General features: G+C 49.7%; 56 protein-coding genes, 1 tRNA gene, 2 pseudogenes and 1 other annotated feature (2 of these 60 cut by a window edge). Of the genes and pseudogenes, 23 read left to right on the top strand and 36 right to left on the bottom strand.

All coding sequences use genetic code 11. From position 1 onward, the window contains the following. Positions 1-265, bottom strand: partial view of an L-threonylcarbamoyladenylate synthase gene (locus BUQ98_RS05805; RefSeq protein ID WP_074212915.1) — the beginning only. It extends 356 nt beyond the left edge of the window; 265 of the gene's 621 nt are visible here — the first part of the coding sequence; its start codon is at positions 263-265; the stop codon falls past the left edge of the window. Between the two features lie 106 nt (positions 266-371). After that, complete coding sequence (locus BUQ98_RS05810; protein ID WP_074212916.1) at positions 372-1,274, bottom strand: RNase RNM; 903 nt, start codon at positions 1,272-1,274, stop codon at positions 372-374. A 415-nt stretch (positions 1,275-1,689) separates the two neighbouring features. Next, positions 1,690-1,784, top strand: a sequence feature (Trp leader region). A gap of 83 nt (positions 1,785-1,867) precedes the next feature. On the opposite strand from BUQ98_RS05810, the gene aroF reads away from it, so the two are divergent. The 7 genes from aroF to trpA all read left to right on the top strand — a co-directional run bounded on the left by aroF (position 1,868) and on the right by trpA (position 9,696). Continuing rightward, positions 1,868-2,881: a 3-deoxy-7-phosphoheptulonate synthase gene (gene aroF, locus BUQ98_RS05815; protein WP_074213599.1), complete on the top strand. Its 1,014-nt coding sequence runs from the start codon at positions 1,868-1,870 to the stop codon at positions 2,879-2,881. Beyond that, the gene (locus BUQ98_RS05820) at positions 2,878-4,482 is read left to right on the top strand and encodes an anthranilate synthase component 1 (RefSeq protein WP_074212917.1); all 1,605 of its coding nucleotides are present in this window, start codon (positions 2,878-2,880) and stop codon (positions 4,480-4,482) included. Before aroF ends, BUQ98_RS05820 begins: the two co-directional genes overlap by 4 nt. Next, complete coding sequence (locus BUQ98_RS05825) at positions 4,479-5,093, top strand: aminodeoxychorismate/anthranilate synthase component II (RefSeq protein WP_074212918.1); 615 nt, start codon at positions 4,479-4,481, stop codon at positions 5,091-5,093. The genes BUQ98_RS05820 and BUQ98_RS05825 overlap by 4 nt, the downstream gene beginning before the upstream one ends. Before the next feature lie 80 nt (positions 5,094-5,173). Further along, positions 5,174-6,178, top strand: coding sequence for an anthranilate phosphoribosyltransferase (gene trpD / locus BUQ98_RS05830; protein ID WP_074212919.1), 1,005 nt, complete (start codon positions 5,174-5,176; stop codon positions 6,176-6,178). Further along, on the top strand, positions 6,175-7,563 hold the full coding sequence (trpCF, locus tag BUQ98_RS05835) for a bifunctional indole-3-glycerol-phosphate synthase TrpC/phosphoribosylanthranilate isomerase TrpF (protein WP_074212920.1): 1,389 nt from the start codon (positions 6,175-6,177) through the stop codon (positions 7,561-7,563). The genes trpD and trpCF overlap by 4 nt, the downstream gene beginning before the upstream one ends. Positions 7,564-7,684: 121 nt before the next feature. Beyond that, on the top strand, positions 7,685-8,878 hold the full coding sequence (trpB, locus tag BUQ98_RS05840) for a tryptophan synthase subunit beta (RefSeq protein ID WP_074212921.1): 1,194 nt from the start codon (positions 7,685-7,687) through the stop codon (positions 8,876-8,878). Beyond that, complete coding sequence (gene trpA / locus BUQ98_RS05845) at positions 8,875-9,696, top strand: tryptophan synthase subunit alpha (RefSeq protein ID WP_074212922.1); 822 nt, start codon at positions 8,875-8,877, stop codon at positions 9,694-9,696. The genes trpB and trpA overlap by 4 nt, the downstream gene beginning before the upstream one ends. Before the next feature lie 32 nt (positions 9,697-9,728). Here the strand turns inward: trpA and BUQ98_RS05850 are convergent, their stop codons facing one another. The 4 genes from BUQ98_RS05850 to cls all read right to left on the bottom strand — a co-directional run bounded on the left by BUQ98_RS05850 (position 9,729) and on the right by cls (position 13,778). Beyond that, a complete protein-coding gene (locus tag BUQ98_RS05850) occupies positions 9,729-10,946 on the bottom strand; it encodes a GGDEF domain-containing protein (protein WP_074212923.1) in 1,218 nt (405 codons plus the stop codon). A 10-nt stretch (positions 10,947-10,956) separates the two neighbouring features. Continuing rightward, positions 10,957-11,499, bottom strand: a complete 543-nt coding sequence (locus BUQ98_RS05855; RefSeq protein WP_139294648.1) for a putative pterin-binding protein — start codon at positions 11,497-11,499, stop codon at positions 10,957-10,959. Positions 11,500-11,785: 286 nt separating this feature from the next. Beyond that, positions 11,786-12,091, bottom strand: a complete 306-nt coding sequence (locus tag BUQ98_RS05860) for a hypothetical protein (RefSeq protein WP_074212925.1) — start codon at positions 12,089-12,091, stop codon at positions 11,786-11,788. A gap of 226 nt (positions 12,092-12,317) precedes the next feature. Then, positions 12,318-13,778 (bottom strand): cardiolipin synthase, encoded by a 1,461-nt coding sequence (gene cls, locus BUQ98_RS05865; protein WP_074212926.1) that lies wholly within the window; start codon positions 13,776-13,778, stop codon positions 12,318-12,320. 516 nt (positions 13,779-14,294) lie between these two features. Here cls and BUQ98_RS05870 point away from each other — a divergent pair. The 3 genes from BUQ98_RS05870 to yciA all read left to right on the top strand — a co-directional run bounded on the left by BUQ98_RS05870 (position 14,295) and on the right by yciA (position 16,819). Beyond that, positions 14,295-15,638: a sodium-dependent transporter gene (locus BUQ98_RS05870; RefSeq protein ID WP_074212927.1), complete on the top strand. Its 1,344-nt coding sequence runs from the start codon at positions 14,295-14,297 to the stop codon at positions 15,636-15,638. 142 nt (positions 15,639-15,780) lie between these two features. Continuing rightward, a complete protein-coding gene (locus BUQ98_RS05875; RefSeq protein ID WP_074212928.1) occupies positions 15,781-16,323 on the top strand; it encodes a septation protein A in 543 nt (180 codons plus the stop codon). A 97-nt stretch (positions 16,324-16,420) separates the two neighbouring features. Beyond that, positions 16,421-16,819 (top strand): acyl-CoA thioester hydrolase YciA, encoded by a 399-nt coding sequence (gene yciA, locus BUQ98_RS05880; RefSeq protein WP_025674456.1) that lies wholly within the window; start codon positions 16,421-16,423, stop codon positions 16,817-16,819. A gap of 52 nt (positions 16,820-16,871) precedes the next feature. On the opposite strand, the gene BUQ98_RS05885 is transcribed toward yciA, so the two are convergent. Continuing rightward, positions 16,872-17,159, bottom strand: a complete 288-nt coding sequence (locus BUQ98_RS05885) for a YkgJ family cysteine cluster protein (RefSeq protein WP_074212929.1) — start codon at positions 17,157-17,159, stop codon at positions 16,872-16,874. Between the two features lie 72 nt (positions 17,160-17,231). Next, on the bottom strand, positions 17,232-17,642 hold the full coding sequence (locus tag BUQ98_RS05890; RefSeq protein WP_083605214.1) for a hypothetical protein: 411 nt from the start codon (positions 17,640-17,642) through the stop codon (positions 17,232-17,234). Positions 17,643-17,858: 216 nt separating this feature from the next. Here BUQ98_RS05890 and BUQ98_RS05895 point away from each other — a divergent pair, with 216 nt between their 5' ends. Together BUQ98_RS05895 and BUQ98_RS05900 are read left to right on the top strand one after the other, a co-directional pair. Next, a complete protein-coding gene (locus BUQ98_RS05895) occupies positions 17,859-19,334 on the top strand; it encodes a sensor domain-containing diguanylate cyclase (protein WP_074212930.1) in 1,476 nt (491 codons plus the stop codon). 119 nt (positions 19,335-19,453) lie between these two features. Beyond that, positions 19,454-20,236 (top strand): phytanoyl-CoA dioxygenase family protein, encoded by a 783-nt coding sequence (locus BUQ98_RS05900; RefSeq protein ID WP_074212931.1) that lies wholly within the window; start codon positions 19,454-19,456, stop codon positions 20,234-20,236. A gap of 13 nt (positions 20,237-20,249) precedes the next feature. On the opposite strand, the gene BUQ98_RS05905 is transcribed toward BUQ98_RS05900, so the two are convergent. The 7 genes from BUQ98_RS05905 to BUQ98_RS05930 form a co-directional block, all read right to left on the bottom strand. Continuing rightward, positions 20,250-21,023: a class I SAM-dependent methyltransferase gene (locus BUQ98_RS05905; protein ID WP_074212932.1), complete on the bottom strand. Its 774-nt coding sequence runs from the start codon at positions 21,021-21,023 to the stop codon at positions 20,250-20,252. A gap of 76 nt (positions 21,024-21,099) precedes the next feature. Further along, positions 21,100-21,240, bottom strand: coding sequence for a hypothetical protein (locus tag BUQ98_RS17030; RefSeq protein WP_175566292.1), 141 nt, complete (start codon positions 21,238-21,240; stop codon positions 21,100-21,102). A gap of 31 nt (positions 21,241-21,271) precedes the next feature. Then, the gene (locus BUQ98_RS05910; protein ID WP_074212933.1) at positions 21,272-21,667 is read right to left on the bottom strand and encodes a GFA family protein; all 396 of its coding nucleotides are present in this window, start codon (positions 21,665-21,667) and stop codon (positions 21,272-21,274) included. Next, positions 21,664-22,161 carry an ASCH domain-containing protein gene (locus BUQ98_RS05915; protein ID WP_074212934.1) on the bottom strand — a complete coding sequence of 166 codons (498 nt, stop codon included), beginning with the start codon at positions 22,159-22,161 and terminating at the stop codon, positions 21,664-21,666. The genes BUQ98_RS05910 and BUQ98_RS05915 overlap by 4 nt, the downstream gene beginning before the upstream one ends. 12 nt (positions 22,162-22,173) lie before the next feature. Further along, entirely contained in the window at positions 22,174-22,512 is a 339-nt protein-coding gene (locus tag BUQ98_RS05920) for a hypothetical protein (protein WP_074212935.1), read from the bottom strand. A 444-nt stretch (positions 22,513-22,956) separates the two neighbouring features. Further along, positions 22,957-23,601, bottom strand: coding sequence for a Type 1 glutamine amidotransferase-like domain-containing protein (locus tag BUQ98_RS05925; RefSeq protein ID WP_074212936.1), 645 nt, complete (start codon positions 23,599-23,601; stop codon positions 22,957-22,959). Positions 23,602-23,701: 100 nt separating this feature from the next. Beyond that, a complete protein-coding gene (locus BUQ98_RS05930) occupies positions 23,702-24,043 on the bottom strand; it encodes a gamma-glutamylcyclotransferase family protein (protein WP_074212937.1) in 342 nt (113 codons plus the stop codon). Positions 24,044-24,151: 108 nt separating this feature from the next. Here BUQ98_RS05930 and BUQ98_RS17195 point away from each other — a divergent pair. Next, positions 24,152-24,259: pseudogene (locus tag BUQ98_RS17195) on the top strand (IS110 family transposase); the annotation flags it as partial. A gap of 183 nt (positions 24,260-24,442) precedes the next feature. Here the strand turns inward: BUQ98_RS17195 and BUQ98_RS05935 are convergent. The 4 genes from BUQ98_RS05935 to BUQ98_RS05950 all read right to left on the bottom strand — a co-directional run bounded on the left by BUQ98_RS05935 (position 24,443) and on the right by BUQ98_RS05950 (position 27,547). Then, positions 24,443-25,084: an HAD family hydrolase gene (locus tag BUQ98_RS05935; protein ID WP_254813882.1), complete on the bottom strand. Its 642-nt coding sequence runs from the start codon at positions 25,082-25,084 to the stop codon at positions 24,443-24,445. Positions 25,085-25,213: 129 nt separating this feature from the next. Then, positions 25,214-25,891: a hypothetical protein gene (locus BUQ98_RS05940; RefSeq protein WP_074212938.1), complete on the bottom strand. Its 678-nt coding sequence runs from the start codon at positions 25,889-25,891 to the stop codon at positions 25,214-25,216. Positions 25,892-26,056: 165 nt separating this feature from the next. Continuing rightward, positions 26,057-26,632 carry a hypothetical protein gene (locus BUQ98_RS05945; RefSeq protein ID WP_074212939.1) on the bottom strand — a complete coding sequence of 192 codons (576 nt, stop codon included), beginning with the start codon at positions 26,630-26,632 and terminating at the stop codon, positions 26,057-26,059. 114 nt (positions 26,633-26,746) lie between these two features. Then, positions 26,747-27,547, bottom strand: a complete 801-nt coding sequence (locus BUQ98_RS05950; protein ID WP_074212940.1) for a TIR domain-containing protein — start codon at positions 27,545-27,547, stop codon at positions 26,747-26,749. A gap of 338 nt (positions 27,548-27,885) precedes the next feature. Between BUQ98_RS05950 and BUQ98_RS17235 the strand changes: the two are divergent. After that, positions 27,886-28,384, top strand: a pseudogene (locus tag BUQ98_RS17235) (phage integrase N-terminal SAM-like domain-containing protein). A 195-nt stretch (positions 28,385-28,579) separates the two neighbouring features. Here the strand turns inward: BUQ98_RS17235 and BUQ98_RS05965 are convergent. The 4 genes from BUQ98_RS05965 to BUQ98_RS05980 all read right to left on the bottom strand — a co-directional run bounded on the left by BUQ98_RS05965 (position 28,580) and on the right by BUQ98_RS05980 (position 33,378). Beyond that, positions 28,580-28,670 (bottom strand) — tRNA-Ser (locus BUQ98_RS05965). Between the two features lie 139 nt (positions 28,671-28,809). Then, positions 28,810-30,012, bottom strand: coding sequence for an enoyl-ACP reductase FabV (gene fabV, locus BUQ98_RS05970; protein WP_074212942.1), 1,203 nt, complete (start codon positions 30,010-30,012; stop codon positions 28,810-28,812). A gap of 212 nt (positions 30,013-30,224) precedes the next feature. After that, the gene (locus BUQ98_RS05975; RefSeq protein ID WP_074212943.1) at positions 30,225-32,525 is read right to left on the bottom strand and encodes an acyl-CoA dehydrogenase; all 2,301 of its coding nucleotides are present in this window, start codon (positions 32,523-32,525) and stop codon (positions 30,225-30,227) included. 166 nt (positions 32,526-32,691) lie between these two features. Continuing rightward, entirely contained in the window at positions 32,692-33,378 is a 687-nt protein-coding gene (locus BUQ98_RS05980; protein WP_074212944.1) for a TetR family transcriptional repressor PsrA, read from the bottom strand. 494 nt (positions 33,379-33,872) lie between these two features. Here BUQ98_RS05980 and BUQ98_RS05985 point away from each other — a divergent pair, with 494 nt between their 5' ends. Further along, a complete protein-coding gene (locus BUQ98_RS05985) occupies positions 33,873-36,482 on the top strand; it encodes a DUF2339 domain-containing protein (RefSeq protein ID WP_074212945.1) in 2,610 nt (869 codons plus the stop codon). Between the two features lie 317 nt (positions 36,483-36,799). Here the strand turns inward: BUQ98_RS05985 and BUQ98_RS05990 are convergent, their stop codons facing one another. Continuing rightward, entirely contained in the window at positions 36,800-37,654 is an 855-nt protein-coding gene (locus BUQ98_RS05990; protein ID WP_083605216.1) for an NAD(P)H-binding protein, read from the bottom strand. 324 nt (positions 37,655-37,978) lie between these two features. Here BUQ98_RS05990 and BUQ98_RS05995 point away from each other — a divergent pair, with 324 nt between their 5' ends. Then, the gene (locus BUQ98_RS05995) at positions 37,979-38,833 is read left to right on the top strand and encodes a MurR/RpiR family transcriptional regulator (RefSeq protein ID WP_046073477.1); all 855 of its coding nucleotides are present in this window, start codon (positions 37,979-37,981) and stop codon (positions 38,831-38,833) included. Positions 38,834-38,991: 158 nt separating this feature from the next. Further along, a complete protein-coding gene (gene pyk, locus BUQ98_RS06000) occupies positions 38,992-40,437 on the top strand; it encodes a pyruvate kinase (protein ID WP_074212946.1) in 1,446 nt (481 codons plus the stop codon). 88 nt (positions 40,438-40,525) lie between these two features. Here the strand turns inward: pyk and BUQ98_RS06005 are convergent, their stop codons facing one another. The 7 genes from BUQ98_RS06005 to pspA all read right to left on the bottom strand — a co-directional run bounded on the left by BUQ98_RS06005 (position 40,526) and on the right by pspA (position 46,834). Further along, positions 40,526-41,131, bottom strand: coding sequence for a GNAT family N-acetyltransferase (locus BUQ98_RS06005; protein WP_074212947.1), 606 nt, complete (start codon positions 41,129-41,131; stop codon positions 40,526-40,528). 20 nt (positions 41,132-41,151) lie between these two features. Further along, positions 41,152-42,693, bottom strand: a complete 1,542-nt coding sequence (gene tyrR / locus BUQ98_RS06010; RefSeq protein ID WP_074212948.1) for a transcriptional regulator TyrR — start codon at positions 42,691-42,693, stop codon at positions 41,152-41,154. A gap of 342 nt (positions 42,694-43,035) precedes the next feature. Further along, entirely contained in the window at positions 43,036-44,049 is a 1,014-nt protein-coding gene (locus tag BUQ98_RS06015; RefSeq protein WP_074212949.1) for a YcjF family protein, read from the bottom strand. Between the two features lie 12 nt (positions 44,050-44,061). After that, positions 44,062-45,453 carry a YcjX family GTP-binding protein gene (locus tag BUQ98_RS06020; RefSeq protein WP_074212950.1) on the bottom strand — a complete coding sequence of 464 codons (1,392 nt, stop codon included), beginning with the start codon at positions 45,451-45,453 and terminating at the stop codon, positions 44,062-44,064. A gap of 74 nt (positions 45,454-45,527) precedes the next feature. Further along, complete coding sequence (pspC, locus tag BUQ98_RS06025; protein ID WP_074212951.1) at positions 45,528-45,917, bottom strand: envelope stress response membrane protein PspC; 390 nt, start codon at positions 45,915-45,917, stop codon at positions 45,528-45,530. Further along, positions 45,914-46,144 carry an envelope stress response membrane protein PspB gene (gene pspB / locus BUQ98_RS06030; RefSeq protein WP_021022379.1) on the bottom strand — a complete coding sequence of 77 codons (231 nt, stop codon included), beginning with the start codon at positions 46,142-46,144 and terminating at the stop codon, positions 45,914-45,916. Before pspB ends, pspC begins: the two co-directional genes overlap by 4 nt. A 21-nt stretch (positions 46,145-46,165) precedes the next feature. Beyond that, on the bottom strand, positions 46,166-46,834 hold the full coding sequence (gene pspA / locus BUQ98_RS06035) for a phage shock protein PspA (protein ID WP_074212952.1): 669 nt from the start codon (positions 46,832-46,834) through the stop codon (positions 46,166-46,168). A 213-nt stretch (positions 46,835-47,047) separates the two neighbouring features. Here pspA and pspF point away from each other — a divergent pair, with 213 nt between their 5' ends. The 6 genes from pspF to BUQ98_RS06065 all read left to right on the top strand — a co-directional run bounded on the left by pspF (position 47,048) and on the right by BUQ98_RS06065 (position 53,450). Beyond that, positions 47,048-48,043, top strand: a complete 996-nt coding sequence (pspF, locus tag BUQ98_RS06040; protein WP_074212953.1) for a phage shock protein operon transcriptional activator — start codon at positions 47,048-47,050, stop codon at positions 48,041-48,043. Positions 48,044-48,184: 141 nt separating this feature from the next. After that, positions 48,185-49,804, top strand: coding sequence for an ABC transporter substrate-binding protein SapA (gene sapA, locus BUQ98_RS06045; RefSeq protein ID WP_074212954.1), 1,620 nt, complete (start codon positions 48,185-48,187; stop codon positions 49,802-49,804). A 3-nt stretch (positions 49,805-49,807) separates the two neighbouring features. After that, positions 49,808-50,770, top strand: a complete 963-nt coding sequence (locus tag BUQ98_RS06050; protein ID WP_074212955.1) for an ABC transporter permease — start codon at positions 49,808-49,810, stop codon at positions 50,768-50,770. Next, positions 50,757-51,644 (top strand): putrescine export ABC transporter permease SapC, encoded by an 888-nt coding sequence (gene sapC / locus BUQ98_RS06055; protein WP_074212956.1) that lies wholly within the window; start codon positions 50,757-50,759, stop codon positions 51,642-51,644. Before BUQ98_RS06050 ends, sapC begins: the two co-directional genes overlap by 14 nt. Further along, positions 51,644-52,651, top strand: coding sequence for a peptide ABC transporter ATP-binding protein (locus tag BUQ98_RS06060; RefSeq protein WP_074212957.1), 1,008 nt, complete (start codon positions 51,644-51,646; stop codon positions 52,649-52,651). The genes sapC and BUQ98_RS06060 overlap by 1 nt, the downstream gene beginning before the upstream one ends. Next, positions 52,635-53,450, top strand: coding sequence for a peptide ABC transporter ATP-binding protein (locus BUQ98_RS06065; protein ID WP_074212958.1), 816 nt, complete (start codon positions 52,635-52,637; stop codon positions 53,448-53,450). The genes BUQ98_RS06060 and BUQ98_RS06065 overlap by 17 nt, the downstream gene beginning before the upstream one ends. Positions 53,451-53,505: 55 nt before the next feature. On the opposite strand, the gene pyrF is transcribed toward BUQ98_RS06065, so the two are convergent. The 5 genes from pyrF to rpsA all read right to left on the bottom strand — a co-directional run. Next, positions 53,506-54,204 (bottom strand): orotidine-5'-phosphate decarboxylase, encoded by a 699-nt coding sequence (gene pyrF / locus BUQ98_RS06070; RefSeq protein ID WP_074212959.1) that lies wholly within the window; start codon positions 54,202-54,204, stop codon positions 53,506-53,508. 88 nt (positions 54,205-54,292) lie between these two features. Continuing rightward, positions 54,293-55,462, bottom strand: a complete 1,170-nt coding sequence (lapB, locus tag BUQ98_RS06075; protein WP_074212960.1) for a lipopolysaccharide assembly protein LapB — start codon at positions 55,460-55,462, stop codon at positions 54,293-54,295. 3 nt (positions 55,463-55,465) lie between these two features. After that, the gene (locus tag BUQ98_RS06080) at positions 55,466-55,753 is read right to left on the bottom strand and encodes a LapA family protein (RefSeq protein WP_074212961.1); all 288 of its coding nucleotides are present in this window, start codon (positions 55,751-55,753) and stop codon (positions 55,466-55,468) included. Positions 55,754-56,047: 294 nt separating this feature from the next. Beyond that, complete coding sequence (gene ihfB, locus BUQ98_RS06085; RefSeq protein ID WP_074212962.1) at positions 56,048-56,332, bottom strand: integration host factor subunit beta; 285 nt, start codon at positions 56,330-56,332, stop codon at positions 56,048-56,050. Positions 56,333-56,404: 72 nt separating this feature from the next. After that, a protein-coding gene (gene rpsA / locus BUQ98_RS06090; protein WP_021022391.1) for a 30S ribosomal protein S1 crosses the window boundary here: on the bottom strand, positions 56,405-57,275 show its 3' portion. The gene runs 800 nt beyond the window's last position; the window shows 871 of its 1,671 coding nt (coding positions 801-1,671); its start codon lies off the right edge, out of view; the stop codon is at positions 56,405-56,407.

Genomic DNA, 57,275 nt, shown 5'->3' on the forward strand with positions numbered 1-57,275 from the left:
TAAGACGAAATGCGACGTTGTCGACCCGTGCGTACAGTGATAACTCAGACAGATCGCGACACAACAAGGTGAAGTTATGATCTTTATCGAGATCGCGAATACGGCAAATACGCTCTAGCGCTTGTTTGTTCTCAAGCTGACAGCCAAGCGCATAGCCCGAATCGGTGGGATAAATGATCACCCCACCGTTTCGCACAATTTCCACCGCTTGTTTGATCAGCCGCGCTTGCGGGTTCTCTGGGTGAACGTAAAAAAACTGACTCATGATTCCTCCTGCTTTAGCTCCGCCACACTAGGATGCTCAACCGCGATCCAGCGTTGGTGGCTAGCGCGCCGGATAGTCCTTATCGCTATTAATATAACGTATGTGTTTATTCTAACGCGTCTGGCTTGTCGCTATCTAGTTGATTTACTGATTGCCATTTTTGTTCAGCCGCGTCTAACCACGCCCAGTCATGCCAAACCGGCTGACTGTCTTTGGGTAGCCATAAATTGCGGCCCAGCTCTGTCCACGGAGAGGGATAATGAAAATCCGACCCCAGCGAGGCCAATAAACCATAATCGCGCGCGTAATCGGCCAGCAAACGACGTTCTTGTTGCGACTGCTGAGGAAGGGCGACTTCGATAGCATCGCCATTAGCGTCAGAAAACGCAGCCAGTAATCGTTTCAGCCATTTGGCTTTGAGTTTGTATCGGCCTGGGTGAGCGAGCACCGCCTGCCCGCCTGCCTCATGGATCGCCTCAACGGCCTCTGCAATCGAGCACCAGTTCGGTGGTGCATAGCCGGTATTCCCTCGGGTTAAAAAACGCTTGAAACAAGCCTGCATGGTTTTCGCGTGACCTTGCTCCACCAACCAGCGAGCAAAATGCGCACGGGTCAGCGTTGCATCGCCAGCCAGTTCACGCGCCCCCGCGAGTGCTCCAGTGTAATGAGAGCGTTCTAACCGCTCAGCAATCAGCTCAGCGCGTTGTTGGCGTCGCTCAGCTTGTTCCGCAATCAATACGGTTAATGCCGGGTGCTGGGGATCGACATTTAACCCTACAATGTGGATATCAAAGTTCTGCCACAAGGTCGAAATTTCAATGCCAGTGACCAGCGTAAGGGGCAAGTTTTGATGGTCAATTTCTGCTTGCGCCTCCAGCAGGCCGGCGGTGGTGTCGTGGTCGGTAATCGCCAATACGCCCACGCGACGCTCGACGGCACGCTGCACCAAATCTTTGGGTGATAAGCGGCCGTCTGAGGCTGTGGTATGGCTATGTAAATCAATGATCATGATGTATCGGGTTTCCTTAATGTGCTCGCGCCTTGGCACTGTCCGTGTGTGTCTTATCAGCCTGAGGCTGAGTACGCGCTACGGGGCTCAGTCAATGCGAACGCGCCAAGTTAATCAGTGCTTAGCGAGCACGGTGAATATCTTTGTTCTTTACTATCGTGTGCTTATTCCGCACTTTTTCTGCATTCTTTTCGATTTCCCCGTTGACACGGAAGCAAAATATCAGTTTACTAGTACACAAGTTAACGCGCACCGTTTCTCTGTCTTGGGGAGCGATATGGCGCTAAGGGTAACAGTCACAACGGAGTCTCGCAGCATGTATTTCAACGCCGCGTCTAGATCACATTCGATTCACACTGCACCAACTGCCGAACAGGCCGTGAGTGTATTGGCGACATCCATGACCTCTGTTGCGCTTATTTGGTGGCACGGCTCCTCACGGGTGGTGTGACGCGCTGTATAAACAGCTACCTTATTCACAACGCCCGCCACTGATGCGGGCGTTTTTGTCTCTTAGTTTTGCCATCACGCGTTATCGTGCCACCACGCATTCAGCCACGGTAACCTGCAACCATAGTTTAAAAGGATATTTGATGATTATTGTACTTAAGCCCCAATCCACCGAGCAGGATGCCAAAGCCCTACTCAATCAAATCGAGCAATGCGGGTTAAAACCTCTTTACATGCCGGGTGTGGAACGCATTGTATTGGGCGCGCTGGGTGATGAACGTGTGCTGCAACAATGCCATTTTGAGGCCAACCCGCTGGTTGAGGAAGTCAAACCGATTTTAACCAAGTACAAACGTGTGAGCCGTGATGTACAGCCGCATGACAGCGTGGTGCATATCGGCAATGTACCTGTAGGCGGTCAACACTTCGTGGTCATGGCAGGTCCCTGCTCGGTGGAGTCGGAGTCTCAATTGCTATCCGTGGCGGAGCGAGTCAAAACGCACGGCGCACGTGTGTTACGGGGCGGCGCCTTTAAACCTCGCACCAGCCCTTATGACTTCCAAGGCATGGGGGTTGAGGGGCTAAAACTGCTCAAACAAGCCAGTGACCTGACCGGCATGCCAACCGTGTCAGAAGTAATGGAAATTAGCCAAGTCGACGCGGTGTGCGAGTACATTGATTGCTTGCAAATTGGCGCGCGTAACATGCAAAACTATGGCTTACTCAAAGCGGTAGGCGAAACCGGCAAACCTGTCTTGTTAAAACGTGGGCTTTCCGCCACTATCGAAGAATGTTTGCTGGCGGCGGAATATATTGTCGATGCAGGTAACCCCAATGTGATTTTATGTGAACGCGGTATTCGCACTTACGAAACCGCCACACGTAACACCTTGGATTTGAATGCCGTGGCCTTGATGAAGCAGCGCAGCCATTTGCCTGTGTTGGTCGACCCAAGCCATGGTACCGGCGTGCGAGAGCTAGTGACGCCACTATCACGCGCCGCAGCGGCCGTGGGCGCGGATGGCATCATTGTGGAAAGCCACTTAAACCCAAGCGAAGCACTGTCAGACGGCCACCAAGCATTAACCGGCGATATGTTCGCGCAGCTAATGCAAGAACTTACCCCCTTTGTGCAAGCGGCAGGGAGAAAGCTGTGAACACTCATGATCCCCAACATGGCGAGCTTGATACGCTCCAACTTTCGGTGCCTTATGTCGCCGACCCGACCGAGTTGTATGCCGCCGTGTGCCAAAATAAGCCTTACAGCATGCTGTTGGAGTCGGCAGAGATTGACTCCAAACGCAACCTTAAAAGCCTGATGCTGATTGATGCCGCCGTGCGCATTGAGTGCCGCGGGCAACGCGTGACCTTACAAGCGCTCACCCATAATGGCAGCCATTTGCTGGAGAGTATCACCCAGAGCGCAGCGCTTAAGGCCCTCGCCTGTGAGGTAGCGCAGGCCGACGATGGAGACTTTCCCGCCCTGACATTGACGTTCCGCCATCCTAACGACAATGGTGCGCTATTGGATGAAGACGCCCGTCTGCGCCAAGCGTCGGTGTTTGATGCCCTGCGTGTCATCAAACAAAGTATCGCGTTGGATAATCAACCTGACGATGCGCTCTTTATCGGTGGCCTGTTTGCCTATGATTTGGTGGCCAGCACTGAAACGCTACCGGCGGTGGACGGCACCGAGCACTGCCCCGACTACCTGTTTTATGTCGCGGAAAGCTTACTAGTAATTGACCACCAGCACCGCCAAGCGCGCTTACAAGGCACCTTATTTGGGGGTGATAACGCTCGCGTCCACTATGTGGATTTATCGCGTCGCTTGCAGAGCATCAAAGATGCCTGCTTATCGCCTGCGCCGCTTCCAGAAGCGCCCGTGGTCACCGATCACAGCGTTGCGGTTTCGGTCTCCGATTCAGATTTTTGTCAGCAAGTTGACGCGCTGAAAAAGCACGTCATTGCCGGAGATGTGTTTCAAGTGGTGCCATCGCGCCGCTTTACCCTCGCCTGTCCCTCGCCGCTCAATGCTTATCGAGCGTTGAAGCGTGGCAACCCTAGCCCGTATATGTTTTATCTGCGCGATAGCGAATTTAGCTTGTTTGGCGCTTCGCCGGAAAGCGCCCTTAAATATACTCAAGCGACTAATCAGGTGGAGATTTATCCCATCGCGGGTACGCGCCGACGGGGAAAAACCGCCCAAGGCGACATTGATCACGACTTGGATAGCCGCATTGAGCTTGAGCTGCGTAATGATGAAAAAGAAAATGCCGAGCACATGATGCTGGTCGATTTGGCCCGCAACGATGTGGCGCGAATTAGCACGCCCGGCAGCCGCCATGTCGCCGACTTGCTCAAAGTCGACCGCTACAGCCACGTCATGCATTTAGTTTCTCGGGTGGTGGGTCAGCTGAAACCCGATCTAGACGCGCTGCATGCGTACCAAGCCTGTATGAATATGGGCACGCTCACCGGTGCGCCCAAGCTTCGCGCGATGCAACTTATCCGTGACACCGAACAGTGCCGTCGCGGCAGTTATGGCGGGGCCGTGGGCTATTTTACCGGTTCGGGTGAGATGGATACCTGTATTGTGATCCGCTCTGCCTACGTTGAAAACGGCCTTGCCACCGTACAGGCCGGTGCGGGTGTAGTGTTTGATTCTGACCCACAAGCCGAGGCGGACGAAACCCGGGGTAAAGCACAAGCGGTGATCCATGCGATTCAAACCGCCCACCAAGGAGGCCAATCATGAGTACCCCGTCAATGGACATCGTCCTGCTCGATAACATGGACTCCTTTACCTATAACTTAGTGGATCAATTTCGCGCACTGGGTTACCCGGTCACGGTGTTCCGCAATCATTTAGAGGCCGAGGCGATTGCTCGCCACATCCGTACCCTGCCCCAGCCGCTACTGGTGCTTTCGCCCGGCCCAGGTGCGCCGGCTGATGCCGGCTGTATGCCCGCATTGATTGAAAAACTGCGTGGCCAAGTGCCAATGCTGGGGATTTGCCTGGGTCAGCAAGCGATCGTCGAAGCCTACGGCGGCACAGTCGCCGGTGCTGGCACCATCATGCACGGCAAGGCCTCGGCCATGTATCACCAACAGCATGCGGTATTTGGCCCATTGGCATCCCCGCTCACCGTGGCCCGTTATCACTCGCTGGTGGCGACTGAGGTACCTGCCAGCTTGGATGTCATTGCCACGACCTTGGATGGCGACGCTCAAAAAGTGATGGCGGTGGTGAGCAATACCGACTACGTGGTCGGTTATCAATTCCATCCAGAATCTATTTTGACCGCACAAGGCGCTGCCCTGCTCACCCACACCATCGATTGGGCCAGTGGCTACTATCAGCGCTAACAATAATATCAGCGCTAACAACAACACGTGCCAGATAAGCACGGAGCTCGAACAGACAAATACCGAGGTTAAGTACAGTGATGGATCAACTACTAGAGACGCTCTACCAACAACAGTCACTCAGCCAAGCACAAAGCGAGCAGCTGTTTAGTGCGATCATTCAGGGTGAACTCGAGCCAGCACGATTAGCGGCTGCGTTAACCGCATTGAAGATTAAAGGGGAAACGCCTGAAGAAATCGCGGGCGCGGCAAAAGCACTCACCGACAACGCCGAACCTTTCCCCCGCCCCAGTTATCCGTTTGCCGATATCGTTGGCACGGGAGGCGATGGCGCGAACACCATTAATATTTCAACCACGGCCGCCTTTGTCGCCGCGGCTTGTGGCGTTAAAGTCGCCAAACACGGCAACCGCGGGGTATCGAGCAAGTCAGGCTCCTCCGATTTACTCGCTGCCTTTGGCATTGATTTGGCGATGCCTGCCGACCGTGCTCGCGAGGCCTTGGATAATCTGGGCGTTTGCTTTTTATTCGCCCCGCAATACCACACCGGTGTACGACACGCGATGCCCGTACGCCAAGCGATGAAAACGCGCACCATCTTTAATCTGCTTGGGCCGTTAATTAACCCGGCGAAACCTAGCATTGAGCTGATGGGCGTGTACGACCAAGCCCTAGTTGCGCCGATTGCACAAACCATGCAAAACCTCAATATGACACGCGCGGCTGTGGTTCACGGTGACGGCCTGGATGAGGTGGCTATCCACGGCCCCACGACGGTGGCAGAAATCACCCCGACCCACATCGAGCATTACACCCTGACCCCCAGCGACTTTGGTGTACCCGAATACCCGCTGGAAAGCATTGCCGGGGGCACACCAGAGCAAAACCGCGCGATAATCAGCGCAATTTTGCAAGGTAAAGGCACAGACGCCCAGCAAGCCGCGGTGGCCGTCAATGTGGCACTATTGCTACGCTTATTCGGAAAAGAAGATTTGAAAGCAAACACCCAACAGGCCTTGGACGTGATGGCGTCGGGCAAGCCTTACACCATCATGCAAGCGTTAGCACAAAGGAGCGCAGTATGACCACGTCAGCCCTCAATGACACAATATTAGGCCGCATTGTCGATGACAAAAAACGCTGGGTGGCCGCGCGTAAGCGCACTCAGCCGCTGGACAGCTTTATCGACCAACTGACGCCCAGTGATCGTGACTTTCGTGCTGCACTGGCCGCGCCGGGGTCACAGTTTATCTTGGAGTGCAAAAAAGCCTCGCCTTCAAAAGGCCTGATCCGAGAAGACTTCGATCCGGCCAGTATCGCCCGTGCCTACCGACCCTTTGCCGCGGCCATTTCGGTCCTGACTGACGAAGACCACTTTCAGGGCAGTTTTGACTTCTTGCCGATCGTGCGCGCACAAGTCGATGCGCCTGTGCTTTGCAAAGATTTTATTATCGACCCTTATCAGGTTTACCTCGCGCGTCATTATCAAGCCGATGCGATCTTATTGATGCTGTCAGTACTCGACGACGCCGAATACCGCGAGCTGGCCGATTTAGCCGAGTCGCTAAAGCTGGGCGTGCTTACCGAAGTGAGCACCGAAGACGAGCTCGCGCGTGCCAATGCCTTAGGGGCGGTGGTGATTGGGATTAACAACCGGAATTTGCGCGATTTAAGCATCGATCGCGATCGTACCAAACGCTTAGCACCACAAGTGGGCGAAAAAGCGATCGTGATTTCAGAAAGTGGCATTCATAGTCATCGCCATGTGCGCGATCTTGCCCACCATGCGGATGGCTTTTTGATTGGCAGTGCATTAATGGCAGAACCCGACCTTACCCTCGCGCTACGTAAAGTGATCTTGGGAGAGAATAAAGTCTGTGGACTCACCACCGCCGACGATGCCCTCGCCGCCTATCACGTAGGCGCTATCTACGGCGGACTCATTTTTGTTGAGCACTCCCCGCGTGCCGTCACGCCTGCCGTGGCCGAGCGCGTGCAGCAAGGCGCGCCGCTTCGCTATGTAGGCGTGTTCCAAAATCATGCGCTGGACACCGTGGCCGAATACGCGCAACAGCTCAGCCTTTACGCGGTGCAACTGCATGGTGATGAAGACGCAGCGTATCTACAAGCATTGCGTGAGAAGCTCCCTGAGCACTGTGAAATTTGGAAAGCGCACGGTGTCTCTGATGTCGCACCGGCTTTAGACGGCGTGAATGCTGACCGCCACCTTATCGACAGCCGAGTCGGCCAACAATCTGGCGGCACGGGTAAAACCTTTGATTGGCACCTGATCCCTAAAACCGCCAAAGACAAAGTCATGATTGCCGGCGGGCTCACCCCCGAGAATGCGGCCAAAGCGGCTGAACAAGGCTGCCTCGGGCTGGATTTTAACTCCGGCGTCGAGCATGCGCCCGGTGTGAAAGATGCCAACAAGTTAAACGCGGCGTTCCACGCCCTTCGCCGCTATTGATTTTTCGAGATAGTTGATTTTCTGAGATGGTTGATTTCCATAAATAATTTAGCTGAGAGGATGGATGTCGCCAAGACCACCAAACTATCTCGGCCCCAGTTAAAGACGTAAAAGGATAATTATGAGCAAGCTTAACCCGTATTTTGGCGAATTTGGTGGTCAGTATGTGCCCCAAATTCTGGTGCCTGCGCTTGATCAGCTCGAACAAGCGTTTATTGATGCCCAAGACGATCCGAAATTTAAAGACGATTTTATCCGCCTGCTGCAAGAGTATGCCGGACGACCCACCGCGTTGACGCTTTGTCGTAACCTCACCAAGGGGACGAACACCAAGCTGTATCTTAAGCGTGAAGACTTGCTGCACGGTGGTGCACACAAAACCAACCAAGTACTGGGCCAAGCGATGCTGGCCCAGCGTATGGGCAAATCAGAAATCATTGCCGAAACCGGAGCCGGTCAGCACGGTGTGGCGACTGCACTGGCGTGTGCGCTACTGGGGCTGAAATGCCGCATCTACATGGGGGCCAAAGACGTTGAGCGCCAAAGCCCTAATGTGTTTCGAATGAAGCTGATGGGTGCCACCGTCATCCCAGTACATGCGGGCTCTGCGACGTTAAAAGATGCATGTAACGAAGCAATGCGCGACTGGTCAGCCAACTATGATACCGCCCACTATTTGCTCGGTACCGCAGCGGGCCCGCACCCCTTCCCGACCATTGTGCGCGAGTTTCAACGCATTATTGGTGAAGAAACCCGCGCGCAAATTCAGCAGGTAGAAGGTCGCTTGCCGGATGCGGTAATCGCCTGTGTGGGTGGCGGCTCAAACGCCATTGGCATGTTTGCTGACTTTATCGATGACAAAGACGTGCGTTTAATTGGTGTTGAGCCCGCGGGCAAAGGACTCGATACCGATCAACACGGCGCGCCCTTAAAGCACGGCAAGCCCGGTATTTTCTTCGGTATGAAATCCCCGCTGATGCAGGATGAATATGGCCAAGTGGAAGAGTCGTATTCAGTCTCAGCCGGATTAGACTTTCCGTCCGTAGGACCACAACATGCGCACCTTAACGCCATTGGCCGTGCCGAATACCCGGCGGTCACTGACGATGAAGCCTTAGAAGCGTTCCAATCGCTTGCGCGCAACGAAGGTATTATTCCCGCGCTAGAATCTGCCCATGCACTGGCTCAAGCCCAAAAAATGATTGCCGCTGATCCCGAAGAGGAACAGCTTTTGGTGGTCAATCTATCCGGACGTGGTGATAAAGATATCTTTACTGTATATGACATTTTAGAAGGCAAAGGAGAGCTGTCATGATGGCATCATCAACTCGATATCAAGCGATGTTCGCAAATCTGGATGCCAAACAGCAAGGTGCCTTTGTTCCTTTTGTCACCTTGGGGGATCCAAATCCAGAACAATCACTCGCCGTGGTCGATGCCTTGGTTGAGGGCGGTGCCGACGCGCTTGAGCTCGGCATGCCGTTTTCTGACCCATTGGCCGATGGCCCGACCATTCAGGATGCAACCATTAGAGCAAGATCGGCAGGCACCACCCCCGATACCTGCTTTGAAATGTTGGCAGCGATACGCGAAAAACACCCTAACGTGCCGATTGGGCTGCTGATGTACGCTAACCTCGTCTACGCCCGTGGTATTGACGCTTTTTATACCCGTTGCGCGGAAGTGGGTGTCGATTCGGTGCTCGTGGCAGATGTGCCAATTGCTGAATCTGCGCCATTTCGCGAACAAGCGCTAGCGCATGGTATTGATCCGATTTTTATTGCGCCACCCAACGCAGACGATGCAACCTTAGCTCATGTTGCGGATCTGGGTCGTGGCTATACCTACCTGGTGTCTCGCGCCGGCGTCACAGGGGCAGAAGCTAAAGCAGGGGCACCGGTTGAACACCTGCTCGGCACCTTGCATCATCATGAAGCACCGCGTCCGCTGCTTGGCTTTGGCATTTCAACCCCTGAGCAAGTCAAAGCGGCAATCAGCGCCGGGGCGGCAGGCGCCATTTCTGGCTCGGCGGTGGTGAAGATCATCGAGCATCATCAACATGATGTGCCCACCATGCTTGCTGCCTTAACGGACTTCGTCAAAACCATGAAAGCGGCGACAGCTCGCCAATAATATCAAGCTGGATAACACTGAGCTTGATAACACTAAGAGTTGGGCGATGCTTGTTCACCATCGCCCTGATGATGGTCACTTACCCAATACGTGGCCTCATCAAACCGCGGCCCAGCACGACTGTGTTGTTTTTCATTAGGGGGCTGCATGGTGTTATGATACACGCGGTATTGATTCTTCCCTGCCCGCTTTGCGGCGTACATTGCCGTATCCGCATGCGTCAGTAAACGTTCTCCGCTGAGCTTATCCTGACCATACGCAATACCAATGCTGGCCGAGACTTGGCACGGAGACTCGTTAATATTGATAGGCTGGTGCGCCACATCAACCAGAGTATTGGCAGTCTCTATCGGATCATTTTTATGCTGATACGGCATCACCACCGCAAACTCATCCCCGCCTAAACGCGCAATCACCGCATATTGAGGAAGTCCTGCCACCAGCTTATCCGCCAATACCGAAAGAAACAGATCGCCCACATCATGGCCATAGTTATCGTTAATGGCTTTAAAACCATCGAGGTCAATCACTAATATCGCCATATCGTCTGTGTTAAAAGTATAGCGACCGTTTAACGTATCAAACAACCAGTGGCGATTATGCAACCCCGTGAGTTGATCCTCGCGCGCTAACCGATAGTAGCGTTTCGCTTCCATCGCGATCAATATAAGTACCGTGGCCCCAACAGCAATCATTCCCAACGTCATCACGGTGGTCAGCTGTCCTAGCTGGTTCAGTAACCGAGTATGTTCACGATAGCCATTCCCCGGCATCGACAGCGATTGCTGAAAAAATCCATCGAGCAGTTGCCGCTGCTGACGATAATGAGCGATCTGCGAGCCTATTGCTTCGCTGGAGTAACGCAAGGCATAAAAACGACTTTCATGCGCTTTGAGATCGGCAAACATAGTTTTAAGCAGCACAGTTGGATGAGACTGGTCTGCTTCACCACTGTTCGCCATCGTAATGGCAACAGGAAAACGGCTCCACAAAATCTCATACTGAATCGCCAATGGATCAAAGCCACTCTTTCCACCTTGATAGCGCTCTAGCAACGTAATGAGCGCATCGTACTCTTTAGACAGGCTAAGCATATACCACACAAGCTTGCTTTGACTGTTGGTCAGACGCTCAGATAAGGTCGTGATCTTGTTCGTGGTTAACACCACGCCAACCGCCATAAGGGCAATGAAAACAACCAAAATAGTGCGCTTGACCGGCATGACCTTAAATTGTGCGTTTCTCATCATTCATGACTCCTTAGCGCAGGCACTCTATATCGGTCAGCTGCCAAACCATTGCCGAATAGAATTGATCATTCTGAATCTCAGGATATTGGTCGAGAGGAAATACCAACCAAAGTGGGCCCAGAGTCCGTAATGTCATCGCCTGTCCGTTTCGTTTCATGGCAATCATTGGGTGATACCGCACGGCCATGTTAAGACTGAGTACCGATTGGTATCGGTTCATCGACTTCAGGTTGACATTAGCACATTCCCCCACACCAGCAGCGTCAAGGACTGTTGATAGCGCCACGCCATCGAAACGTTGCTGACCTCGTGTGAACGGGGTTTGAGTAATGATATGTGCTTGTGGCAATGCCTCGAGCTTCTGCCGATCAAATAGCATACTTTGCTCTGGGCTGGCCCTAACCGTGAGGTTAATCGGCACATGTAACGAAGCTGCAGTACTGAAGGTCACGAAAAGACTGACCATCACCGTCGCAACACGAAGGGGTTGAAATACACCGCATAGCAATAAAAAAGGGGCGGCCATAGAGACTGTGCTAGGTTTTTCTTTCATTTTTCACCAGTTACATCATCACGACAACCGGAGGTTTGCCTGTCAGCAACAGGGCATGCTCTGTCTGACTGTCACAAACGTAAGTCACTTGTCTGTATTACGCCACTGATGTGACGCAGTTGCGACTAGTGTGCTTGAAAGTCGTTGACGATTTATAGTGCTGATGTCGTCATTTATTACTAAATCTCATCATTGAGATAACTCGCAGCGAAACGCAGAGAGCAAGATAGAAGTGACAAATAAAAAACCTGTCGGCACAGTGTGTACCGACAGGTTGTCGACGCGTTTAGCTAAGGTCACGCATTAATAGTTCAAACTCTTCTTGCGCTTGATCAATCAATGTCGCTAACTCATTGGCATCCTTGTGGTTCAAGGGTAATGCCCAACTATCGCATTTCCCAGGCTCAATATGCTCGGCAAGCAACTGGGTTATCTTCCCTTTACGCTGAAATGTGACTTCATCAAACTCAGCAAGGTGAGGGTGTTGCTCGTCTGCAATGTGAACCATCACATTACCATTGGGTATTACTCGCACGTGCGCTTTTTGCGCGGGTGTCGTATTTAAAGTGTAACTGCGTGAACGGATAGACATGGCTACCTCCTGTCACTCGATATGAGGCACTAATAAGTGTAGTGACTCTCCCCCAAAATCGGCAGTGAACCGCACTGTATTTTTATGATATCGGCCGAAAAATCGTTAGTAATTGTGAAGCGCATAATAATCGACGCTAGGACAATTAATTAGGTTAACGACCTTTATACGGTAAGTGTCATTAACCGTTGAATACGCATATTCAATCAACGTGGTCCTGTCAGAATTACAGCAGCGGGCTGAACATATAGAAAAACTGCTCTATGGGCTTGAGGTAAACCGGCCTTTGCTGCCACGTTTCTGGATTAATACGGTAGGACTGAGCAAGATACTGTTGATGCAATTCATTAATGCTGGCACAAAAAGCAGGATCGTCCACGGTTAAGGTCAATTCAAAATTCAACCAGAGGCTACGCATATCCAAGTTCACCGTGCCAATCAAACAATACTGCTCATCGACTAATACTGATTTAGTATGCAATAAGCCGCCACCAAAGCGGTGAATTTCGATACCGGCAGCCATTAAGTCTTCAAAAAAGGAGCGACTCGCCCACTCAACCATCAGCGAGTCATTTTTTTCTGGCACAATAATCGTCACTTTCACGCCCCGCTGTGCCGCGGTTTGCAAGCTCACCATTAACCCTTCACTGGGGACTAGATAAGGGGTCGTAATGGTAATACTGGTTTCCGCTTGGTGGATCGCTAGCGTAAGCACTTGTTGGATCATCCCTTCAGGCAACCCTGGCCCAGACGGAATGGCTTGCACGGCATGATTTGCGTGTTGATGATCTTCAATCATCAGACACTCTGGCGAGGTCGGTAAATCACGTAATCCTGTTTCTACCTCCCAATCCCATGCAAACACACTGCTCAACACTGGCACCGTCGGGCCGGCCACTCTCACCATCACATCCACCCACTGTCCGACGCCAGCATCTTGTTTGAAAAACCGCGGATCAACCATGTTCATCGAGCCAGTATAAGCCAAGTGATTATCAATAATTACGACCTTGCGGTGCTGACGAATATCAAGACGCCGAAAGAACATTCGGAATGGATTCACCGCCAGCGCTTCTATCAGCTCAACACCTGCCTCACGCATGGCATGCGGCCATTTGCTACGGAAAAAAGTTTTACTTCCCGCCGAATCCAGCATGATCCGCACCGGAATACCTCGTTTGGCGGTATCACATGCGGCTTGCGCGACCTCATCGGCATGGCCGCCTGGATGCCAAATGTAAAACACCATGTCCACGCTTTTCGTCGCTTCCCGTATGTCTGATGCCACCGACTTAAGAATATCAGCCGGCTCCGTTTGCAGAGTAAGTTGGTTACCGGTCAGCTCGGGAACCCCTATTCGCGCATGACAGAGTCGATTCACATGATGTGATTGCTCATTGATATGCTGTGGTCGGTGTGCTGGACACGCTTGCAAACTGAGTAACCATTGGCGGTAAGGTTCAAACATCGCCTTTGCCCGCACCGCACGGGTTTTACCTAGGTTTAACTCACCAAAAAGGAGATATGCGATCACACCTACAATCGGTAGAATATAAATGATCATCAACCAAGCGATAGAGACCCCCAACGCCCGCCGCTTAAACACGACTCGGATAGTGACACCTGCAATGGTCAGCCAATATACCAGCAGCAGAAGTAAGGTAAGGATCTCGTAAATTTTTTCCATGCCCAAGTGCACACCTTGATAGTCATTAGTGGGGAGCAACCCGTTAGCTAACCCTATTCTGCCTAGCTTATAAGCGGGTGCAAGCCATGTTTTGGCTTTAGATTACGACACTCCCACCATTTACCGTGAGTTAAAACACATAATAAATGTTCTTCCAAAGCCAGTTATTCATACAAGCGTGATGAAACACAACAACGTTAACAACATGTTAAAACAATAATTGCAGCAGAGAAAGCCACTGTGATATTCACTGTAGGTAGCGAATTGCCCTTATGAGTGACGATTAAGTAATCACAAGCGGAAAGAATATGGGGAAATAGTGACTTTTGAAGGCATTAAAGACGGCAAGATCTTCAAATTCTACGCATAAACTGTTTTACTTACGAGTCTTCAAAGTAGGAATCACTTGTTAGGGCGCGTAATGAATACTTTACACCTCTGACCGTTCTTCCAGTGGCTGCATCTCAGGACGCTGTCAATAAAATCAATTATGTATCGAAACGATAACGAGTAGGTATGGCAAATACACAACGCGCACAATTTTCGTCCCGACTAGGGTTTATTTTGGCGGCAGCGGGCTCAGCGATTGGGCTGGGTAACATTTGGGGCTTTCCCACGCAGACCGCCTCAAACGGCGGCGCCGTTTTTCTGTTCATCTATCTGCTAATGGTTTTTATCCTAGCGTATCCCCTTTTAATAGCAGAACTCACTATTGGTCGTTATGGCAGTGCCAACCCCGTTCGTTCTTTATCGTCGGTTGCTGGTGGACAGAAGTGGTTAGGTCGTTTGCTCGGCTTAGTCGGGATGCTGGGGGCGACGGGCATTCTGAGCTTCTATGCCATTGTCGCTGGCTGGCTGGTCGGCTTTATGGTCTCACCTCTACTCACCGCATTAGGCTTTACTGAAACCGCCACTTGGTTGGAGTCGTTTAGCGAAACCCGAAATTTAGCATTGATGCTGTGCTTTATGGTGCCGACTATAATGGTTGTGCGTAACGGCATTGCGAATGGGATTGAGCGTTGGTCATCACGTCTCATGCCCGTCCTGTTTCTGCTGTTCGTGATCATGGTGGTGTACATTTTGTTCCAACCCGGCGCTATCGACGGTTTAAAAATGTACCTTATCCCCGATATGTCACACCTTTCACCTAGCCTTGTCGTAAGTGCCATGGGACAAGCCTTCTTCTCGTTATCGCTCGGTGTCTGCGTGATGATGGTGTATGGCTCTTACTTATCCAAGTCTGCCAGTATCCCTAAAACGGCCGCGCAAGTTGCGTTACTCGATACGGGTATTGCCTTTACGGCCGGGCTACTGATCATGCCCGCCATGTTTGTGGCACAGCACAATGGGGTCGCGATATACAGCGAAGCGGGCGAATTGCTGAGTAGCGATACCCTGGTATTTAGCGTGTTACCCGCGATGTTTGACACCATGGGTTCGGCAGGATTATTTGTCGGTTTTGCCTTCTTCTTACTTATGGTGATTGCAGCATTAACGTCGGCAATTTCGATGCTTGAGGTGCCCGTTGCCTGCGCGACCGAAGAGCTGAATCAATCACGAGAAAAAGCGGTGTGGTGGATTGGTGGCCTAATCACTGTCGCCTCCGCCATTATCGTCTACAACTTTGGCGATCTATTTGGCTTGGTGGTTACCGTCACCACCGAGTACGCACAACCTATCCTTGGCCTGCTGTTTGCTCTGGTTGCAGGCTGGCTATGGCACCGCAACGAGATCTTGAAAGAGCTGGTTCAAGGTAGTCCTGAACTGGGCGAGTCTTGGTTCTGGAAGATTTGGCCAGGCTATGTTCGCGTTATCTGCCCGATACTGATGCTACTGGTGTTCGGCTGGGACTGGATTTAATCTTCAACGCGCCTTGGCTCCCCTGCCAAGGCGCCTACCTTGTAACCTCGCCCCTCTCCACATTGTCGTTTCCCCCTCTCCGCGCATTTGGGTACACTGCGTAAAATAGTTCGCTTTAAAAACATAGGCACGCGACAGCGTTATGAAACAACTAATTGATTTTATTCCTCTAATTATCTTTTTTGCCTTATACAAATTTTACGATATCTATATGGCAACCGGCGCATTGATCATCGCCACCATTGTTCAGGTTGTAGTGGTTTGGGCGTTATATAAACGCGTAGAAAAGATGCAAATCATTACCGCTGTGCTAGTCGCCATCTTTGGCGGCATGACGCTATTTTTTCACGATGATAACTTCATCAAGTGGAAAGTCACCATTGTGTATGTCTTGTTCGCCATTGGTTTGGCGGTGTCCGAAGCGATGGGTAAGCCATTGATCAAAAATATGCTCAGCAAAGAGCTCACCCTACCGGATCGCGTATGGCGCACCATTAATTGGGGCTGGATTGGGTTCTTTTTGGTGTTAGCCGGCGTCAACATTTACGTCGCTTACAGCATGCCACTCGACGTCTGGGTGAACTTTAAGGTGTTCGGTACCTTGATTCTCACCTTTCTCTTTATGATTGTCACTGGGGTGTATATCTACCGTCATATGCCCAAAGAAAGCAGCTCCGACCAATAAAAACTTGCCCAAATGCTGTGTTAGCGGTCACAATTCTTATCTTGTTCTATAAAAAGGGGCGCGTGCCCCTTTTCGATAAGATGTGAAGAGAAGAGCCATGCCTGACAATAAAAACAACTGCCCGCGCGGCCAACTGCTGCTTCGTACATTAGCGATGCCCGCCGATACTAACGCCAATGGCGACATTTTTGGTGGCTGGATTATGTCTCAGCTTGACTTGGCAGGGGCAATTCTCGCCAAAGAGATTTCAGGCGGACGTGTTGTCACAGTGTCAGTCAACGACATTACCTTTAAATCACCTGTCAGTGTCGGCGACGTGGTCTGCTGCTACGGTACCTGCCAACGCATTGGTAACACCTCAATTACCATTGAACTAGAAGTGTGGGTAAAACCGGTCAGCCACGATGAAATCGGTGACCGTAATAAAGTCAGTCACGCAACATTTAACTATGTCGCCATTGATGAGAACGGCCGCCCTCGCGCGATCAAAAAATAAAAAAAGGGCCTGTTTGTTTAACAGGCCCTCACTTTATATCGATTAGTCACGGTTACATGTTCTTGCGTTCATCAATGCACTCGTAAGAGCCCATTTCAAATTCGCGACAAATCCAGGGACGATTTTCGTAGATGGTGCACATAAACGTCTCTCGATCGACTGCTGAGCACCAACCATCTTCAAGCCGTTTCATTACCTCGCCGCCCCACGCATCGGTTTCAATATGCTCTTTCGGAACCCCTGTTTCGGTAATCAGCATTACCTCTAAACGGCAGCAACAGGCTTTACAATTTGCACATGTAATGCCTGATGTTGGCAGGTTTGTTACTTCAATGGTCATACACAACTACATATTACTCAGTCATCAGCATCGTACGCTAAATGCAGCCCTCTGACGAGAGTGGGAAGAGAGCTAGGCTGTTAAGCGTTGTTTAAGCTGCACCGCCTGCTCCTGAAAGCGCGGTTGATCTGCATCATCACGGCTCTTAGCGATAGTAACCCATTGCACCCCTGTTTCATCATTGTGTTTATACTCGATACAAAATACGTACTTTGCACTCGTGAATAACGCCAATAAAGCCCCGACGACGAAGCCCGCTAATGGTAAGTAATCGGCATAAGGAAGCCCGTAATCAGCGTCCCCGCTAGTCAAAAAAATGAATAGAATGCTGGCGCTTATGATCCCTAGTCCCATCATTCTCATTACATGATCTTTCCACGTTAAGATCTTCACGTTGGCATTAACGATATTATCGATATCGTAGCAATCATCATTAACGCACAAGGATTTTAAATTTTGTTTTATTACCTCTGACTTTCTCATGCTTATTTCCATATCAAGGTGTGTGAGCCACTCACACTTCCACAGGTCTCATCACACTGCGACGATTATTATGTCTATTTTTTTTAACAGGGCCATTGGAAATAAACGCAAACGTGACCCACAACACTGAACATTTAATGCGTTCCGTGTTAACTCATTACTCACTTGCCTGCTACGCTCAACAAAGCGGTGACTTTGTAGATAACGGACTATCGCATGACCATCCTAACCGGGATCCAACCTGAACTTGATAGACACCAGCTCTCTGAGCTGAATGTCGACCTGCTGTCGGCTGTGCTACGCGGCGCAGACATGCTGGTCAGTGGTGACGACAGGCTTGCCAACATTAATCACTTGCTCGCTGAAATTGGAGCTGTCACGCAAGTGAGTCGCGTGTGGGTGTTTCAAGTATTAGCGATCAGCGACACCGATATTTTGCAGGATTATGTTTTCGAGTGGGCCAACGAGAAGAAGTACGCGCAAATTCGCCTCCCTCATTTTAATCACTTTAGCTCTAGCCTGGCTCACCCCGAATACCGCGAGTTGATTGAAAGCCGGCAGCGGGGCGAGTACCAATCCGTCATCACTGACCAATTATCCTCATCTTGGCTCAAACGCTACTTAACACAACAGCGCATTTTATCGATGTTAACCATCCCCATCATTGTCGATAATAAATGGTGGGGAACACTGGGGTTTGATGATTGCGAGCGTGAACAGCTCTGGTCAGACAGTGATGTGACCTTGTTGCGCGCCACGGGACATCTCATCGCCAGTACAGTGCTAAAAAACGAGCTGTTTTCTAAACAACGGCAAATCGAAATCATTAAAGACAATACCCACTGCAGCACCTGGCAAGTGGATGTTCAACGCGGTATCTGTTGGTGCTCGTCAGAGATCATCGGTGACAGTGCTGCCAGCAGCATTCGTGACTCCCGTACCTACACCAGCCGACACTGGCTGCGCCGCATTCATCCTCAGTATCGCCGAGCGTTTTTCTCGCGGGTGCGCCATTTTTTATCGCCCGCTGGCAACGAGCTAAAAATGGACTTACAGGTTAAACGTGATAATGGTGAATATACGTGGGTAGAAATCACCACCAATAATGATCCGAAAAATAAGCCTCAAGGTGTGGTCGCTGGGGTGATGTGGGATATCAGTCAGCGTAAGGCGGAAGAACAAGCATTAATGCGCCAAGCTGCGACTGACCCGCTGACACAACTATACAACCGCCGTCAATTTGCCAGTGACCTTGCCCGCTTTGGTGAACAAGCCCGGTACCGACATCAGCCTCTATCCCTGCTTATTATTGATATCGACCATTTTAAACGCATCAACGATAACTACGGCCATATCGTTGGCGATCACGTCCTCGAAGCCTTCGCGTCATTACTCGAAACGCATCTGCCTCTGCACAGCAACATTTATCGCATTGGCGGGGAAGAGTTCGCTTGTCTGCTGGCGAATACCGACCAAAAAGCGGCGCAACACTATGCCGCTCAGCTCTGCGAGGCCGTTTACGACCAACATTCGATCCTCGACTACTCCCCCGCTATCCGTGTGTCCGTGTCAATTGGCTGTGCAGAGCTCGACGCGGCCCTGCTCGATGCTAAGCACCTCTACCAGCATGCCGATGACGCTTTATACAACGCCAAACTCTCTGGACGCAACCGGGTCGTCAGTTACGCTTAACCTTGTAGGGCATTCTCGGTCAGTACATTTATCTCGCCACCGCCGTTATTCAGTGAAGACGGTGATTTGCTAAACTACAGCTAACACACTCGGTTTTATATCCCCCTCAAGGAGCTTCTATGCCAGCTCGCCCGGACTTTCTCGACAACCTCTCTCCTCATCACGGCAAAGTCGTCCCTGGCGTACTGAGCCTAGAGACACAAACGGCTCTCGCTGCCAAACTCGACGCCATGCCAAATGGACAAACTTGGTATGCCGACATTTACAAAAAAGCGATCTATGGGCCCATGGTATTCCGCGACCCAGATCTCAACATCGCCGACACCATTGAGGCACTGCTGCCAGACTATCGCATTTTGGCCGATTTATATTTGGAGAAAACGCCCGAGGATCAAGGCTTTCCTTTCCATACCGATTTTGACTCGATTGGCTTTATGGAGCGGCCGGAAGATATGCTCACGGTATGGATCCCGCTGACGCCAGTGAAAGAAGCCGGCTCAGGGCAGTTATCTATCGTGATGGAAGAGGGGGCGGTGCGCCTATCGCTGATCCGCGAAGCCAATCAATTGCACTCACTGGTGCGTATTGCCGATCCGTCGGTGCCCGAGCACCCGCCGTTTCAAATCACCCAGCAAGAATATGACTACATGGAGAAAGGTAAGGTGACCCCTGCGTTGGATGCAGGTGATGCGCTGCTGTTCTGTAACGCTTTTTTCCATAAATCAGAGGATGTCTACCAAGGCAAACGCGCGGCCTACATCATGCGCTTGGTGCCCAAAGACGCTAAATTTAGCAAAACACGCTTGCTGGCACTGAGAAAGCTTGGACAGAACCTGGCGGTGGTCGAAGAATTACTGAAAACGCACTATCCAGAGGCGTTGTCATTAAAGTCATCAGAATGATCACTATGTGCTATTACGCCGTTTTTCGAGCTTTAATAACGTACAATAGCGGTACCTGTTGTCCTTGATAGAGCATTTGATACCCCAAGCCTGGAACAAACTCTAGACCGTCAAAACAGTTGTAAGGGCTATAAGGCGACTCCGATAACGACTCAATAGATAGCCCTGCATTGACTAGTGCGCTGATTACTTCACTCATTGAATGAGGCCATGTCACCATCGTTGATGTCGACCCATCACAGTTTTCGGTATATGTTCCCTCTTCTTCTACATCCGGCTCACTACTTGGGAAATAAGCATAACCAGAGAGCAGATCAGTGAACGGGTGAAATTCAACCATATGGAACGCTCCACCCACCTTCAGCGCCTTAGCAATAGTGCGGGCCCAATCCTCTAAGTTTGGTAGCCAAGTCAATACACCATAAGACGTGAATACAAGATCAAACTCTCGAGTATTTTCGCGCCCAAATTGAACAACATCACCTTGTATAAACTCAGCCTCGAGATCTAGCGCTTGTTTAAGCAGGTTGGCTTGCTCGATTGCCTCAGAAGATAGATCAACACCTGTTACCTCTGCCCCTAGGCGAGCCCAAGAGAGTGTATCTTGGCCAAAGTGACATTGAAGGTGCAACAGCGACTTACCTTTAACGTCACCAAGTTGAGCCAGTTCGATGGAATTGAGCGAAGATTGACCACGCTTAAATGCATTCACATCGTAGAATTCAGATTCGACATGCACTCGAGTCCTTTTATCCCATGCTGCTTTGTTGATACCTAAGTAATCCATAAATCATCCCTTTCAGTCATATTTTAGCGAAGAAAATGTGCATTAATGTTCACCAGACAAACACCCTATGCGTCTACTACGCCAAAGAAAAACTGCCATCGATAACGAGCGTATGGCCGACGAAATAATCGGCTTTATAACCTGCCTCAACTAGCCGCAGAACACAGCCTAAACCGATTCCTTTCGACCCACCCGATACAAAGGCAAATTTCGTCATAGCCACTCCTCAAAACGATATCCGCGACATCTTAGCGATCCGCTGGATGATGAACCCCATCCATCACGGGAATATTCTCCAACTCAAACGGATTGACGCCATCTAAGCAGGCAATATTGAACCCAAACTCACTCGGATTGGAGCGACGTTGGTGATGGGTGTAAATGCCACAGCGTGAGCAGAAGTAGTGCTTAGCAGTGTGAGTATTAAAGGAATACACACTGAGTTGCTCACTGCCAGCAACGACACGCAATTGTGCAAGCTTGACTGAGCCAACAATGGCGCCTCGGCGTCGACACATCGAGCAATCGCAGCGTCTGGGGTTTTCAATCCCATTGGGTAACGCGAGGGCTAACACAACCGCTCCGCAGTGACAGCGAGCCAAGTGTTCAGGTTGGATGGGCGTTTGACCGACTTGTTTTATCATGCGCTTACCTGCTCAGTTTCATGGTGATCAAGCGGATAGACTTTCTCAAAGCGTTCTAACACCAAAGGGGATTGGGTTGTAAACGGTACGCCAAGTGCCTGCCCCTCTTGCTCAAAAAACGCAAGATGTGCCTGCCGCCACCACGCATAACTCTTGTCGCCTTCTCCTTCCGCTGCGGCGAACTCAGCGGTCACTTGATCAAACGGGCACTCGCTCACTTCAGTCACTTTAATAATACAAACCGGCTGCTGCGCCCAGTTAAGCACCACGGTTAAACGCCCCACTTGCGGGTAAGGTTCGTTTTCTATCTCGTAGCATGCTTTTAGGCTGCACGATGCGCGCTTTATGCCTTGATCAATCAAACGGGCGCATTCGTTGGCATTGTATTCATCCGCGCAAAAGTACTCGGCAATCGTTTCAGGCACCGCCTGACGCTCGGCGTTACTTAAGGTGGCAAGGTAGGCGTTTAAAAGTGCCTGTTGTTCTGTATTCATGAGTGTCCTTGTTTATTCAATCGTCCAATTCGCAGCGCCAGCTCCCGCCTCCTGAAAGCGAAGTTTTATCGGATAGGTGTCATCACAGCCTTCGACAATCCATAGCTCCCGCCACACCCTTGTGCCTACCTCGCCTGACGGCATTTCCCGCACATAAGGCACAAATTCCTCTGGCTTCTCACAGCCTTGAGATGCCACCGTAACCAGCACCCCTGCCATCGCATCTTGGATCAATTTTTGATTAGCCAGCGATCCTTCTTGGATCGCTCCTTCTGGCAGCGACTGCGCTATCGATGACCAAGAAAACATCAAGGCAAAGATGGCAAGTAAGGCGCGTGAACGGTCATTCATGATGATTAACTCCAATATCAACTTGTATAGATAAACAAAACTTCTGATGACGCTATTATCTCAACAACCCTATGCTTTTAATGTCACACTCATCTCCGCGTTAACCGAGTGACCCTTACGCCTGACTGTGTCTAATAGGCTTATGGTGACCTTTTATACACAAGAAATAGGCCCAAGCAATGAGTATCACCTGTAGAGGGCCGCGTATAACTCGTTCCCACGCTCCTGCGTGGGAACGGGAAGTAATGTCTAATGGCCCTGTCACATGATTGGCAGGCAGCGGTGAGACCGCAGTAAGAGACCTACTATATGTGTTTGCCGTAAGCAATGACTTAATGGCGGAAATTACAGAACGAAGTAGACGACTTTGTTGTTCGAGAGCATTGGCTGCTGGCGCAGCCAAAAAATGCTATTGCCTATTGACCGGAGAAGGGCTCATATGTGTTAGAGTGCATTTTCGAACGTTACTTTTGCATCAAATTTACTAGTAACCATCTGATATAATTGACCATTAACAAAGTGCAGGGCGGCATAATCGCTAATACCATAGCACGGTACACTACTGTTATTTTGAGAAAAATCAGAAAATAAGTCAGCCTTTTCATCACTGCCATTAAAATGAGCTGAGGCTAGACCACGCACGAAACCCAAGCCGTCAATAACTGTATATTCTTCGGGATTGCTGTCGGTGATGCCTAAGTCAAACCAACATATAGCCCCTGCACTCATACCGCACAATACCACACCATTTTCGTAGCATTCTTTGAGTATTGTATCTATGCCCCACTCTCGCCAGATAGCTAACATTGAACGGGTATTACCGCCCCCAACATATATAACGTCTTGCTCTTGCAGCTTTGTGCGCCAATTGGAGTCTGGTTTGAACAATGGAAAATGGGTCAAATTACAACTAAGACCTGAATCGTAAAAACGTTGAATAGCTTCTTCTGCGTCACCAGTTGCTGTAGAAAGATAGCAAACTTTTGGTTCACGCTTGCCCGTAAGATCAAGTGCATAACGGTCTAATTTGCTGTGTTTTTCTCCCATCATCCAACCACCACCGCCTAAAACAACGATGTGTTTATCCATAAACTATACTCCTATGTTGAACTCGGCACTCTAACGCAGAGCTTTGCTGCAATTTTGGAACCGCGAAGCGGTGTAAAAATTGTCCGGCAACAGCGCATTGTTATGCGTTGGTTGCCGCTGCATAAATCCAACACTCTTTACCAGACTGTAGTTTTACAAGCATACGAACGTAATCATCAACTTCATAGTCATCGGCTTGCGCAAGCTCTACATCCGTAATCTCAAATACCGTGCCACTCACCTCATCTGCCAAATTGCCAGTGAAACGTAAGATCGGATGGATAGCCTTGCCGCTTTCTCGAAGGACTCGTTCATCGGTAATTTCAATCTCACCAACAATATAGCCTTGTACTATCTCTTTCTTGCCCAAAAGTTCACGGCCAAAATTGGCAATTTGAACTTCTTTTTGTTGCAGTGTTCCGTATGAGAATAATAGCGGCATTGTTACTCCTATTTTTGAGGGCTATTTGAAACGCATAACGAATGACATGGATTCCCCCTCTTGAAGATCTGCCACACTGAGGTGCGGCCTTTAATACCGGAGGTAACCATGTCTACTCAATTCTTTTGTGGCGTTGATCTCGCCAAGCACCACTTTTCTCTTCACGCGGTGGATAACCACGGAAAAGTCATTCTCTATAACTCGTTCCCACGCTCCTGCGTGGGAACGGGAAGTAATGTCTAATGGCCCTGTCACATGATTGGCAGGCAGCGGTCAGACCGCAGTAAGAGACCTTCTATATGTGTTTGCCGTAAGCAATGACTTAATGGCGGAAATGACAGAACGAAGTAGACGACTTTGTTTTTCGAGAACATTAGCTGCTGGCGCAGCCAAAACATGCTATTGCCTATTGACCGGAGAAGGGCTCATATGTGTTAGGCGAACTATCTCACCCAGTACGTCAGCTCTTGTAACGACATAATCTGCGTCTCTACTAACTACGTGCTGATCAGAAACAAGCATTGCATCAATGCCTACAGCTTTAGCACCCTGAATATCTGCAATTTCACTATCTCCAACCATTAATGTACTTGAAGCTCGAGCTCCTATGCTATTTAAAGCAAGTTGGAAGGCTTGCATACTTGGCTTTCTATAACCGATTTCTGACGACCAGATTACCCTTTCAAAATAAGGAGTAAGACCTCTATTATCGAGATCTTGCTGAAATATCTCTGTTTGCCCTGTGACATTGGACAATAAAATTAATCTTGTCCTTTGCGCACTTAATGTTTCTAGTAACGGTAATGTGTATTCATATAAGCCACCTCTGGATACAAAATCTGCAAGATGCTTCAAACCAATGCTTCTTTCAAATTGTACTCCATAACTGCTAAATGCAAGTTGCCATATTGATTCCCAGTCAGGTTGAAAAATTTGACTAGGTATATAGAGCTCATGAATGTACTGTTCTATGAGTTTACCAATTTGGAAAGACTGCTTTACATCTAATGTTTTTTTCAGCGAACTAGCAAGACATCCCATCCTGCATAGCGTATTACCATAATAAAAATTACTGTATCGTACATTTTACCTATTCGCCTAACGCCTCAATAACCGGCGCGCTTTAGCGCATCCGGCGCCGAAGGCGCGTAGTTAATTGACTTGTTAGCACTATTGACGAACTAGGCAATATACTTTTATGGACAACAAAATAATAGAAGTGCTTGCCAGCAGACAAGGTATACCTATATCAAACAAAAACCACCTTAGAATTTGACTGCGTTGATGTTTCCAGAAACCACTTTCAAACCTGAGTAATGCGGATTCAATGTATTCAGTTTTTGAACTCATGTCCTCGATTTGTCGTTTAATGCTATTGATTGCTGGTTCGTACTGAGATTTTTCTATATTTTTCTCAATAGATTCAATTATAGTTTGGAAGTGTTCAGATTGTTGACGTTGCCCCTTCCACCATGAAAAAAGTGTAGTTTGTCTTTCCTCGTTAGTGCTAGGCTCAAATGTTGGTGAAGCCGCGTAACTCGCAACAGTAGCCTTAGGTATTTTTATACCTGTTAACCTGTGTCTATTTTCGTTAAAATGATCTGAAGACGCCCACAAGAAATGACAAAGAAAGTACACCAACGCAGCAATAAGTAACAGGTAAATATGGAGTATTTTTAAGTCCTCAAACTTAAAGCCTGAGAACCCATTTTGGCTGCTAAAAGTCGCAGAACCAATCGTTAAAATAATTCCGATAATCGAAGCGACTAATAGATTCCTTCTAATTCGCTGAGTATTGTTATCTAGCGATTCAATATTTGGTTTTTGTAGCAATAAATCAAAATCCAACTCAAATTCCTTATAAATTTATGGCTTGAAGCCAAGGTAGAGCTAACGCCCCACTTAGGGGCAAATACACGTAGGCTAAAATTGGAGCGAAGCGACTGAGCCTACGTGTATTTGTTCCAGCCCGTCTGCGGGCGACTACAGTGGTTTGTTATAAGTGCGGTATCCCTATTTGCCAAATGGAACTGATAATACTTCTAGACTGATAAGCGACAGGTAAATTTGCAACCCCAAAGCAAATAGAACCATATACCATCCGACCGCAACAACTAATAATTTATCAGAAAGATTTGGTGCTATGACATCTTTTATACTACCAAATGCAAACAATGCTAAACCTAGTCCCCAGCATGCAATATTTGTTACTAAAGACCATACATCCGAAGATGGGAAATCAAAGAATAAACACACAAACTTATAAACGAACGTTGCTAACCACACATATATTGGAAAGGACATTACTAGTGCAGCAGCGTGATTATGGATACCAAATAAACGTTCCGGAATTGCCATAAATTGGCTAGACAAGAGAACCGCAGCACCGAAAGCAATAATTTGACTGTACAATCCAATTGCAGCGATGAAGTGAGAAGATGTGCTGATATGCCTAAATAAAAAAGAAAGTAACAGCCCTACAACAAAGCTTGTAAATGCCGTCCACTTAACATTTCTAGAACTTCTAGCTATAACGGCGCGCACCTCATCGATGTCATCAAATAGTTTGTCATCTTCCTTATCTTTCAACAAAACTTCCTTTTATTAAAATGTCGAACAATCATATGAGTACTTATAACGCCTCAATAACCGGCGCGCGCTTTTTGCGCGTCCGGCGCCAAAGGCGCGAAGTTAATTGATTTGTTAGTCGTCTTGCTCACCAAATTCACGACGTATTGTTGCTAGTACATCGCCAAATGTTTCGCGAATAGAACCTCTTTGAAACCGAATTTGCTGGACACCATGGAGATTTGAAAACTCTTCCGCATCTTCCTCAAGTAAAACTATCGCGCGAGAAAACCCTAATCTTCCTTGAAATAGGCCTACTTCATGAACTACGTTTTGCCTAGCGCGAATAGTACCGTCTTCCTGAGCATCCTCGCCTGTCATTACAAGAAATGCAATAGATGATTTATTGAGCATATCTTCAAGGATATCTCGAATAGTATGGCCAGCTCTTGCACCAATTTCGTACGCTTCAATGTTTATACCATGCTGATCTTGAAGGTGATCCTTTAGATCTCTCCATGCGCTAGATCGTCCATGACCAATAAATACAGTTGGCTGGAAATGTCGATTGACTGATTCGTCTGCTGGTAGCATGCAACGCGCTACATTACTTTCAAGTGTTCCAAATATTTGTTCAATTTGATTGCGGTTAGGCAATGCTGCTACAACGCGACACCGTCGCCGAGAATAACTGACAATTAAATCGTAACCCGCCCCCAAAATTCGATAGCTATATTCATCTGCGTTACGGCGAATATCAGCAAACATTTCGGCCTCGTCATCGTACTCCCAGTGCTCTCCGTTAACTTCAGCTTCCAATATTTTAGAAAGCTTTTGACGATCCTCCTCATTTACTTCAGCTAGGAATGAATCACGTGCCTCAGAAAGAGCTCTTGGGTCAAAGCTAACGTCGTCAAAATATTTTGTTTTCTTCATCTAGTGTAACTCCTTCTGGACGACTAACATTGTATTAGTCCGCGCGCTCGATTTGTCAAAACCGTTACACACGTCTTTTTTCATCTAACTACTTATGATTAAACACATTTTTAAAGCTTGAAGCAATCACCTTGTCTGCGAAAGTGTGCATGCCGCCTATCCCGGACAATGCGTTCACACTATCCTCAAAGGCGAAGTTATAACCGTCTGATTATATTGAACTAAAGTTTTCTCTTTCGGCGATAATGTGAATGTGCCTCGAAAAAGCGTGCACACTATTTGGCTTTCTCTACCAATAAGCTGTATGAATAAACAGTCTTAGATGGAGGGAAAGGATCATGACCAAAAGCCCGTTTATGGCAAGCCTTCAGCACGAGATCAGGCGGCGAGGCTATGCGATCAAAACTGAGAAGAGTTACCTATACTGGGTGCGCCGATTTATCCTTTTCCATCATAAGCAGCATCCTACAGAGCTTAGTGACGAGGATGTAAAAACGTTTCTGTCTTATTTGGCGAATGCGCAGCAAGTTTCACCGAACACACAAAAGGTTGCCCTTAATGCACTGGCCTTCCTATACAACCAGTTTTTAAACCCACCGCTAGGTAAGATTGCGTAAAGCCTTAAACCGTGCGGTGCAAAAGGCCGGCATCACCCATAAGCACGTTACCTGTCATACGTTTCGCCATAGCTTTGCCACACAGATGCTTTTGGCGGGTTACGATATTCGCACCATTCAAACCTTATTGGGCCATACCGACCTCTCTACCACGCAGATCTATACCCATGTGATCGGGCAACAATTTGCGGGCACGACAAGCCCAATGGATTTGCTTTAACGCCCACGCTACCGCCGTTGATTAGCGGCGTCCAAAAAGCCATGTAAGAGGCAGAAATATTGAGGGTTAGCGTACCAGAGTGCAGAATAGCTGTTTAGACAGAATCGCCTAAAATGTTGGCGGGGTCAGAGTTTAGAAATTTGCGGGAGTATAAACGCAAAAAAGCCGCTGACTAAGCAGCGGCTTTTCGGTATGTGGCGGAGAGATAGGGATTTGAACCCTAGAAGGGCTATTAACCCTTGCCGGTTTTCAAGACCGGTGCTTTCAACCACTCAGCCATCTCTCCGGAACGCGGCGTATATTATTGGGTTGGGGTTGGCTTGTAAAGCAAAAAACCATGATTTGGGGTGCGTTTGGTTAGCTTTCAGCCAATAAAAAAGAGGCCAGCGTTTGGCTGACCTCTTTTGGGTGTTTGCTAGGCGGTTTTAGATGTTTTCGACATCAAATTCCACTACCGGGCTCACGTCTGCGTCGTAGTCGACGCCTTCAACGCCAAAGCCAAATAGCTTCAAGAACTCGGCTTTGTATTCGTTGTAGTCGGTCAGCTCAGTGAGGTTCTCTGTGGTGATCTGTGGCCACAGGTCGCGACAGTGCTGCTGAATGTCTTCGCGCAGCTCTAGGTCGTCTAAACGCAAGCGACGCTCGCTATCTACCTCTGGCTCGCTGCCATCGGCTTGATACAGGCGCTGAGTAAACATGCGATAGATTTGCTCCATGCAGCCCTCATGGACGCCTTCTTCGCGCATTTTCTTGAACACCATGGCAATATAAAGCGGCATCACCGGGATCGCTGAGCTGGCTTGGGTGACCACGCTTTTGAGTACCGCCACGTTGGCGCTACCGCCTTTGGCGGCGAGTGTTTGATTTAGCGCGTTGGCAGCACGGTCTAAGTCCATTTTCGCTTTACCTAGCGCGCCTTCCCAGTAGATTGGCCAGGTAAGCTCTGTACCAATGTAGCTGTAAGCGACAGTTTTGCAGCCTTCGGCAAGGACACCGGCGTCATTAAGGGCGTTGATCCAAAGCTCCCAATCTTCGCCGCCCATCACGGTGACGGTATCTTGGATCTCTTGCTCAGTGGCAGGCTCTACGCTCGCTTCGATAAGTTGGTCTTTGTTGGTATCGACGGCGGTTGAGGTGTAGGTCTCACCGATAGGTTTCAGTGACGAGCGCACCAGCTCGCCGCTGTCAGGTAGCTTACGCACTGGCGAGGCCAGCGAGTACACCACCATGTCGATTTGACCAAGATCTTGTTTGATGAGCTCGATGGTTTTTTGCTTAGCGTCGTGCGAGAAAGCATCACCGTTCAGGCTTTTTGAATACAGGCCTTCTTGCTTGGCAAACTTGTCGAATGCGGCTGAGTTGTACCAGCCTGCGGTGCCAGGCTTTTTCTCGGTGCCTGGTTTTTCAAAGAACACGCCAATGGTTGCGGCGCCGCCGCCAAAGGCTGCCGCAATGCGTGAGGACAAGCCATAGCCGCTGGAGGCACCCACAACCAGTACACGCTTAGGCGCATTCGCAATCGGGCCTTGCGCTTTGGTGTAGTCAATTTGCTCTTTTACGTTGGCTTCACAACCAACAGGATGTGTCGTCGTACAGATAAATCCACGAATTTTAGGTTTGATGATCATATTCAACGTCCCTCACAAAATTGAGGCTAAGGATAAATACTAACGCCTGCCTATGCATCCCCTTTTACGGAAAAAGGGCAAAAATACCCAGTGGTTGGAGGTGTTGCAGGCAAGAATAGTGGGCAAGATCGCAGCATTGTGGCCCCAAGTGTCAGCGCCAATAAAAAAGCGCCTGCGAGGTGCAGACGCTTTTTCGCGCAAGTTAGCGACCTTTAAGCCGCTTTACTTGGATTGGGCTTGGCAATGGCACCGCCTTCTAACTGGCTGGAGGTAAACCATTCGGCTTTAAAGTCATCCACTTGTACCGCATAAGCACGCAGCGCATCAGCCTCTAGCAGTTTGTCACGCGCCTCGGCAGTAATGAGGTTTTGCTCAACCGCTTGTTGCGAGCGATCCGCCAAGCTGGCTTTGCCATCAATCTGCTTGGCTTTCACCGCTTTGATCAGGGCTTTTTCGGTGTCACGACACGCCCACATCGCGGTAAACGCACGCTCCATCACCGCCACCGGATCGTCGGCTTTGTCGCCCACATAGCATAAGTGCGTCCAACGGTCGCGCTCTGCGCTCGGTGTCATTAACTGCTCGGCAATCTGATTAAGCAGCTTGTCAGAGGGCATTTTGTAGTGCATGCCGAGCGGGAACAATAGCGCACGTAGGCTGCGGCCCACCCCTTTGGCAGGGAAGTTATTAAAGGCCCCATCAAACGCTTTGGCACACTGGGCTAGGCAATATTGCAGCGCATAGTGCACCATCGGCAGATCTTGGCTCGGACGGCCTTCATCTTCGTAGCGCTTCAACGTTGCCGACGCCATATAAAGGTGGCTCAGAACATCCCCCAGACGCGCGGACAGCATTTCTCGGCGTTTCAGCTCACCGCCAAGAGACAACATCGCGACATCGGTGGTTACCGCCAGTGCACGACTCATGCGGGTAAGGTGACGATAGTATTTGGCCGTCTCGCCACTCACCGGCGCGCGGTTGGTCAGCGATCCGGTCAGCGCGTTGACCAGCCCCATCACACTATTTTTAGTGGCATGGCCAATGTGTTTAAACAGCAATTTATCAAACGCTTGGGCGCCGGCCTCTTGGTCTGGGTTCGCCGCCGCTTCCATCTCTTTAAGCACGTAAGGATGGCAACGGGTCGCCCCCTGACCAAAGATCATTAGGTTGCGGGTAAGAATGTTCGCGCCTTCCACCGTGATTGCCACCGGAATACCAAAGTAATGATGGCCGATGTAGTTTAGGGGTCCCAACTGAATCGCACGACCCGCGTGCACATCCATCGAATCATTCAAGATGGTGCGCGCAATTTCGGTCATGTGGTATTTGGAAATCGCGGTGATGATCGCCGGTTTCTCTCCCTGATCAAGCGCGGTGGTGGTCAGGGTGCGGGTCGATTCAATTAAGTAGTTCAACCCGCCCATGCGGCCCAGCGCTTCTGCTACCCCTTCAAAGCGGCCAATGTGCATACCAAACTGCTTACGCACATAACTGTAAGCGCCTGTGGTACGGGTGGCGAGATGCCCTACCGCCGTCCCCAGTGCGGGTAGCGAGATCCCTCGACCGGCTGATAGACACTCCACCAGCATGCGCCAACCGCGGCCAACGTAGTCTTTACCGCCGATGACCCAATCAATCGGGATAAAGACATCCTCACCCTTGGTGGTGCCGTTCATAAATGCCATGTTGAGCGGATTGTGACGATCGCCAATTTCAACGCCAGGGTGTTCTGCGGGGACCAGGGCACAGGTGATGCCAAGCTCTTTTTTGTCTCCCAGCAGGCCGTCTGGATCGCCCAGTTTAAACGCCAAGCCCACCACGGTCGCCACGGGTGCCAGTGTAATGTAGCGTTTGTTCCAGCTTAAGCGGATCCCCAGCACTTGTTCACCATTGTGCTCACCCATACACACCACGCCGCGGTCTGGAATACTCCCAGCATCGGAGCCTGCTTCTGGGCCGGTTAAGCCAAAGCACGGCACTTCACGGCCATCGGCCAAGCGTGGCAGCCAATAGTCGCGCTGGTCTTGGGTACCGTAATGGGTCAGCAGTTCACCCGGCCCCAGTGAGTTAGGTACCATCACGGTCACCGCTGCGCTTAAGCTACGGGTGGCAATGCGCGATACGATGGTAGAGTTGGCAAGCGCCGAGAACGCGAGGCCACCGTATTCTTTGGGAATGATCAGCGAGAAAAAGCGCTCTTTTTTCAAATAATCCCAGACTTCTTCCGGCAGATCTTTTTGCTCTTGGACAATTTTAAAATCATCCAACATCGCCAGGAGGGTTTCTAGCTGGTTATCAATAAACGATTGCTCTTCCGCGCTTAACGCCGGCTTGCCATATTGGTGCAAGGTTTTCCAGTTCGGCGAGCCGGAAAACAGTTCACCGTCCCACCACACACTGCCGGCTTCCATCGCTTCTCGCTCAGTGGCGGATAGCGGTGGCAGCACTTTTTTGAAGAAAGTAAACGCTTTATCACTCACCAGTGAACGACGTAATGAAGTTTGAGAGCTCATGATTCAGGTCCTTTTGTTGATCATGGTTGCACTCTTTTTACTGTTATTGTGCGACCAGAACGGGTTTTTACATTGCACCTTACGCACCGTGATACACCTGTCGCTGCGCTGAGTGGTTCAAATAAGCGGGACGCACCGCATCCTCGCTTGATGTGTTTTGACTGCCCTACTCCGCTTGTGACTCCGTCGCGAAGGCGAGCACTTGCCCCTGTTGCGGCATTACCGCGGGTTTGGCATTCATCCCTGCAGCTAGATACGGAATTAAGCGATCAACGATCGCTTCGGTATCGAGGGTGCGACCAAAATCATTTTCGGCTATATCACGCAGCGCTTCGCTGGACGCCATGGTGAAAATCGCGGCTCCAAGGGTAAAGTGTAAATGCCAAAACACCGCCTCTGACGTGAGCGCGGGGTTGGCTTTGCGCACCGCTTGGTTAAATAGCGATAGTACGTGTTCGTAACGGGTGGTGATAAACCAACGTAAATGGCCTTGTACATCGGTATAACCGCGGCCAATCAGCTGCATGAACGTGGCTGCGCCATGTGAGCGATACGCGTCAAGCGCAAGCACCGGCTGTTTTGCGCAGGAAAATACTTGTTCCATCGTGCAATCTGGTCGCACTAAGAGCGCTTGCAGCTGCTCACCGAGCGCTGGCATAAAGGCTTCGAGATAGCGTCCGAGTACCGCACGCACCAGCGATTTTTTATCGCCAAAGTGATAGTTCACTGAGGCAAGGTTGACGCCAGCCTTGCTAGTGATCGTGCGTAACGACGTATCTTTAAACCCGTGCTCGGCGAAGAGCTGCTCCGCGGCATCCAGAATTTTCGCTTTGGTGTCGCTTCGTCCTGCCATGATTCACTCACCTGTATTAAACGCTTGTTTAACTTTATACCGACACACTCCATTTAACAAGCATGAAACATGAAGGCATCGTATGATTAACATCACATTCTTGAGTAATTTCATTGTGACACTGATACAAAACGCCTCTTACGCGCTGGCGTTATCACCGTATAATGTTTGGTATATGTCCGCTCGTAACCAATCTCTCGCTCTGCTGAATAAGTGATTGAAATATTATAGATAAAGGAGAGGGACCATCAGCGCCTCTCGGCTTTCGCTTCTTTTTTTAGTCAAAACTGGGAACCCCATGGCATTTATTGCAGTCACACCTTGTGCCACTGCTTTTTCTAGAAGACTTTTCTTCTATGCCCACTCGCTGTTTGCTTGTGGGCTTTTTTATGCGCCCGCTCCCAACTCTGAGCTCTTTTCGCCCCATTTCGATGATTTGATGCCGTTCCACAGTAGAGTGTGTCTGCTTTCGTTAACACATGTGGTTACCTATTATGGATTTCGCTTTCTTCATCGCTATAGCGTTGCTGATCATGGTTGGCAGTATTTGCGGCGTTATTTCAATCATCAAAGTGAGCACCTTGCGTCACGAGCTTGAGGCAACTCAGCAAGCGCTGGCACAATTGCGTCAGTGGCAAGAGACTGCGATGAGCCCGAACGATGACCCCTCAGCGCAGTCCTCAACACCATCGGACGCATTAGAGGAAAGCCGCGAACACCACGATACTCACCCCACAGATGAACCCTCTTTTGAAGACGATAATGTCATGCTTCCCACCCAAACACGTGCGATAACGTGGATTGAGCGGGCGAAGCAACAGTGGTTAGTGTGGAGTGGTGCCGGTATTTTCGCTCTAGGTGGACTGTTCTTAATCTCCTACCTGATTAGCGAAGGCTACTTTCCACCTCTGGCACGGATTATCCTCGGCGGCCTATTTGGCCTCGGGCTGATCGCTGGTAGTGAGTGGTTACATGGCAAACTACGTCGTTTTACCACCATTGATTGGCCGAGTTATGTGCCCGCCGCCATTGCGAGCGCAGGGTTTATCAGCTTGTTTGGCCTGACCTTGATGGCGGCGACGCCCTATCATTTTATTTCCGAGCCGGTTGCGGTTGTGATGCTGGCGATGATCTCGCTCACCGCCACCTTCTATGGGCTTAGATTTGGTCCTTTACTAACAATTGTTGGACTCATCGGTGCCTATGCGACGCCACTCTTTTCTACCAGCGCTACGCCCAGCTATGGGTTGCTCGCCAGCTATTTCTTACTCGTCGCCGCCGCCATCACCTATGTGGCCCAACGTGTTGAGCGTCGGTGGCTATGGTACTGCCTATGGGGCATGCACCTTGCTTGGCTGCTTGCCTTTGCCCATTTTTCGGTGCCATTGCTCACCGTCACGGGCTTTGCTCTTGGCTCTGTGTACTTGTTAATTGCGGTGCCAAGGTTGGGCTGGTTGCTCAAACCAACCTCTGACGCGCCACTGTCTTGGCGTACCCTTGTCGATATTCGAGCTTGGCATCATCACGCACTCGATACTTGGCTGATGCTGGCGATAATATTTATTGCCTCTACTGCAGCGTTTTCTTTACCGTTTACGGTCGGGATGCCATTGATGGCCGCGTTAGTGGCATGGCTTTATCTCGCGCCGCTTTTCTCCGCACGCTGGGATGCGTGGCCGGTGATGGGCTTAACTTGGGTCGCTCTCTGGCTATGGTTCGGTGATCTTGCCCGCGACCTGCTTGCCCAACAGGTTGGCTTGGGGATGGGTGTCATTACCCTGCTCTATGGCTTAGCCCTAGGTAAACGGTCACCGCAACGTATCCACTTTATCTGGTTGGCATGCCTGGCCACGCCCTTCATGGTGAGCCTCAACGCGGTCGTGACAGGCGCGTTTTGGGGAGGAGAACTTGCGTACGCGTCTAGCACACCGTTATGGGCGGCTTGCCTCGCCGGTGGCGGCGCGGTATTAGCGGCGTTCGCTCGTCATTTTAAAGGCACCGATCAGGCGAATGTTCTGGCACGATTGAGCCTGTGGTGTGGCGTCAATGCCCATCTAGCGCTCGCGTTGACGTTGCTGCTAAGCGATTACGCCCTGACCTTGGCCCTGACCCTGCAGGCAGTGATGATGCTTTGGCTCACCCATCAATATCGGATAGCACTCGCCAACGGGGTGATCCAAGCGCTGGTCAGTGTGGTGCTCGCACGCGCAACCTTGTTATTACTCACCACCCATCATACGGCATCATTGCCAGATACACTGTGGCTTTATCCATCGCTTGGACTGTTGATTTATGTTGGTCAGCGCTGGGTACAAAACCACACACTGCCCGCTTGGCTCACTGGCGCGCAACTGCAACTCGCCGCGCTGTGGCTCACAAGTGCAACACTGTGGCTATGTGATCTTCAAGGGCTGACCAGCGTGATGCACTCGGTTTCTGGCGCGGTGGTCATGAGCATGAACTGGTTATTATTGGCGTGTGTCTATCTTTATCGTGCTCGCGCCGCGCAGACGTTCGCGTTTTTGTACCGTATCGGCGGCATCGCCCTCTTAGTATTAAGTGCACTCACCCAATTTATTCTCTTTTTCGAGCATAACCCATACGTTGAGAACGTCTCGATTGGTGACTCGCCACTGACCAGTTTACTCTGGCCTTGGTGGGGCGTTCCTTTGCTCGCTTGTGTGTGGTTGGCGAAATGGGGATATAGCGCGCTCCCAGCACCGAAAGCCCGTGTGCAAACACCTGCTAGCCTCTGTGCCGCGGTGTTTGGTTTCTTGTTAGTCAATGGCGTGATCCGCCAGGCGTGGCAAGGCGATACCATCTCGCTGTCGCAACTGACCTCACATGCGGAACTGTATACCTACTCATTAGTATGGTTGGTGATTGGCAGTGTAAGCTTGCTCGGTGGGTACTGGCAGCAATCGGTACGGGTACAGCAAGGTGCAATGGCGATATTGGCGCTGGTGATCCTGAAAGTGTTCCTGGTTGATATGGCGAGCTTGGAAGGACTGATGCGGGCGCTATCTTTTATTGGTCTCGGGCTTTGCTTGGTCGCATTGGGAGGATTGTTCCAGTGGCTCAAACAGCGACAATGGGCCGCCTAGCACGAAGCAGGTTACACATCGGCTGAACACCAATATGTGTTCCAATACAGTAAGATGGCGGCATTGATTGCCGCCATTTTTGAGACTTAAGTCACATATAAGTCGCCCATTGATTAAATATCACAACTTTTTTGAATTTGCAGGAACTTCTTTATATTCGCCCAGTCCTAATGGGTGCATCGGTAAGAAATGCATTATTCCTTTCAGAGATTGAAAGTGCATGACTCCCTTTCTTCCCGACCTGCTGCTGCTTTTTCTACTTACTTTAGAGTTTATTTTTCTCTACCTTTATTTTGCCCACCTTGTGTGGGCTTTTTTTATTTTGGCGCTGGGTCATCGGAGGTCACCTGACCATCTGCGATCATTTGATACGGCGAGGCATACCGCACGTTTAACCCCAGCTGCGCAAAGGTGTGCGAGGCATCAATCCATTTACCATCGCCTGCACTCTCGTGATACTCAGGCGGCTCCAATCCCATTTCACGAGCCGCCCAGCCATAATAAACACTTTTCGATGGATGCAGTTCGGCACAGAGGTGGAAGGTATGACCCCATTGACGCTGATGAATAATTGCACTGATCGCGGCGATCACATCACTGCGGTGGATGAGGTTCACTGGCTCACTGCCCCCTGATAATCCTTGCCGACCCGCGAGCATGGTTGAAGGGTGACGCTCGCCGCCAATCAGCCCTGCTAACCGCATGACCGTTCCTTTATCTCCATAGGTGGCGCGCAGATGCGCTTCAATACGTTCGTGTGCTTTGCCTGATGCCGTGGCAGCAGCCGTCGCGGTTTGCTCTGTCACCTGTCCTTTACGATCACCATACACAGAGGTGGTACTGATAAAGAGCACATGCTCAACACCTACTTGTGCCAGGCGATCGATAAACGCGCACATGGCATCGCGGTATGCATCAAAGTCGGCGTGACGACGCCCCGCCGCGATATTGATCACCACGATGTCAGCCTCAAGCAATGCCGCTGCTGATTGATAATCCGGTGCCATCACATCAAACGGCACCACGGTAGTCGCCAGCGTCTCGCTCAATGCTTGCGCCGAGGCTGGCTCACGCTTGGTCCCCACCACGTGGTGTCCAGCGCCAAGTAGGTGTGACGCCAACGGCTGGCCCAACCAACCACATCCACAAATTCCGACTTTCAATCCTGACACACGCGCTCCTTATGATTACGTAATTATTTTTCAATGTAATGGTTCACACCCACTGTTTCGGCTGATTTTTGACCATTTATTTATTTCGCGCTGTAAATTTATTCCTTAATTATGTAAGGAAATAACTAAAAGCGTGAATGGTGACAAAGTTTTTATGCTCAGATAGTCATAATAATGTCATTACAATTCGTGAGAGGATAGACTATCTGTTACTAAACGGCAGTCAAAAGCCGTGGTGAATGACGCACTTAACACTTCATTGATGCACGCTCTCACCGAGCGACAGTTTTTTAACTTTGGCCTTGAACGTAAGCGGTAACTCAGATGAATACTCTGGAAAAAATACAAAAAAATCTTGAAAACTTCAGCAAATCTGAAAGAAAAGTTGCTGAAATCATTGTCGCCTCTCCTCAAACCGCTATTCACTCGAGTATTGCGACATTGGCAAAAATGGCTGATGTGAGCGAGCCAACGGTTAACCGTTTTTGTCGTCGCCTCGACACCAAAGGCTTCCCTGACTTTAAACTACATTTGGCGCAAAGTTTGGCCAATGGCACGCCTTATGTAAACCGCAACGTTGAAGAAAACGATGGCGCGGATGCTTACACGGCGAAGATTTTTGAGTCAACCATGGCCTGTCTGGATGTCGCAAAAAACAGCATTGATACTCACCAAATAAACCGTGCGGTAGACATGCTGACGCAAGCGAAGAAGATTGCCTTTTTCGGCCTAGGCGCGTCAGCATCGGTTGCACATGATGCGCAAAACAAATTCTTCCGTTTTAATATTCCGGTGGTGTGCTTTAACGATATCGTGATGCAACGGATGAGCTGCATTAACTGTAATGACGGCGATGTGGTGGTGATGATCTCACACACAGGGCGCACCAAGAGTTTGGTCGATGTCGCTAACTTGGCGCGCGAAAATGGCGCGACCGTTATCGGCATCACTCAACGCGACTCACCGCTGGACAAAGTCTGCTCACATACCATTCAACTCGACGTGCCAGAAGATACGGACGAATACATGCCGATGGCAAGCCGTGTCGTGCAAATGACGGTCATTGACGTACTCGCGACTGGCTTTACCCTTCGTCGAGGCCCTGGATTTAGAGATAACTTAAAACGCGTCAAAGAAGCGATTCGCGATTCACGCTTTCATAAAGAATCATTAACCTAATTCGAAGGAGTGCGTTGGCACTCCTTTTTTGTGTCATCTATTCGACGTTTTTGATGCGCTACACTGATGTCAGCATGTCGTCGAATCCACGACTTGACGGTGATGTTGCCCTTTCGGCACGACCCCTTAAAACATCACCCTATATATAGGAGTTAATCATGTCTGCAAAACTGAGAAGAACGAAGATTGTGACCACCTTGGGCCCGGCAACCGACAAAGACAGTGTGTTGGAATCCATTATTGCCGCCGGTGCTAACGTCGTTCGCCTCAACTTCTCTCACGGTAGTGCGGAGGACCACATTAAACGCGCCGAACAAGTGCGCGCGATTGCGGCGAGACTAGGCCGTCACGTGGGTATTTTGGGTGACTTACAAGGCCCTAAAATTCGTGTTTCTACCTTTAAAGACGGCGCGGTAATGCTCGCAGTGGGCGACAAATTTACGCTAGATAGCGATTTATCACCAGGGCTGGGCGACCAAGATGCAGTCGGCCTCGATTATAAAGCCCTGCCCCAGGACGTTACCAATGGCGATATTCTGCTGCTCGACGATGGTCGCGTACAGCTAAAAGTATTAGCGGTTGAAGGCACCAAAGTCCACACCGAAGTGACGGTAGGTGGCAAGCTGTCGAACAATAAAGGGATCAATAAAAAAGGCGGTGGGCTTTCGGCCCCAGCACTGACCGAAAAAGATAAACAAGATATTTTCACAGCGGCGAAAATTAAGGTCGACTTTTTGGCGATTTCCTTCCCGCGTAACGGTCAAGACATGCATTATGCCCGCTCACTAGCGCGTGATGCGGGCTTAGATGCGCGTTTGGTCGCCAAAGTGGAACGCGCTGAAACCGTGGTCAGCGATGCCAGCATTGATGACATTATTGAAGCGTCTGATGTCGTCATGGTGGCGCGAGGCGACCTGGGGGTAGAAATTGGCGACCCAGAATTGGTTGGGGTACAAAAGCAACTCATTCGCCGTGCGCGCAGCATGAACCGTTTGGTGATCACCGCCACCCAGATGATGGAATCGATGATTTCCGCCCCCATGCCTACTCGCGCGGAAGTAATGGATGTGGCCAATGCGGTGCTCGATGGCACCGATGCGGTGATGCTATCCGCTGAAACCGCTGCGGGCGATTATCCGCTTGAAACAGTGCGTTCAATGGCTGAAGTCTGTGTCGGTGCTGAGAAGATGCCATCCGTGAATGTGTCTAACCACCGGTTGGATCGCCAGTTTGATAGCCAAGAAGAAACCGTATCAATGGCGACCATGTATGCGGCAAACCATATGAAAGGCATTAAGGCCATGGTCTCATTGACCGAATCAGGCCGCACCGCCTTAATGATGTCACGTATTTCTTCCGGTAAACCTATTTTTGCCCTATCACGCCATGATCATACACTCAACCGTGCGGCCTTGTACCGCGGTGTCACGCCGGTGTACTTTGACAGTAACAGCGGTGCTGGTCCTCAAGTGGCGGAGCTTGCACTGCAAACGTTGAAAGAGGGCGGCTTTTTGAATGAAGGCGATCAGGTGATTATGACGCAAGGTGACCAAATGGAAGTGGTTGGTTCAACCAATACCATGCGTGTACTCACGGTCAAATAGCCACTACGTATGCGTTCATGCCTCTCATCGGTATTAAAAAAAGCGATCCAGCGGGTTGGATCGCTTTTTTGTTGTGTGCGTTTTCAGCTCACGCGTTGCCGCTCGGGAGTGGATTTTCTTTGGGCCGCCAGTGCGGATTGATATGGGCCATCAAGATATGGTCTTCCCAATGACCGTTAATTAACAGGTAGTCACGCGCCCGCCCTTCTCGTTCAAACCCAACGGCTTCAAGCACCTTTGCACTGCGCGTATTACACGGCATGTAAGAGGCGCATACACGGTGAATGTGCACGTTATCGAATAACCATTGGTTGGTTGCCGCCAGTGCTCGACGCATGATTCCCTGCCCTTGTGCTGATTCATCTAACGAATAACCCACCGTGCATGAATAGGACGGGTATTGCATCACACTGGTATAAGAAATCACTCCCAGAACTGTGGGCGAGTCTTGCTTGGCAATGAGAAAGTAGTATGCCAGCTGGTGCTTTTGTAATTCCATCAGCTGTAGTACGCGCCGCTTCCAGCCTTGCTCTGTATAAAAGCCCGAGGTACGGGCGGGCTCCCAAGGCGCAAGAAAAGCGCGATTACGCTGAAAATACTGCACGACCCGCATGACATCTTCATGGCTGATCGCGTCGATACGCAGATCATCCACCGATAATCGTGGGAAGTGGCTAACCGACGGCTCATACATGATCATTTTCCTGGCGCGAATTACTTCTTACCGATGCCATAATCACGCAGCTTGTTAGCTATCGCGGTGTGCGAGACATCCAATCGCTTCGCCAGCTTGCGTGTTGAGGGATAGCTTCGATACAAGTTATGTAAGATCCCCGATTCATAACGCTTCATAATTTCATCTAACGAGCCATCAATCGATTCTTCACTCATAAACTGGGTGTTTTCAATCTCTGGTAGCTGCACATCGTCAATGGTCATCACTTCCGCATCAATCTGTGTCATCGCATGGAGCAATACATTACGTAGCTGGCGAATATTCCCCGGCCAAGCGTAATGGGTAAGATAATCCGTCAATGCCTCATCAATACGTGGTTTAGATTGGCCTAAATCCGCGGCGAATTGCTTGATAAATAATTCGGCAAGTGGCATTACATCCGCGGTACGCTCTCTCAGTGGCGGGACTGTCATCGACAACACGTTTAAGCGATAAAATAAATCTTCACGGAATTGGTGCGCCGCCACTAGTTCTGGTAAGTTTTTCTGCGTTGAACAAATCACGCGCACATCTACCTGCATCTCACGCTCTTCACCCACGCGGCGGAAAGTTCCATCTTGCATAAAGCGCAGCAGCTTCACTTGTAGGTGGCGGCTCATTTCACCCACTTCATACAAGAAAACCGTGCCGCCATCCGCTTGCTCTAAGATGCCTTTTTTAGCACTGCCACCTTCTTCAGCGGCCGCCATACCAAATAATTCGGTTTCGGCAGCGTTGTCTGGCATGGAGACACAATTAACCAGTAGGAAAGGCTTATCTGCTCGCAACGAGTGGCGGTGGCAAGCGCGCGCGATCATTTCTTTGCCTGTACCCGTCTCTCCTTGGACCAAGAGCGGAGCATCTAGCATAGCCAGTTTTTTCGCCTGACTAATCAGCTGCTTAAACTTATTCGACTGACCAATCAAGTGGTCAAAGCCATGATCGCTCGGTGTGCGGAACACTGTTTGCGAGGTGTTATTCATAGCAACTTGTTTCAGCTGCACCACCGCGCTCACCAACACGGGTTGCTCACTCTCGTCATTGATATGCACCGGCATCACTTCCATGAGGAAGTCGAGCCCTGCCATGACCACCATTCGGCAGCTTTGACTGGCTTCTTCTTTTTCTAACCAGTGGGCAAATTGAAAGTCAGGGAATATAGTATTGGCATGTTCATCAATGAGTTGATGTTCACTGGAGCCAATCAAATCTTGCGCCGCTTTATTGGCCATGTCGATGTAACCATCAAGGTTAATCGACACCACAGGATCAGTCAGGCTTTCAACCAATGCGCGCAGCTCTTTATGTTCACGTTCAGCAGGTAAAAATTGCACTTTGCGAACGTCGGTCACGCCTGAAATCAATCGAATTTCAGACATTAACTGACTAAAGGCGTCGAATTCAATTTCCGGACAGTTGAGGTATATAATCCCCACCTGGTCAATTTCAATACCCCGTAGGTCGATGTCTCGGCGTACTAGAATATCGAGCAGTTCGCGAGTAAGTCCGATCCTATCTTCACAACAGACTTTCAGTCTCATAATGGATTCCTGTAACTTGACAGTGATACCCAATACCGACGCAAAACAAGGTAAAATGAGGTGATTAAAACCATGCCCTCATCAAAGGGTTACGAAAGCACTCATTGGTTTTTTTGCCTGCGTTGTATTAGCTGTCAGGATAAGTTGACACTGAGGCGGAGTTTGAGCGGGTTAGGGGGAACAGTCAAGCCCCGATGCGATTTTTGCCATGCAACATCACGTTTGTAGCACAGACTTTATCCGGTTAACTTTCTGATTATATTATAAATATAAAAGAGAATAACAGGGTGCTAACTACCACCCTGTCACTACTTGGTGTTGATATCACCTGATGAGTCATCCTTATGACGCTTTACCCATTAGGCGCTTCACAAGCTCTCGACGTAGTTGTGAAAGGCTCGGAGCGGCTTGTCCATGCCAAGGCAGTGGGCGCATGAGTGTCATGGTTTTTAATCCTAAGCGCGCGGTCAGCAAACCAATCCCGAGTCCTTGTGCCACCCTCCCCGAGAGTCGACCCGCGATGTTCACAGAGAGCACATCAAACCCAACGTCAGTCATTGCCTCACTCGCGCCAGCTAACGCCATATTAGTGAGCACCATTTTAAGCAAGCTAAATCGTGCTTTCACGCCTAGCTGGATCCCATAGACATTGGCAATCCGAGTCATTAGATGAAAGTTACGCCACGCCACCAGCAGCATATCTACCGCCGCGAGTGGGCTAACAGCCACCATTAAAGCCGCTTCCTGCGAATGCTTGGTGATCAGGGCGCGCGCGGCTTTATCCTGTGCGCTGAGGACATGCTGTTCATACAGCCCTAATATTTCACTGTCGTTATGGGTTGCGGTCACCTGTTGTTGCCATTGTTTAAACGCAGGCGTCTGAGTTTGCTCGGTCTGCTCGGCCAGCTGATGGCAAAAACGTTGGCCCTGCCCAACCGCATCACTGGCAAGCAGGCGTTCTGCTTCTCGACGAACAGCATCACGTTGCATTAAGCGGCGCATGGCACGCCATTCTTTTACCAGCATCAATAATCCAGACGCAGCGACCGCTATCAGCAGCCCTTGCCAACCGAGGCTTAACCAATCTTGTGTTATCCAACTTTGATAAACACTGTTGACCGATTGCCATATCGCGAGAAGCCCTGTCATCAACAGTAAAAACGGCCATACTCGACGACGTTTTCTCGGTGTCGGTGACAGGGTAGCATCAAGTTCGGTTTCGATAGAGACAGTATCCGCTGGGATAAAGTCAGTTTCCGTCTCGAAGGTGGTCCCTTGCTGTATCCGGTTATCCAACGCCGTATCATCGACCTGCGCATCCTGCGTAAAGGTTTGTTTCGGCTTATATTGCGTCATTACACACCTCGTTTATCGAAATTTATCGCCCAGCAAGTAATCCAGTGCCTTATCCATCCGAATATGCGGTAAAGGCGCATCAATCAGCGCTTCCTGAGGACGGAAAGACGGAAAATCAAACCCTTGTTCTTGCCAGAAGGATTCCGCAGGCAGTTGAGAAGGCACTTCGCCAGGATACAGTGTCACTGGGCGATCATCGGCTAGATGGCCTTTGAGTGCACGTTGACTCTCCCCTTTTACAGAGACATAGCCTGGCGTGGTTGCCTCAATCGCAGCGACACTCTGACAACGCATATCAATGCCTTCGAAAGCAGCTTGCTGCCAAGCTTGGTGCACAATTTGTTGCAGTAAGCTGACCATATTGGGATGCTGTTCTGGCGTGACGTGATCCGCTTTAGTCGCCGCAAATAGCACCTTATCAATCCGTGGGGAAAACAGCCGCTTCATCAGCCCTGATTTGCCATATTTAAAACTTTGCATCAGCTGCTCAACGGCTAGGCGCATATCGTGAAAAGCGGCCGGTCCCGCATTGAGGGGCTGCAAGGTATCCACCAGGATCACTTGGCGATCAATTTTAGAAAAGTGCTCGCGGTAAAAATGCGCGACCACATGCTCACAATAATAATCGTAGCGCGCTTTGAGCACACCATAATTGGTGTTCTTGCCCGCGTTTTCCAACGTCTCCGCATCGTGAGTGCCGACCCAAGGGAAGAACTGCACCACAGGCGCACCCGCTAATTCCCCGGGCAGTATAAATCGACCAGGCTGCACCCAGTGCAATCCACCATGCGCTTTACACTGGTGCAAAAACGCCGTGTAGTCATCAGCAATTTCCGCCAACTTTTTCTCGTCAGCAGGGGCAAACGGGTCAAGCACCTCCGCCTTGGCTTGCCATTTTTGGGCAAGCGCAGCACGATGACCCGTCAATAAACCAAATTGCTTTTTCGACCACTGTTGGTACGTTTGACTCAACAGCGGTAAATCCAATAACCATTCGCCTGGATAATCGACAATATCGACATACAGGGTGGCCATTTCATTCAACGCGCGTAACGCTGCCGATTGTGGACGATAACGCACGGCGAGGCGGACTTCACTGACGTCGCGCGTAGGCGATGGCCAAACCGGAGGGGTTTGATGAAGCGCTTGCATGGCACCATCGTAGTCAAACGCGGGCAGGTGCATATGCGGATGAGGCTCACGGCGTGCGCCTAGTCCTCGCCCTTGCTGCACCAGCTGCATTAACGGCAGGTTTGGCTCAGTGCCTAGGTGCGTCAGCTGGTTAATGAGTGAGGTAATAAAAGCGGTTTTACCCGCGCGAGAGAGGCCGGTCACCGCGAGGCGAACATGGCGATCAGCCCCTCGGCTAACCCACTGCTTCACTCGCCTTTTCACTGATGGCATAGGTAGATATGGCTCCTTAATCAGCCAAGCTGCCTATCAAGGGCAGCTTATAGGTCAGTATGAACGCTTGTTTATTAAAGTTTCTTAAAAGCTTGGTCGACATTAAAGGCCGATGACGTCACATACGCTTCCATGTGTGTGACCTTCTCTTCCATCTGCATGAACTCTCGATCGAGATCACCAATCAGTTGGCTTGCCGACTTCCCCGATTGCCAGGGTTTTTGTTTGACCTGATGCTCTTGCTGAGAGTGGGTCGGCTCTGCCGACGCTTCCGGTGGCTTTTTATCTAGGATCAGCACCGCAGCGATATACGCGACCACCACAAAAAAACCAAAACCAAGCAAAAATGCAGAGACGGTCAGAATACGGACTAACCATGTTTCCATGCCAAAATGATTGGCAAGACCGGCACACACACCAGCTATGCGTCCATTGTCTGGGTCTCTATATAAGGTGCCCTTCATGCGCGCTGCCTCCATTGTGGAGCTTCTGCGTCCAGTAAACGCTCCAAGTTATCGACACGAGCTTGCAACTTTTCGGCACGCTGAGCCAGCTGTTGTAAGGTCTCGTAATCTTGTCCACTTAAGCCTTGCTCGACTTGACGCTTGCTGCGATAGTGCAGCAATAGCCACAGTGGAGCGACGAACAGTAAAAATATCGCCAGTGGGAACCCAAGAAATAGTGATGACATGTCCGCTCCTCGTCGTATTCTTTATGATTGATTATCTTTCATTTTGGCTTTTAAAGACGCCAACTCTTTCTCAATTTCATCTTGAGCCTGAAGATCCGCGAATTCATCGTCTAGCCCTTTTTCTTTGCCCATCTGATAACTGTCGGCTTCTGCTTCTAATTCGTCAATACGGCGCTCATATTGTTCAAATTTCGCCATGGCTTCATCTGCACGGCCACTGCCCAGATGACGGCGCACATCGCGACGGTTACCGGCGGTTTCTCGGCGAATCGTCAATGACTGTTGACGCGCTCTTGTTTCACTCAGTTTGGTTTCTAGTGCCGCGATTTCCCCTCCGAGCTTCTCAACACTCTCGTTAATTAAAGTCAGCTCTTCGTCCAGAGCCACTTTAATGTCATGGGCTTTTTGTTTTTCAATCAATGCCGCGCGAGCAAGATCTTCACGATCTTTTTGTAGCGCTAACGACGCTTTACCCTGCCACTCTTGGATTTGACGCTCCACATTATCAATCTTGCGCACCACTTCTTTTTTATCGGCTAGCGCTTTAGCCGAGGAGGTGCGCACTTCAACTAACGTGTCTTCCATTTCTTGGATGATTAAACGGATCATCTTTTGTGGATCTTCAGCCTTGTCTAACAGTGAATTCACATTGGCATTTACGATATCTGCGAAACGAGAAAAAATACCCATCATAGACTCCTTAATTATTCACCACAGCAGCACTCTGTTGCTACTTGTGCCTGATTCGTCCGGACATTACAGCCCAGTCATGTCTTGCTTAGCAAAGAGTAATCAACTAACGTGCCAACTTTTTAAATCTTAATTTTCAATGATTTAAAAGATATTGCATTGAGCGCGCAAACACGACATGATGAATAAAACCACTATTTGGTAAAAATCACCATGCGAGAACAAGATAACCTCCTCGGTGAGTCAGACCGTTTTTTGGCGGTGCTAGACCACGTCAGTCAACTTGCTCCGCTAAACCGTCCGGTGCTGATTATGGGTGAGCGCGGTACGGGGAAAGAGTTGATCGCACAGCGCCTACATTATCTCTCAGCACGCTGGTCGCAACCGCTGGTGAGTTTAAATTGCGCTGCACTCAGTGAAGGCCTGATCGATTCTGAGTTATTTGGGCATGAAGCCGGGGCCTTTACTAGCGCCAAAGGTCGACATGCGGGGCGCTTTGAGCGAGCAGAAGGTGGTACCTTGTTTTTGGATGAAATTGCGACAGCACCTATTGGCGTACAAGAAAAGTTACTGCGTGTCATTGAGTACGGTGAATATGAGCGTGTTGGTGGGGCCTCACCATTACGCGCCGATGTGAGGCTTATCTGTGCGACCAACGAGAACTTGCCCGAGCTGGCTCAACATAATCAGTTCCGTCCCGACCTTCTTGATCGACTAGCTTTCGACGTGGTGCATCTTCCTCCGCTTCGTGAACGCCCGCAGGATATTGTGATCCTCGCTGAACACTTTGCGATGAAAATGGCGGTTGAACTTGGTTACCCGTTCTTCGCGGGTTTTTCTGAGCAAGCCCAATCTCAGCTGCTAACATATGCTTGGCCAGGCAATGTGCGGGAGCTAAAAAATGCCGTTGAGCGCGCGCTCTCTCGCCATAATAATGCTGCTACACCAATAGATACCATCTGCTTGGACCCTTTTTCCCCGCCTTGGCAACACCGGCAACCTAGCGCTGCGGTGACCACAGAAACTGATGTACTCCCAGAGCTCCCCCTCGATCTGCGTCAGTGGCAAACCACGCAAGAGCACGACTTGGTCACAGCGGCACTTTCTCAAGCCAATTATCATCAGAGAAAGGCCGCGCAGTTACTCGGCTTAAGCTACCATCAATTCAGGGGACTATTGCGAAAGCATAACGTGGGGCAAGACGACTAAATTGGAGCGTTATTAGCGTGTATGTCAACCGATACGGCTTTTGCGCAAAGAAACATAAGATAGCCCCTACTTTGCTTGGTGGTAAGGCCGTTTCGGTGGTAGATTACGGGGTTTACTTTGATAGCTGATTTTACTTGGTTTATGCGCGTTTTTTTCCAGTTTTTGATCCTAGGTGTTAGCGGCCTGCTCATCGCAGGGTGTGAACCTGCCAGTGATCAACGTGCGGCCGACAATCGTGGCTTTGTGTTTTGTGGCCCAGGCCAACCGAATACATTCAACCCTCAGTTGACCGACGGTGGCCTAACCGCTGATACCCTGTCCAGTCAACTATATGATCGCCTGCTCCGACTCAACCCTGAGACTTATCAACCTGAGCCCATGTTAGCGAAAAGCTGGGAAGTCAGTAATGATGGCAAAACCTACACGTTCATACTCCGTCGCGGCGTCGCTTTTCATCGCAGTGTTAAATTTACACCTTCCCGTTATTTAAACGCCGAAGACGTTGTCTTTTCTTTTCGTCGCTTGATTAATCCTCGCCATCCTTTTCATCGCGTTTCTGGCGGACAATACCCATGGTTCGATAGCATGGACTTTGATGGCTTGGTCACAAACGTAAAGGCATCCGATACGTATCGGGTGCAATTTACCCTTTCACGACCTGATGTGTCGTTTCTCTCTACATTGGCAACCAATTTTTCTGTGATCCTTTCAAAAGAATATGCCGATCAATTGCTAGAAGCCGGCTCTCCTGAGAAAATCGATACCGACCCAGTGGGAACAGGTCCGTTCGCCTTGGCTGAGTATCAGCCGCGTGAGTTTATTCGCTTACGACGTCACTGGCAGTATTGGCAAGGCCCAGCTCCGATGGAACAGGTGGTCTTTGATGTGTCGACGCGAGGCACCGGCACCTTAGCGAAAATGCTCACCGGTGAGTGCGATGTGCTGGCCTCTCCCGTCGCCAGCCAGCTTCCCGTGGTGGTCGATGACGCACGTTTCAGTTTGTCATCTCAAACCGGAATGAACGTGGCTTTTATTGCGCTCAATACCCGTCACCCTGCTTTATCCGAAGTTGAAGTGCGTCAGGCAATTAACCTCGCAATTAATCGCGGCGCATTACTTAGCTCCGTCTATTATGGGACAGGGGCTCCCGCGACCAGTTTGTTACCCCCCATGTCTTGGGCCTATGACCCAAATCGACAAACTAAGCACGATCCCAAACTTGCCGCCGCTTTACTCGCCAAAGGGGGATATCGACACGGGTTTAAAGTGGATCTCACTGTGCCACTAAAACCGACTGCTTTTAATCCAAGTCCGCGGAAAACCGCTGAGTTGATTCAAGCAGATCTCGGCGAAATAGGGATTGATGTGACGATTATCCCAGAAAAAACCGTTAACCGATCATCGATTCGTGAAGGTGATGACAGCCACGACATGGTGCTTACCGGTTGGGTGGCGGATAATGGTGATCCCGATGCCTTTTTACGTCCTTTGCTAACATGTAATGCAAAGTTCACAGGCTGGAATACCTCGAATTGGTGTAATCGCTTTTTTGATCAGATATTAAATCAGGCAATCGCTACTGACGAAATGACGACGCGCAAAGCGTTTTACCGAGAGGCGCAAACCATTCTTGATCGTCGAATGCCGGTAATTCCACTGGCTCATGGTATTCAACACCAGGTCCGTGACGCGCGTTTAACCGGACTGACCATGACGCCATTTGGTGCGGACAGCTTTGCTGACGTGTCTCGGGAGCATTAAACCATGCTGATTTATACCTTACGACGCTTCAACTTATTCCTTATCACTTTAGTGATCCTGACCTTAGTCGCCTATAACATCATATTATTGACGCCCGATGCGATTTGGCATCAATATGATTATTGGATAGGTTGGATTTATTACCTGCGCCAACTGCTCGATGGTAACTTGGGGTTCACCGCTAACGGTAACTCTGTCATGAGCACACTGACCCATGTTGCCCCCGCGACATTGGAGTTATGTATTGCGGCCCTAGTGATCAGTTTTATCGTTGGTGTGCCATTAGGAACATTGGCTGGGCTGCGCAGCCAAGGGCCTACCGATAAAGTGATCTCCTCACTCGCGTTAGTCATCTTTTCTATCCCCACGTTCTGGCTAGCTATCTTATTTATCATGATATTTTCGCTAGACTTGCAGTGGTTCCCCGTATCAGGCCGCTATAACCTTTTGTATGAAATTCCGCATATTTCTGGGTTTGCACTGGTCGATTTATGGCTGTCTGATTTACCCCTACAGGGCAAAGTGGCCACGGACATCATACGGCATCTGGCATTACCGACACTGACACTGGCGGTGATCCCTACTACTGAGATCATTAAAATGGTCAGAGATTCAATGTCTTATGTCATGCGACAGAATTATATCAAAGCCGCTGCAACCAAAGGGCTATCGAAGACCGAAATCGTCCTTCGTCATGGGATGAAAAATGCCATTCCGCCGATCATTCCTAACTTTGGCCTGCTAGTTTCCACCATGGTGACGTTTGTGATCATTGTCGAGTCGGTGTTCAACTGGCCAGGAATTGGTCGCTGGTTGCTCGATGCCTTGATCGCCAAAGACTATATGTCCGTGCAAGCAGGGGTGCTGGTGATCGGTGGGTTTGTACTGCTGATTAATATTATCTCCGATGTGTTAGGGGCCTTTATGAATCCGCTGGTAAGGAAAAAATGGTATGCCCTCAAATAGCGTTTACGTTGAACAGCATATTCCAACCCAGTTTGAACGCACGTGGAATGCTTTTCGCCGTAATAAACTGGCGGTCATCGGCTTTTGGTGCCTTATTGGGCTAATTTTAGTCACACTGTTCGCTCCTTTACTCGCGCCTTGGAGCCCACAACATCAAACGGGCCAACTCCTGATGGCGCCATCTTGGGTGCAATCGGGGCAAATTGAATATTTCTTAGGTACCGACGATCTCAGCCGCGACATGCTCTCGCGCCTGATTGCGGGGTCTCGGTTAACATTTGGCTACGCACTGGTTACTGCTGTATTGGCCGCCGGTGTGGGTGTGGCTATTGGGGTACTGGCCGGGATGACTAAAGGACTTAAATCAAGCGTGTTAAACCACATTCTTGATAGTATTCTTTCTATCCCTTCGCTATTGCTGGCTATTATCGTGGTCGCCTTTTTGGGGGTCGGTGAAACCCAGGTCTTACTCGCTATCTGGCTTTCTTTGATCCCACGTATTATTCGGGCGGTGTACACCGCCGTACATGACGAAATAGAAAAAGACTATATCATTGCAGCACGTTTGGATGGAGCGAATGATATCTACTTGTTATACCACTCTATTTTTCCGAATATCGTGACGGTATTAAGCACAGAAGTGACACGTGCGATCTCGGTGGCGATTCTTGATGTTGCTGCACTGGGCTTTTTAGGGTTGGGCGCCCAACCCCCAGCCCCTGAATGGGGGGCTATGTTAGGTGATTCTGTCGAACTGATTTTTACCGCGCCGTGGACAGTGACTCTACCCGGTATGGCCATTGCGTTTAGCGTGTTGGTTGTTAACCTAGTAGGCGAAGGGGTCAGCCAAGCCATCAATGCAGGAACTGAATAATGCCGTTATTAGATATTCGACACCTGACCATCGAAATTGAAACGCCCCAAGGAATGGTAAAAGCCGTTGATAGAATGAGCTTAACCATCAATGACGGTGAAATCCGTGGACTGGTGGGCGAGTCTGGCTCAGGAAAAAGCTTGGTCGCCAAAGCCATTTGCGGTGTCACCAAAGATCAATGGCATGTCAGCGCTGACCGATTAAGGTTGGGCAATATTGACTTACTTGAGCTCCCCGCCCGCGAGCGCCGCCATGTGGTGGGTAAAGATATCGCAATGATCTTTCAAGAGCCATCGACTTGTCTCGACCCCTCTGAGGTCGTCGGTCATCAACTTGAAGAAGCGATCCCTCCGGCTTCTTTCTCTGGAAGCTGGTGGCAACGCCTTAACTGGCGCAAACAACATTCCATCGCCTTGCTCCACAAAGTAGGGATCAAAGATCATAAGCGTGTGATGGATAGTTATCCATATGAATTGACTGACGGTGAATGTCAAAAGGTCATGATTGCGATGGCAATCGCTAACCGCCCTCGGTTATTGATCGCAGATGAGCCTACCAACGATTTGGATCCCATCACTCAAGCGCAGATTTTCCGTTTGCTAAGTCGCACCAATCAGCTTTCAAACACGACCATTTTGTTGATTAGCCACGATCTTACCTTAGTGACACGTTGGGCCGACAGGATCACAGTGATGTATTGTGGCCAGTCCGTCGAGTCGGGGAACCGAGAACAAATCTTATCAACGCCGCATCACCCCTATACGGATGCTCTATTGCGGACGATGCCAGATTTTAGCCGTGAGATCCCGCACAAAAGCAAGTTAGAAACCTTACCAGGTTCCATCCCCCCGCTACAGCATTTACCCATCGGCTGCCGGCTGGGGCCACGCTGCCCTTATGCACAGCGTAAGTGTGTAGAGGTGCCGCACACGCAAAAAATAAAGAATCATAAATTCGCCTGTCATTTCCCGCTCAATATGGAGAACAAGAATGGCCGCTCTTCTTGAGATTGATGGGCTTTCAAAAGACTATCACCATCGTACCGGTTGGTTGAAAAAACGTGTCACCCATGCCGTTAAACCCGTTTCATTTTCTCTGGATGTGGGTGAGACCATTGCGTTTGTGGGAGAGAATGGTTCTGGTAAATCGACCCTAGCACGTATGATTGCTGGTGTGATTGAACCCACATCAGGGCAAATTCGCGTGAATGGCGAAACACTTCGCTACAAGGATTATCAAACCCGGTGCAAACTCATACGGATGATCTTTCAAGATCCGAATACCTCGCTGAATCCGCGCAACCAAATTGGTCAGATTTTGGAAGGACCATTACGCCGAAATACCAATATGACCTCACAAGAACGCGGAAAGAGGATCAAAAACACGCTTTTACGTGTTGGCTTACTGCCCGAACACGCTTATTTTTATCCGCAAATGCTCGCAACGGGACAAAAGCAACGGGTATCACTCGCACGTGCACTCATTCTACAGCCCAGTGTGATTGTGGCAGATGAAGCGTTAAATGGCTTAGACATGTCCATGCGCTCGCAGATCATCAATTTGTTGCTTGAACTGCAAGATGAAATGGGTCTCTCCTATGTCTATGTCTCTCAGCATATGGGGGTCATAAAGCATGTCACTGATAAACTCATGGTGATGCAAAACGGTGAAGTCGTTGAGTCCGGCGACACCGCATCGTTATTCGCCAACCCACAACATAGCCTGACTCAACGACTTATCGATAGCCACTTCACCGCTCCCGTCTTGGATAGACGCTCACGTAAGTCGGCTAGCCCACGGCCCTAGTGTGTGATATGAGCGGTACAAAACACCTTACCGCTCATAACGTGACAGCGAGTATTTAAACTCCCAGTGAGTCATTGAGGGCCGCTAATACGGCCACAGGATCAGCGGCTTGCGTAATCGGTCGGCCAATCACTAAGTAATCAGAGCCCGCGTTGACTGCTTCCTCTGGTGTCATAATACGGCGCTGATCCCCCTTAACACTACCTGCTGGACGGATCCCTGGCGTAACCAGCTTAAAAGCATCTCCACACTGCGCCTTAAGCATATTGGCTTCGTGAGCCGAGCACACGACGCCATCTAACCCCGACTGTTTTGTTAAGCCCGCCAAACGCTGTACCTGGGCTTGAGGTGAACCATGTACTCCAGTACCCGCTAAATCTGCCTCAGTCATACTCGTGAGTACCGTTACACCAATCAGCCATGGACGATTGCCGCCATAGGGGACTAATGCTTCTCGCGCAGCCATCATCATGCGCTCCCCGCCAGAAGCATGAACATTGACCATCCATACACCGAGATCCGCTGCAGCAGCCACAGCCCGTGCACAGGTATTAGGGATATCATGAAATTTTAAATCGAGGAAAACGTCATGCCCACCAGCATGAAGTTGCTTAACGAGTGCCGGCCCAAACAAGGTAAACATTTCCTTGCCAACTTTTAGACGACATGAACCTGGCTCTATTTTATCGGCAAACGCCAAGGCTTGGTTCATATCTGCATAATCAAGTGCCACAATGACTTTTGGGTCGCGCATTTTGTCTCCTAGTTCCTTGCTTAGTCAGTATCAAACGGCAATGTGCCGTAACGATAGATAAAAAAATGGCGATGCCCAAGCATCGCCATTATTCCCCATCAAGCCCCCGAATAGGCTTGATTGCACCCCAGCTTTTGCAAGATGGGCATTGCCAATAGAGGGCGTGTGTTGAGAAACCACATTTACGGCATCGGTAATGTGGCTTCACTTTCATTTGTTCTGCGACCAAATCTTTCAGCGTATTAAGGCTCGCTTTCGCTCGCCCCTCTTCAGCTTGTTCCACATGATATTCCATCAATTTATGGAAGCCGCGCATAGTCGGATTACGGGTAAGCTGGCGCGTTAAAAAGCTTTGCGCCATAGCGATATTTTCATTGTTACCAATGACTTCTGAGAGCATCAGCTCCGCACTCACCCCTGCGTTCTTTTCAATACACTCTTTTAAAAACCGGACTAGATGCATTTCACGACCCAGTGCGCGATAGCTCTCCGCTAATAAGGGCAGTGCTTCACTGACAAAATCAGCATCTTGCTCAAGAATGTTTTCTAGTTGCTTGAGGGCCCCTTTGTAGTCCTCATGCTGGATATCGAGCTTAGCCAGCTTCAAACTCGCCCTCACGCACATTTTGTCGTAAGACAAAGCACGCCGTAGCCATTGTCGCGCTTTATGTTCATCACCCTCTGCCAACTGCTGCATAGCCAGTTCACAATGAAAATGGGCAATATCTTTACGCAGCTTATGTTTGCCCATTTTGACAAGTTTAGCCGCAGTATCAATCGCTTGTTCCCATTCTCGGGTTTGTTGAGCAATCGCAAGCAGCTGCTGTAGGGCAAACTCACGATAATCTGGCTCATCAACGAGTTCCGCAAAGATTTTCTCTGCGCGATCAAAGAAACCTGCCACCATATAATCTTTTGCCAGCTGTTGCATGGCAAGATTACGTTGGTCGAGAGTAAGGTTGGGTCTTGCGATTAAGTTCTGGTGAATACGGATCGCCCGGTCGACTTCACCACGAGAGCGAAACAGGTTCCCCAGAGCAAGGTGGGTATCAATAGTTTCATTATCGACTTGTAAAAGTTCGATAAACAAATCAACCGCTTTATCTGATTGTTCAGACAGCAGTAGGTTGAGCCCCGCCACATACTGGCGAGACAAATGATGTGACTGTTCTTGCCGTCGATGACGAGCATTCCTGTTACCCATGTACCAGCCATAACCGGCGGCAATTGGCAGCAACAGAAACAACAGCTCTAGCATGAATTATTGTTCCTTAAGCGGGTCCGTACGCAATTTATCAAGTTCTTTGCGTTGCTTTTCCACCTGTTTACGCAGCCCTCGTGCGGTCACTCTCGCTTTTAGGTATAACGCACCGCAGACTAACCAGCCTATGCCAAAACCAATGACAAAGGCGATACCCAAGATAACAGATAAGCGAAACTCACCTTGGGCGATGAGATAATTAAAGTTGACCACATCTTGGTTTTGCGCTCCCAGCGCCAAGGTGATCAGAAAACATAACACCAGAAACAGAATGCCGAGTATTTTCACAAGTATTCCCTCATTGCGAAAGGCCTAGTGGCTCTTCAATTATGGCAGAACGACAAGATGCGAGGCACTTGTCACTGTGAACGTTTGCGTGGTACGACAACGAAACGTTGCTAACGCACCCTTGGCCTATCTCTCTGCCTACTCGCATGATGACAAGCAGCGAGGTTTTAGTTTTGGGTACAATATCTTACACAGAAGGTATGATTATGCAGGAAATTCGCCACGCAAGCTATGATCGATAGGCATAAAAAAACGGCATACTTGCAGCATGCCGTTTTTTTCAGCGTCTATCGCTTAACCATAAATGTTAACGCGATCACGAAGTTCCTTACCAGGTTTAAAGTGAGGGACGTATTTTCCGTCAAGCTCGACTTTTTCCCCTGTTTTTGGATTACGCCCCACTCGAGGCGCGCGATAATGGAGTGAGAAACTACCAAAACCACGGATTTCGATACGATCACCGCTTTCAAGTGTGTTCGCCATATATTCAAGGATTTCCTTGATGGCATCCTCTACCTGCTTAGCAGATAGATGGGTTTGCTGACTACAGAGCCTTTCGATTAACTCAGATTTGGTCATAAACACCCCGCTTTAGTATGTTTCTCAACAGTATAAATGCAGAGGGGGAAAATTTCCCCCTCAACTTATACATTATTCGCTCTTCGCAGCTTTAAACGCGTCAGCCATTGCGTTACCGATAGAACCTTCTTCGGTCTTGTTCAGGCTCGCGACGGCTTCTTGCTCGTCAGCTTCGTCTTTCAGACGAACAGACAGGTTAAGAACGCGGTTCTTACGGTCAACACCGGTGAACTTCGCTTCAACACTGTCGCCAACTGAAAGCACTTGCGTCGCGTCTTCAACACGGTCACGCGATGCTTCAGAAGCACGAAGATAGCCTTCAACACCTTCTGCTAGCTCTACAGTTGCGCCTTTAGCGTCAACAGCCGTTACCGTACCGTTAACGATAGCACCTTTTTTGTTCGCTGCCAGGTAGTTGTTGAATGGGTCTTCTTCCATCTGCTTGATACCAAGCGAGATGCGCTCACGCTCTGCGTCAACCTGAAGAACCACTGCTGAGATCTCGTCACCTTTCTTGTATTCACGAACGGCTTCTTCGCCAGTTGCGTTCCAAGAAATGTCAGACAAGTGAACCAGACCGTCGATGCCGCCGTCTAGACCGATGAAGATACCGAAGTCAGTGATTGACTTGATCTTACCAGTTACACGGTCGCCTTTGTTCTGAGTTTCAGCGAATTGCTGCCATGGGTTGGCTTTACACTGTTTCAGACCTAGGCTGATACGACGACGCTCTTCGTCGATGTCCAGAACCATAACTTCAACTTCGTCACCCACGTTAACCACTTTAGATGGGTGGATGTTCTTGTTGGTCCAGTCCATTTCAGACACGTGAACCAGACCTTCAACGCCTTCTTCGATTTCAACGAAGCAGCCGTAGTCAGTGAGGTTGGTTACGCGACCAGTCAGCTTGTGACCTTCTGGGTAACGGTTAGCAATTGCTACC

The sequence above is a fragment of the Salinivibrio sp. ES.052 genome (assembly GCF_900141775.1).
Lineage (GTDB): Bacteria > Pseudomonadota > Gammaproteobacteria > Enterobacterales > Vibrionaceae > Salinivibrio.

Bases quoted from the DNA above. Each gene is read 5' to 3' on its own strand.
- BUQ98_RS05810 (WP_074212916.1), bottom strand. From the start codon at position 1,274: ATGATCATTGATTTACATAGCCATACCACAGCCTCAGACGGCCGCTTA.
- aroF (WP_074213599.1), top strand. From the start codon at position 1,868: ATGATTATTGTACTTAAGCCCCAATCCACCGAGCAGGATGCCAAAGCC.
- BUQ98_RS05825 (WP_074212918.1), top strand. From the start codon at position 4,479: ATGAGTACCCCGTCAATGGACATCGTCCTGCTCGATAACATGGACTCC.
- trpD (WP_074212919.1), top strand. From the start codon at position 5,174: ATGGATCAACTACTAGAGACGCTCTACCAACAACAGTCACTCAGCCAA.
- trpCF (WP_074212920.1), top strand. From the start codon at position 6,175: ATGACCACGTCAGCCCTCAATGACACAATATTAGGCCGCATTGTCGAT.
- trpB (WP_074212921.1), top strand. From the start codon at position 7,685: ATGAGCAAGCTTAACCCGTATTTTGGCGAATTTGGTGGTCAGTATGTG.
- trpA (WP_074212922.1), top strand. From the start codon at position 8,875: ATGATGGCATCATCAACTCGATATCAAGCGATGTTCGCAAATCTGGAT.
- BUQ98_RS05850 (WP_074212923.1), bottom strand. From the start codon at position 10,946: ATGATGAGAAACGCACAATTTAAGGTCATGCCGGTCAAGCGCACTATT.
- BUQ98_RS05855 (WP_139294648.1), bottom strand. From the start codon at position 11,499: ATGAAAGAAAAACCTAGCACAGTCTCTATGGCCGCCCCTTTTTTATTG.
- BUQ98_RS05860 (WP_074212925.1), bottom strand. From the start codon at position 12,091: ATGTCTATCCGTTCACGCAGTTACACTTTAAATACGACACCCGCGCAA.
- cls (WP_074212926.1), bottom strand. From the start codon at position 13,778: ATGGAAAAAATTTACGAGATCCTTACCTTACTTCTGCTGCTGGTATAT.
- BUQ98_RS05870 (WP_074212927.1), top strand. From the start codon at position 14,295: ATGGCAAATACACAACGCGCACAATTTTCGTCCCGACTAGGGTTTATT.
- BUQ98_RS05875 (WP_074212928.1), top strand. From the start codon at position 15,781: ATGAAACAACTAATTGATTTTATTCCTCTAATTATCTTTTTTGCCTTA.
- yciA (WP_025674456.1), top strand. From the start codon at position 16,421: ATGCCTGACAATAAAAACAACTGCCCGCGCGGCCAACTGCTGCTTCGT.
- BUQ98_RS05885 (WP_074212929.1), bottom strand. From the start codon at position 17,159: ATGACCATTGAAGTAACAAACCTGCCAACATCAGGCATTACATGTGCA.
- BUQ98_RS05890 (WP_083605214.1), bottom strand. From the start codon at position 17,642: ATGAGAAAGTCAGAGGTAATAAAACAAAATTTAAAATCCTTGTGCGTT.
- BUQ98_RS05895 (WP_074212930.1), top strand. From the start codon at position 17,859: ATGACCATCCTAACCGGGATCCAACCTGAACTTGATAGACACCAGCTC.
- BUQ98_RS05900 (WP_074212931.1), top strand. From the start codon at position 19,454: ATGCCAGCTCGCCCGGACTTTCTCGACAACCTCTCTCCTCATCACGGC.
- BUQ98_RS05905 (WP_074212932.1), bottom strand. From the start codon at position 21,023: ATGGATTACTTAGGTATCAACAAAGCAGCATGGGATAAAAGGACTCGA.
- BUQ98_RS17030 (WP_175566292.1), bottom strand. From the start codon at position 21,240: ATGACGAAATTTGCCTTTGTATCGGGTGGGTCGAAAGGAATCGGTTTA.
- BUQ98_RS05910 (WP_074212933.1), bottom strand. From the start codon at position 21,667: ATGATAAAACAAGTCGGTCAAACGCCCATCCAACCTGAACACTTGGCT.
- BUQ98_RS05915 (WP_074212934.1), bottom strand. From the start codon at position 22,161: ATGAATACAGAACAACAGGCACTTTTAAACGCCTACCTTGCCACCTTA.
- BUQ98_RS05920 (WP_074212935.1), bottom strand. From the start codon at position 22,512: ATGAATGACCGTTCACGCGCCTTACTTGCCATCTTTGCCTTGATGTTT.
- BUQ98_RS05925 (WP_074212936.1), bottom strand. From the start codon at position 23,601: ATGGATAAACACATCGTTGTTTTAGGCGGTGGTGGTTGGATGATGGGA.
- BUQ98_RS05930 (WP_074212937.1), bottom strand. From the start codon at position 24,043: ATGCCGCTATTATTCTCATACGGAACACTGCAACAAAAAGAAGTTCAA.
- BUQ98_RS05935 (WP_254813882.1), bottom strand. From the start codon at position 25,084: ATGGGATGTCTTGCTAGTTCGCTGAAAAAAACATTAGATGTAAAGCAG.
- BUQ98_RS05950 (WP_074212940.1), bottom strand. From the start codon at position 27,547: ATGAAGAAAACAAAATATTTTGACGACGTTAGCTTTGACCCAAGAGCT.
- fabV (WP_074212942.1), bottom strand. From the start codon at position 30,012: ATGATCATCAAACCTAAAATTCGTGGATTTATCTGTACGACGACACAT.
- BUQ98_RS05975 (WP_074212943.1), bottom strand. From the start codon at position 32,525: ATGAGCTCTCAAACTTCATTACGTCGTTCACTGGTGAGTGATAAAGCG.
- BUQ98_RS05980 (WP_074212944.1), bottom strand. From the start codon at position 33,378: ATGGCAGGACGAAGCGACACCAAAGCGAAAATTCTGGATGCCGCGGAG.
- BUQ98_RS05985 (WP_074212945.1), top strand. From the start codon at position 33,873: ATGGATTTCGCTTTCTTCATCGCTATAGCGTTGCTGATCATGGTTGGC.
- BUQ98_RS05995 (WP_046073477.1), top strand. From the start codon at position 37,979: ATGAATACTCTGGAAAAAATACAAAAAAATCTTGAAAACTTCAGCAAA.
- pyk (WP_074212946.1), top strand. From the start codon at position 38,992: ATGTCTGCAAAACTGAGAAGAACGAAGATTGTGACCACCTTGGGCCCG.
- BUQ98_RS06005 (WP_074212947.1), bottom strand. From the start codon at position 41,131: ATGTATGAGCCGTCGGTTAGCCACTTCCCACGATTATCGGTGGATGAT.
- tyrR (WP_074212948.1), bottom strand. From the start codon at position 42,693: ATGAGACTGAAAGTCTGTTGTGAAGATAGGATCGGACTTACTCGCGAA.
- BUQ98_RS06015 (WP_074212949.1), bottom strand. From the start codon at position 44,049: ATGACGCAATATAAGCCGAAACAAACCTTTACGCAGGATGCGCAGGTC.
- BUQ98_RS06020 (WP_074212950.1), bottom strand. From the start codon at position 45,453: ATGCCATCAGTGAAAAGGCGAGTGAAGCAGTGGGTTAGCCGAGGGGCT.
- pspC (WP_074212951.1), bottom strand. From the start codon at position 45,917: ATGAAGGGCACCTTATATAGAGACCCAGACAATGGACGCATAGCTGGT.
- pspB (WP_021022379.1), bottom strand. From the start codon at position 46,144: ATGTCATCACTATTTCTTGGGTTCCCACTGGCGATATTTTTACTGTTC.
- pspA (WP_074212952.1), bottom strand. From the start codon at position 46,834: ATGGGTATTTTTTCTCGTTTCGCAGATATCGTAAATGCCAATGTGAAT.
- pspF (WP_074212953.1), top strand. From the start codon at position 47,048: ATGCGAGAACAAGATAACCTCCTCGGTGAGTCAGACCGTTTTTTGGCG.
- sapA (WP_074212954.1), top strand. From the start codon at position 48,185: ATGCGCGTTTTTTTCCAGTTTTTGATCCTAGGTGTTAGCGGCCTGCTC.
- BUQ98_RS06050 (WP_074212955.1), top strand. From the start codon at position 49,808: ATGCTGATTTATACCTTACGACGCTTCAACTTATTCCTTATCACTTTA.
- sapC (WP_074212956.1), top strand. From the start codon at position 50,757: ATGCCCTCAAATAGCGTTTACGTTGAACAGCATATTCCAACCCAGTTT.
- BUQ98_RS06060 (WP_074212957.1), top strand. From the start codon at position 51,644: ATGCCGTTATTAGATATTCGACACCTGACCATCGAAATTGAAACGCCC.
- BUQ98_RS06065 (WP_074212958.1), top strand. From the start codon at position 52,635: ATGGCCGCTCTTCTTGAGATTGATGGGCTTTCAAAAGACTATCACCAT.
- pyrF (WP_074212959.1), bottom strand. From the start codon at position 54,204: ATGCGCGACCCAAAAGTCATTGTGGCACTTGATTATGCAGATATGAAC.
- lapB (WP_074212960.1), bottom strand. From the start codon at position 55,462: ATGCTAGAGCTGTTGTTTCTGTTGCTGCCAATTGCCGCCGGTTATGGC.
- ihfB (WP_074212962.1), bottom strand. From the start codon at position 56,332: ATGACCAAATCTGAGTTAATCGAAAGGCTCTGTAGTCAGCAAACCCAT.